General features: G+C 37.0%; 50 protein-coding genes and 1 riboswitch. Of the genes, 17 read left to right on the top strand and 33 right to left on the bottom strand.

The features are described 5' to 3' along the window. Window positions 1-389 precede the first annotated feature (389 nt). From rbr to ispF, 3 genes are all read right to left on the bottom strand, one after another. Complete coding sequence (gene rbr, locus EDD61_RS12215; protein WP_008691128.1) at window positions 390-929, bottom strand: rubrerythrin; 540 nt, start codon at window positions 927-929, stop codon at window positions 390-392. 47 nt (window positions 930-976) lie between these two features. Continuing rightward, window positions 977-1,378 (bottom strand): Fur family transcriptional regulator, encoded by a 402-nt coding sequence (locus EDD61_RS12210; protein WP_132225638.1) that lies wholly within the window; start codon window positions 1,376-1,378, stop codon window positions 977-979. An 821-nt stretch (window positions 1,379-2,199) separates the two neighbouring features. Continuing rightward, a complete protein-coding gene (gene ispF, locus EDD61_RS12205) occupies window positions 2,200-2,676 on the bottom strand; it encodes a 2-C-methyl-D-erythritol 2,4-cyclodiphosphate synthase (protein ID WP_132225636.1) in 477 nt (158 codons plus the stop codon). A 283-nt stretch (window positions 2,677-2,959) separates the two neighbouring features. Between ispF and EDD61_RS12200 the strand changes: the two genes are divergently transcribed. From EDD61_RS12200 to EDD61_RS12185, 4 genes are all read left to right on the top strand, one after another. Then, window positions 2,960-3,745 (top strand): hypothetical protein, encoded by a 786-nt coding sequence (locus EDD61_RS12200; RefSeq protein ID WP_132225634.1) that lies wholly within the window; start codon window positions 2,960-2,962, stop codon window positions 3,743-3,745. 57 nt (window positions 3,746-3,802) lie between these two features. After that, entirely contained in the window at window positions 3,803-4,621 is an 819-nt protein-coding gene (locus EDD61_RS12195; protein ID WP_132225632.1) for a DUF6612 family protein, read from the top strand. Between the two features lie 182 nt (window positions 4,622-4,803). Continuing rightward, window positions 4,804-5,361 (top strand): manganese efflux pump MntP, encoded by a 558-nt coding sequence (locus EDD61_RS12190; RefSeq protein ID WP_008691123.1) that lies wholly within the window; start codon window positions 4,804-4,806, stop codon window positions 5,359-5,361. A gap of 71 nt (window positions 5,362-5,432) precedes the next feature. Next, window positions 5,433-6,692 carry a replication-associated recombination protein A gene (locus tag EDD61_RS12185; protein WP_132225630.1) on the top strand — a complete coding sequence of 420 codons (1,260 nt, stop codon included), beginning with the start codon at window positions 5,433-5,435 and terminating at the stop codon, window positions 6,690-6,692. A gap of 504 nt (window positions 6,693-7,196) precedes the next feature. On the opposite strand, the gene EDD61_RS12180 is transcribed toward EDD61_RS12185, so the two are convergent. The 12 genes from EDD61_RS12180 to EDD61_RS12125 all read right to left on the bottom strand — a co-directional run bounded on the left by EDD61_RS12180 (window position 7,197) and on the right by EDD61_RS12125 (window position 20,238). Next, complete coding sequence (locus tag EDD61_RS12180) at window positions 7,197-7,781, bottom strand: GNAT family N-acetyltransferase (RefSeq protein ID WP_132225628.1); 585 nt, start codon at window positions 7,779-7,781, stop codon at window positions 7,197-7,199. A gap of 230 nt (window positions 7,782-8,011) precedes the next feature. Beyond that, window positions 8,012-8,449, bottom strand: coding sequence for a GNAT family N-acetyltransferase (locus tag EDD61_RS12175; RefSeq protein ID WP_008691119.1), 438 nt, complete (start codon window positions 8,447-8,449; stop codon window positions 8,012-8,014). A 435-nt stretch (window positions 8,450-8,884) separates the two neighbouring features. Continuing rightward, window positions 8,885-10,285, bottom strand: a complete 1,401-nt coding sequence (gene gndA / locus EDD61_RS12170; protein ID WP_132225626.1) for an NADP-dependent phosphogluconate dehydrogenase — start codon at window positions 10,283-10,285, stop codon at window positions 8,885-8,887. Continuing rightward, a complete protein-coding gene (locus EDD61_RS12165; protein ID WP_132225624.1) occupies window positions 10,278-11,480 on the bottom strand; it encodes a M20 family metallopeptidase in 1,203 nt (400 codons plus the stop codon). Before EDD61_RS12165 ends, gndA begins: the two co-directional genes overlap by 8 nt. An 11-nt stretch (window positions 11,481-11,491) precedes the next feature. Continuing rightward, window positions 11,492-12,319 carry a PTS system mannose/fructose/sorbose family transporter subunit IID gene (locus EDD61_RS12160; RefSeq protein ID WP_008691112.1) on the bottom strand — a complete coding sequence of 276 codons (828 nt, stop codon included), beginning with the start codon at window positions 12,317-12,319 and terminating at the stop codon, window positions 11,492-11,494. A 2-nt stretch (window positions 12,320-12,321) separates the two neighbouring features. Beyond that, window positions 12,322-13,074 carry a PTS mannose/fructose/sorbose/N-acetylgalactosamine transporter subunit IIC gene (locus EDD61_RS12155; protein WP_008977776.1) on the bottom strand — a complete coding sequence of 251 codons (753 nt, stop codon included), beginning with the start codon at window positions 13,072-13,074 and terminating at the stop codon, window positions 12,322-12,324. 15 nt (window positions 13,075-13,089) lie between these two features. After that, window positions 13,090-13,587: a PTS sugar transporter subunit IIB gene (locus EDD61_RS12150; protein ID WP_008691104.1), complete on the bottom strand. Its 498-nt coding sequence runs from the start codon at window positions 13,585-13,587 to the stop codon at window positions 13,090-13,092. A gap of 14 nt (window positions 13,588-13,601) precedes the next feature. Beyond that, complete coding sequence (locus EDD61_RS12145) at window positions 13,602-14,012, bottom strand: PTS sugar transporter subunit IIA (RefSeq protein WP_008691098.1); 411 nt, start codon at window positions 14,010-14,012, stop codon at window positions 13,602-13,604. Between the two features lie 110 nt (window positions 14,013-14,122). After that, complete coding sequence (locus tag EDD61_RS12140) at window positions 14,123-16,888, bottom strand: sigma-54-dependent transcriptional regulator (protein WP_132225622.1); 2,766 nt, start codon at window positions 16,886-16,888, stop codon at window positions 14,123-14,125. 229 nt (window positions 16,889-17,117) lie between these two features. Next, window positions 17,118-18,695: a 2,3-bisphosphoglycerate-independent phosphoglycerate mutase gene (gpmI, locus tag EDD61_RS12135; RefSeq protein WP_132225620.1), complete on the bottom strand. Its 1,578-nt coding sequence runs from the start codon at window positions 18,693-18,695 to the stop codon at window positions 17,118-17,120. Window positions 18,696-18,823: 128 nt separating this feature from the next. Continuing rightward, window positions 18,824-19,441, bottom strand: coding sequence for a manganese efflux pump (locus EDD61_RS12130; protein WP_008691095.1), 618 nt, complete (start codon window positions 19,439-19,441; stop codon window positions 18,824-18,826). A 110-nt stretch (window positions 19,442-19,551) separates the two neighbouring features. Beyond that, the gene (locus EDD61_RS12125; protein WP_008691094.1) at window positions 19,552-20,238 is read right to left on the bottom strand and encodes a hypothetical protein; all 687 of its coding nucleotides are present in this window, start codon (window positions 20,236-20,238) and stop codon (window positions 19,552-19,554) included. A gap of 199 nt (window positions 20,239-20,437) precedes the next feature. Between EDD61_RS12125 and EDD61_RS12120 the strand changes: the two genes are divergently transcribed. Both EDD61_RS12120 and EDD61_RS12115 read left to right on the top strand, forming a co-directional pair. Continuing rightward, window positions 20,438-21,481, top strand: a complete 1,044-nt coding sequence (locus EDD61_RS12120; protein WP_117547720.1) for an HNH endonuclease — start codon at window positions 20,438-20,440, stop codon at window positions 21,479-21,481. Between the two features lie 119 nt (window positions 21,482-21,600). Beyond that, a complete protein-coding gene (locus EDD61_RS12115) occupies window positions 21,601-21,879 on the top strand; it encodes a PTS sugar transporter subunit IIB (RefSeq protein WP_132225618.1) in 279 nt (92 codons plus the stop codon). Window positions 21,880-21,987: 108 nt separating this feature from the next. On the opposite strand, the gene EDD61_RS12110 is transcribed toward EDD61_RS12115, so the two are convergent. From EDD61_RS12110 to EDD61_RS12060, 11 genes are all read right to left on the bottom strand, one after another. Next, window positions 21,988-22,635 (bottom strand): HAD family hydrolase, encoded by a 648-nt coding sequence (locus tag EDD61_RS12110; protein WP_132225616.1) that lies wholly within the window; start codon window positions 22,633-22,635, stop codon window positions 21,988-21,990. A 46-nt stretch (window positions 22,636-22,681) separates the two neighbouring features. After that, window positions 22,682-23,026: an FtsB family cell division protein gene (locus EDD61_RS12105; RefSeq protein WP_008691089.1), complete on the bottom strand. Its 345-nt coding sequence runs from the start codon at window positions 23,024-23,026 to the stop codon at window positions 22,682-22,684. After that, window positions 22,956-23,417 (bottom strand): spore cortex biosynthesis protein YabQ, encoded by a 462-nt coding sequence (yabQ, locus tag EDD61_RS14205; RefSeq protein WP_132225614.1) that lies wholly within the window; start codon window positions 23,415-23,417, stop codon window positions 22,956-22,958. Before yabQ ends, EDD61_RS12105 begins: the two co-directional genes overlap by 71 nt. After that, on the bottom strand, window positions 23,417-23,722 hold the full coding sequence (gene yabP, locus EDD61_RS12095; protein WP_008691085.1) for a sporulation protein YabP: 306 nt from the start codon (window positions 23,720-23,722) through the stop codon (window positions 23,417-23,419). Before yabP ends, yabQ begins: the two co-directional genes overlap by 1 nt. Window positions 23,723-23,802: 80 nt before the next feature. Then, window positions 23,803-24,720, bottom strand: coding sequence for a DUF1848 domain-containing protein (locus tag EDD61_RS12090; protein WP_132225612.1), 918 nt, complete (start codon window positions 24,718-24,720; stop codon window positions 23,803-23,805). A 99-nt stretch (window positions 24,721-24,819) separates the two neighbouring features. Then, window positions 24,820-25,659 (bottom strand): 4-(cytidine 5'-diphospho)-2-C-methyl-D-erythritol kinase, encoded by an 840-nt coding sequence (gene ispE / locus EDD61_RS12085; protein WP_132225610.1) that lies wholly within the window; start codon window positions 25,657-25,659, stop codon window positions 24,820-24,822. Next, window positions 25,649-26,506 carry a 16S rRNA (adenine(1518)-N(6)/adenine(1519)-N(6))-dimethyltransferase RsmA gene (gene rsmA / locus EDD61_RS12080; RefSeq protein ID WP_008977790.1) on the bottom strand — a complete coding sequence of 286 codons (858 nt, stop codon included), beginning with the start codon at window positions 26,504-26,506 and terminating at the stop codon, window positions 25,649-25,651. Before rsmA ends, ispE begins: the two co-directional genes overlap by 11 nt. A gap of 13 nt (window positions 26,507-26,519) precedes the next feature. Beyond that, entirely contained in the window at window positions 26,520-27,113 is a 594-nt protein-coding gene (locus EDD61_RS12075) for a DUF2812 domain-containing protein (RefSeq protein WP_132225608.1), read from the bottom strand. Continuing rightward, the gene (gene rnmV, locus EDD61_RS12070) at window positions 27,110-27,640 is read right to left on the bottom strand and encodes a ribonuclease M5 (RefSeq protein WP_132225606.1); all 531 of its coding nucleotides are present in this window, start codon (window positions 27,638-27,640) and stop codon (window positions 27,110-27,112) included. Before rnmV ends, EDD61_RS12075 begins: the two co-directional genes overlap by 4 nt. A 291-nt stretch (window positions 27,641-27,931) precedes the next feature. Next, window positions 27,932-29,146 (bottom strand): bifunctional folylpolyglutamate synthase/dihydrofolate synthase, encoded by a 1,215-nt coding sequence (locus tag EDD61_RS12065; protein WP_132225604.1) that lies wholly within the window; start codon window positions 29,144-29,146, stop codon window positions 27,932-27,934. Window positions 29,147-29,148: 2 nt separating this feature from the next. Continuing rightward, window positions 29,149-29,808, bottom strand: coding sequence for a uracil-DNA glycosylase (locus EDD61_RS12060; protein ID WP_132225602.1), 660 nt, complete (start codon window positions 29,806-29,808; stop codon window positions 29,149-29,151). Window positions 29,809-30,086: 278 nt separating this feature from the next. Here EDD61_RS12060 and EDD61_RS13860 point away from each other — a divergent pair, with 278 nt between their 5' ends. From EDD61_RS13860 to EDD61_RS12035, 7 genes are all read left to right on the top strand, one after another. Continuing rightward, the gene (locus EDD61_RS13860) at window positions 30,087-30,236 is read left to right on the top strand and encodes a hypothetical protein (protein ID WP_008691075.1); all 150 of its coding nucleotides are present in this window, start codon (window positions 30,087-30,089) and stop codon (window positions 30,234-30,236) included. Window positions 30,237-30,329: 93 nt separating this feature from the next. Then, a complete protein-coding gene (locus EDD61_RS13855) occupies window positions 30,330-30,476 on the top strand; it encodes a hypothetical protein (RefSeq protein ID WP_008691073.1) in 147 nt (48 codons plus the stop codon). Window positions 30,477-30,804: 328 nt separating this feature from the next. Then, a riboswitch (Lysine riboswitch) is annotated at window positions 30,805-30,969 on the top strand. Window positions 30,970-31,043: 74 nt separating this feature from the next. After that, window positions 31,044-32,330, top strand: a complete 1,287-nt coding sequence (gene lysA / locus EDD61_RS12055) for a diaminopimelate decarboxylase (RefSeq protein WP_020991090.1) — start codon at window positions 31,044-31,046, stop codon at window positions 32,328-32,330. Further along, window positions 32,327-33,526 (top strand): aspartate kinase, encoded by a 1,200-nt coding sequence (locus tag EDD61_RS12050; protein ID WP_008691071.1) that lies wholly within the window; start codon window positions 32,327-32,329, stop codon window positions 33,524-33,526. The genes lysA and EDD61_RS12050 overlap by 4 nt, the downstream gene beginning before the upstream one ends. 42 nt (window positions 33,527-33,568) lie before the next feature. Next, a complete protein-coding gene (gene dapA, locus EDD61_RS12045) occupies window positions 33,569-34,453 on the top strand; it encodes a 4-hydroxy-tetrahydrodipicolinate synthase (RefSeq protein ID WP_132225600.1) in 885 nt (294 codons plus the stop codon). Beyond that, on the top strand, window positions 34,447-35,169 hold the full coding sequence (gene dapB / locus EDD61_RS12040; protein ID WP_008691069.1) for a 4-hydroxy-tetrahydrodipicolinate reductase: 723 nt from the start codon (window positions 34,447-34,449) through the stop codon (window positions 35,167-35,169). The genes dapA and dapB overlap by 7 nt, the downstream gene beginning before the upstream one ends. Window positions 35,170-35,430: 261 nt before the next feature. Continuing rightward, on the top strand, window positions 35,431-35,787 hold the full coding sequence (locus EDD61_RS12035; RefSeq protein ID WP_132225598.1) for a hypothetical protein: 357 nt from the start codon (window positions 35,431-35,433) through the stop codon (window positions 35,785-35,787). A gap of 141 nt (window positions 35,788-35,928) precedes the next feature. Here the strand turns inward: EDD61_RS12035 and EDD61_RS12030 are convergent, their stop codons facing one another. Further along, window positions 35,929-37,092, bottom strand: a complete 1,164-nt coding sequence (locus tag EDD61_RS12030; protein WP_132225596.1) for an extracellular solute-binding protein — start codon at window positions 37,090-37,092, stop codon at window positions 35,929-35,931. Window positions 37,093-37,284: 192 nt separating this feature from the next. Between EDD61_RS12030 and EDD61_RS12025 the strand changes: the two genes are divergently transcribed. Both EDD61_RS12025 and EDD61_RS12020 read left to right on the top strand, forming a co-directional pair. Further along, window positions 37,285-39,321, top strand: coding sequence for an alpha-amylase family protein (locus EDD61_RS12025; protein WP_008977798.1), 2,037 nt, complete (start codon window positions 37,285-37,287; stop codon window positions 39,319-39,321). A gap of 168 nt (window positions 39,322-39,489) precedes the next feature. Next, window positions 39,490-40,128: a YigZ family protein gene (locus tag EDD61_RS12020; RefSeq protein ID WP_132225594.1), complete on the top strand. Its 639-nt coding sequence runs from the start codon at window positions 39,490-39,492 to the stop codon at window positions 40,126-40,128. A gap of 317 nt (window positions 40,129-40,445) precedes the next feature. Here EDD61_RS12020 and EDD61_RS12015 read toward each other — a convergent pair whose 3' ends face one another. The 6 genes from EDD61_RS12015 to EDD61_RS11990 form a co-directional block, all read right to left on the bottom strand. Further along, complete coding sequence (locus EDD61_RS12015; RefSeq protein WP_165877212.1) at window positions 40,446-41,846, bottom strand: helix-turn-helix transcriptional regulator; 1,401 nt, start codon at window positions 41,844-41,846, stop codon at window positions 40,446-40,448. 280 nt (window positions 41,847-42,126) lie between these two features. Further along, the gene (locus EDD61_RS12010) at window positions 42,127-42,645 is read right to left on the bottom strand and encodes an NAD(+) diphosphatase (RefSeq protein ID WP_132225590.1); all 519 of its coding nucleotides are present in this window, start codon (window positions 42,643-42,645) and stop codon (window positions 42,127-42,129) included. Window positions 42,646-42,711: 66 nt separating this feature from the next. Beyond that, window positions 42,712-43,548: a hypothetical protein gene (locus EDD61_RS12005; RefSeq protein WP_117547736.1), complete on the bottom strand. Its 837-nt coding sequence runs from the start codon at window positions 43,546-43,548 to the stop codon at window positions 42,712-42,714. 387 nt (window positions 43,549-43,935) lie between these two features. Then, a complete protein-coding gene (locus tag EDD61_RS12000) occupies window positions 43,936-44,898 on the bottom strand; it encodes a hypothetical protein (protein WP_132225588.1) in 963 nt (320 codons plus the stop codon). After that, on the bottom strand, window positions 44,885-46,018 hold the full coding sequence (locus EDD61_RS11995) for a hypothetical protein (RefSeq protein ID WP_132225586.1): 1,134 nt from the start codon (window positions 46,016-46,018) through the stop codon (window positions 44,885-44,887). The genes EDD61_RS12000 and EDD61_RS11995 overlap by 14 nt, the downstream gene beginning before the upstream one ends. After that, window positions 46,008-46,505: an RNA polymerase sigma factor gene (locus tag EDD61_RS11990; protein ID WP_132225584.1), complete on the bottom strand. Its 498-nt coding sequence runs from the start codon at window positions 46,503-46,505 to the stop codon at window positions 46,008-46,010. Before EDD61_RS11990 ends, EDD61_RS11995 begins: the two co-directional genes overlap by 11 nt. Before the next feature lie 209 nt (window positions 46,506-46,714). Here EDD61_RS11990 and EDD61_RS11985 point away from each other — a divergent pair, with 209 nt between their 5' ends. Next, on the top strand, window positions 46,715-47,203 hold the full coding sequence (locus EDD61_RS11985; protein WP_008691056.1) for an Lrp/AsnC family transcriptional regulator: 489 nt from the start codon (window positions 46,715-46,717) through the stop codon (window positions 47,201-47,203). Next, complete coding sequence (locus EDD61_RS11980; protein ID WP_132225582.1) at window positions 47,203-48,369, top strand: aminotransferase class I/II-fold pyridoxal phosphate-dependent enzyme; 1,167 nt, start codon at window positions 47,203-47,205, stop codon at window positions 48,367-48,369. The genes EDD61_RS11985 and EDD61_RS11980 overlap by 1 nt, the downstream gene beginning before the upstream one ends. The last annotated feature ends 551 nt before the right edge of the window (window positions 48,370-48,920 follow it).

Below are 48,920 nucleotides of genomic sequence, written 5' to 3'. Positions count from 1 at the left end.
CTGTTAAAATAAGTACATGCCATGAATTTCCAGCTTTATCAAAAGATTCTGTCAGAATTTAAAAATTGTTACAAATTTTATTGATTTCTATAAACAAATACGTTATATTATACATGTTGGTGCTATCGCCTGACTTGCTTTTTCTTCCCCCACCCATATGGCAAGTCAGTGTATCTTCCCCCAGATTGATAGCATCAACACTTTTTTATTATATGCAACAGCCTGTCTTTACTTTCTTAAGACAGGCCTTTTTTTATAGTTAATATACATATAATTGGTAATTTTATTATATATTGCGCACCTTTAGTTGTCCTGCATCTACGTTTCCCTTGCTTACGAACGACCATAAGAAAAAAGACATACCCGCATAGATATGTCCTATTTCATGATTAGTAGTTTGTTGCTTCTTCAGCGAAATGTGCTCCAGAGTATCCACAAACTGGGCAAGCCTTAGGAGCTGCTGTACCTTCATGACGGTATCCACAGATGTCGCAGATCCAAACTGTTGGTTCTTCTTTTTCAAATACTTTACCGTTTTTCACGTTTTCCAACAGTTTCAAGTATCTTTCTTCATGATGTTTTTCAATTTTTGCTACCTGCTCCATCTGGAAAGCAATTTTAGCAAAACCTTCAGCTTTTGCTGTTTCGGCAAAGTTCTTATACATATCTGTCCACTCATAGTTTTCACCAGCAGCTGCATCTTCCAGATTTACTGCCGTTGTAGGTACTTTATCACCGTGCAGAGCCTTAAACCATAATTTTGCATGTTCCTGTTCGTTACGTGCTGTTTCTTCAAAGATATCTGCAATCTGCTCCATACCTTCTTCACGAGCCATCTGTGCATAGTAAGTATACTTGTTACGTGCCTGGCTTTCTCCTGCGAATGCTGCCATCAAATTCTGTTCTGTTTTAGATCCTTTTAATTCCATGTTTTTTTTCCTCCTATTTAACTTTTATCTTCAAGCGAAAATTTCGCTTAAATACCACTACTGTTTTCTTTCTTTAAACAGTCTTTACAAATGCCTTCTGCCATCATGTTATGTGTGCGTATCAAAAGGCCTGTCTGTGCTTCCATTTGATGATTCCATTCTTCCATATATGGAATATCTAAATCAAGAATACGATCACATCTTACACAATGCAGATGATAGTGGGGATGACTTGTCTTATCATACTGATATCCTTCTACAGGATGGGCAATCTTTTTAATTTCATTCATTTCCACCAGGATATTCAGATTACGATAGACGGTTGCTAGACTTATTTTATTACCATCCTCATTCATGTTCTTGAAAACTTCTTCGGCTGTTACATGTCCATCAATCGTTTTAAGATAATTTAATATCATATCGCGCTGTTTTGATGATTTACGTTTCATTGGAACAGCCCCCTTTCTTAAGAACCGTTCTCATTATAGCTCTTAAGTTTATCATTGTCAACACTTTTTAAGAATATAATTAAGAAATATTCTTATTTTTAAAAAAGATCAGTTTCCTCAAAATTATATAGCTTTCCCTTACAACCTCAGACGAATTTCTCGTTGTTTTCGGCTTAAATTATTATGTAAGTCTTTAGATTTACAATTTATTATTAAGATAACCTATTCATACCGTATCTTCATTGTTTTATTTGTCTATGCAGATACTGTTTTTCTGTATATTGATGTTCAGCATACCTTTTCACTTTAACAATAACTATACATATATCTAAAAAGCAATAAAAAAAATACTATAGCAATTGCTATACATATAATTATCTATGCTTTGTCATTTTTCATTTCCCAAATAACATATTTTTAATCATTTTTTGTTTTTTCTCATTCATAAAATAAATCTTCTTTTATTATCTACTACACAAATTCTATCTAACTTCTACAAGGAAAATCAGCATATTTGATTATTTTAATTATGAAAAACATCCACTTTTTTTTCTTCCTTATCTTTTCCATAAGGTAAAGAGCAAGCGCTATTAAAAGTTTCATCGTTATGAGTAATGAAACAAAGTTCATCAAACTTTTGTTTGCCGGTTTAGCTAAAAAAAGATTGCTCATCAGCATCCCAGACGAATCGTATGAACCTTCATCAGCATAAACTTGTACATACTTCCACAGCCTAAGTTCTTTCCAACTCCTTGATAGTTCGCTAATCTATAAAAAACAATGTCTAAAAAGGCAGCTCCTTTCATCGACATTGATAAATTCTATTTTTTAATTAAAAGTACGATGCATTGTGCTAAGACGCCTTCTTCTCTACCAACAAATCCCATTTTTTCACCTCTGGTAGCCTTGATGCTTACTTGATCAATATCACAATGTAAAGCAGCAGCCACATTCTCACGCATTTTCGCAATGTGGGGAGCCATCTTTGGTCGCTCAATCATGATAAGAGCATCCAAATTATTGATTTTATAACCCTGCTTATCCATCATCTTGTATACTTCCTGCAACATCCATAAAGAATTCATATCCTTATATTCCTTTGCTGTATCAGGAAAATGCTTTCCTAAATCTCCCAAAGCCAAAGCACCCAAAATGCTTTCGGCAATAGCATGCAAAAGGGCATCTGCATCAGAATGACCTAGCAATCCTCTTTCATGGTCAATTTCCACACCACCCAATATTAACTTTCTACCCTGTATCAGTTGATGTATATCACTGGATTGTCCTATACGAAACATATGCTCACCTATCCTTTACTCATCTTAGCATACCCTAATTCCTTTCATTTTTCAATTCACGTTGTATAGAAATCACATCCTATGTACGCATATGTAGATACGATAGATCTCAAGTATATAAAATCACTTTTCATTAAATTGCATAACATATCTTATTTAATCACAAACTTGTAACAGTAAAGATAAAAAACCATAGATTTTCTTTGGAAAATAAATACACTTTCGCGCCTTCTTATGCTAATATAATATTGTATTAAGAAGAAAGAAACGAGGGAAAAAGTAAATGAAAAAATTAACAGCACTCTTATTAAGTGTTGGCGTTCTGTTCTCTATGAGCGCTTGCAGCGGTTCTAAGGTTGACGATAAAGCTTTAGATGCACTGGAAACTGCTATTCAGAATGTAACGGAAATGAAGTCAGCGGATTATGATATCCAAATGGAAGTCAACGCCAGTGGTCAAATGGTGAAAGCTGGAATTGATGGTACCTACAATTTTGAATCAAGCAAACCACAATTTTCTTTAGGTCTTGATTTATCTGCATCCGGACAGAAGATTGATGACTATGTAACAATGTATATGGATTCAAATTATGTCTACACGAATATGATGGGACTTCAGAAAGAAAAAGAAGCCATTAAAGACACTATGAACCAGATTCCTAGTATATCCTTAGATAAGGATACGTTAAAAATTCCTAAGGATAAAATGAAAGAATATCTAGAAGAAGCAAGTATCAAAGGTGATACACTGACATTAGTATTCGATAAGGAAAAATTGAATAAAGAATTGAAAGACAATTTAAATTCTTTAGCTTCTGTTAACGCAAATGTAGCCGGCAATAGCGTGGCGAATGTAAAAGATGCTACCATTAAAGAAGTTAAACTAGTCGTTAAATTAGAAAACGGACAGTTCCGTAAAGCTGATATGAACTTTAACATGACTCAGAAAGCCAATGATAAAGAAGAAGAGGCAAATATTAAACTGTCTATGGAATTTAAAAACGTTGGTAAGAACCAGCAGGTTAAATTCCCAGCGGATTTAAAGACTTATCCAGAAAAGAAAAAATAACATCTAACAGGGTCATTGCTTAAGTAATGATCCTCTTTTAAAAAGGAGGTTAGTGAAATGAAAAAAGGATGGAAAGTAGTTCTCGTAATACTGATGCTGACATTTGGTTTTAGCATGAGTGGCTGTAGCAGTAAAGTAAGTGATGAAGCATTCCAAGTGTATCAAGATACGGTAAAGAAGATGGAAGAGCTGAAAAGTGCAGATATAAAAATGAAAATGCTATTTGATGCAGATGATATGAATATGCATATGAAAGTGACGGCAGATATGCTGTACAATGCAGAGAAACAATTGCAACTTGCCGCAAATTTCGGAGCGGCTATGAGTGGTGTGAAAATGGATGATTTCTTGCAGCTATATGTAAACAAGAATATGTTTTATATGAATATGATGAATCAGGAAAAAATTGCATATAATCTAAAGCCCGTAATTGCTGCCTTAGAAAAAGAGATGCCTAATAGTTTAAATGTTGGTACAAAGGATCAATTTAAAGAATTATCAATGAAAGAACAAGATGGTAAATATCACTTACATGCCGTATTTAATGATAAAACAATGCAAAATGCTTTAAAAAGTGCAAAAAAGACAAACAAGCAATTACAAAATGGAAATTTTGATGCCAAATTAGATAAGTATGAAGCAGATCTTGTCGTCGCTAAGGATAAGATGTTAGAATCTATTGTTATCCATATGGATATGAATATTATTGCCGATAAACAGTCTATGCCTATGAAAGCTGAAGTAACGATGAATATTGCAAAACCAAATCAAGTGACAGACATCAAAATGCCTTCCTTTAAAGATTATCCAAAAGCAGATTTCAATGCTGAAAATTTCTTAACAGACTTTGGAAATACAACTAGTAATACAATTTAACATTGCATTTCTGTTCAATTTCTGATATGATTTAGCCACCGTTAAGGGAGTAGTTGGCTCATGATGAGTAGTTAAGTCAACATGATGATTCAGGTATTGAATCTGGCTTAAGTATTAAACAACGAGACTTATACGTAAGATTTTCTTGCGCCTAAGTCTTTTTTTCTTTGGAGGTATGAAATATGAGTTTAATTTCTGTATTTTTCATAGGTATCGGTTTGAGTATGGATGCCTTCGCTGTAAGCATCGCCAAAGGTATGACGATGAAAAAGCATGAAGTCCTTCGTTATGCCTTAATCCTCGCTGTATTCTTCGGAATGTTTCAGGCCTTGATGCCCTTGCTTGGATGGCTTGCTGGCAGTTACTTTCAGGAAATCATCGCCTCTTTTGATCATTGGATTGCCTTTGGTTTACTGGCAATCATCGGCATCAATATGATTAGAGAAGCTCTCCATCCTGACCTCGATCAACAAGACGCATCTTTATCTCTACAGACGATTCTGATTCTTGCGATTGCCACCAGCATTGATGCGCTGGCTGTGGGCATTAGCTTTGCCTTGTTGGAAGTAGATATCGTCTTAGCAATCGTCATAATTGGCATCACGACCTTTGTATTAAGTTTTCTAGCGGTGTTTATCGGACATTTTATGGGCGGCCTGCTTGAAAAATATGCCGGTATCTTAGGTGGTATTATCTTACTATTGATCGGTATTAAGATCGTAATTGAACACACCCTATAATTCGTTTCATTAATAGTTGGCATGTCCATCCATATCCATGATAAAATAAGATAGAAAGTGAAGTGATCATAATGCAGGAACCTTTAGCCTTTCGCATGCGACCGCAAAAAATAGAAGAAATCATCGGGCAAAAACATTTAATCGGAGAAGGAAACGTCCTTCGTAAATGCTTAGCTGCGAAACGTATCTTCTCTATGATATTTTATGGTCCTCCGGGAACAGGGAAAACAACTTTGGCCATGGTATTAGCAAATGAACTAGAACTACCTTATCGTTTGTTTAATGCTGTAACCGGCAACAAAAAAGAATTGGAACAAATTTTTGCGGAAGCCCGCTTATATCCGGGGCTTATTTTAATTGTAGATGAAGTACATCGTTTAAATAAAGATAAACAGGACTTATTATTGCCACATGTAGAAAATGGCAATATTACCTTGATTGGCGCAACCACCAGTAATCCATTGCATGCCATCAATCCTGCTATACGTTCTCGTTGTCATTTATTTGAAGTTAAAGCACTGTCGCAGACAGATATTGAAGAAGCATTATGCAAAGCTCTGCAATCACCGAAAGGTTTAAATAATGAAATTACAATTGAAGAGGATGCTTTGCATATCATTTCTCGCCACAGTAACGGAGACATCCGCTATGCTTTAAATATATTGGAAATCTGTGCTATCGCTAGTGACGGTTGTATTAGTAAGGCTTTAGTAGAGCAATTCTCGCAAATACCAAACATGAGCATGGATAGCGATGGAGATGGCTATTATGATGTTTTAAGTGGATTTCAAAAATCCATACGTGGCAGCGATGTGGATGCCGCATTATATTACCTTGGTATCATGATTGAGGCAAATGATATGGATAGCATTGAAAGAAGATTACTTGTTACGGCATATGAAGATATCGGTTTAGGCAATCCTGCGGCAGTTGCCCGCTGTGTGCAGGCAATTGATGCGGCTAAGCGTGTTGGCTTTCCTGAAGGAAGGATTCCATTAGCAATGGCTATCATTGATCTTTGTTTATCGCCTAAATCCAAAAGTGCGGAAAGTGCCATTGATGCTGCCATGTCAGTATTGCGCCATACTTCTTATAAAGTACCGGATTATCTTCGCTTTACCCCTGTAAATATGAAGGAAGAGGATCAATATGATTATAATCGCAGTGATATCTGGAATCAGATTCAATATCTTCCGGATGCTTTAAAGGATATCCAATTCTATCATCCACAGATGAATTCTTCTTATGAAAAAGTTCTTGCGCAGAATTTAGAAAAATTACGAAAGGTAAAACGTTCAAGTAATTTAGCGGCCTTAAAGAAAAAACGATAAGAGAAAAAAGGGGTTAAATCTTAAAAAGTACATTATAAGATGATGGTAAGTCTTAATTAAGTCTAGGGATATCTTGCGTATAACATAAAAGAATGAGGTAATGCCCTTATACATATAGAGGCGCCTTATGAAAAAAAGATAGGATATATCTTTTAATTTTCGGATTCATTCTTATGGCAATGACAAGTTCGAATAGGATAGGTAATAGTACCAACCTTTTAGAAAACATTGAAATACTGATAAAATGCAGTTCTCTTATCGTCGTTTTTTTAGCGCAAAACTAATGCTGATAATGGAGTCTTCAATTTATCAAAAGTATCTTACGCAAAAAAGAAGATACAGATCAATGTGAAGCAAGCTATTGGGGGTTATTAGTTTTAAAATGTTCTATCCATCACCTTCAAACACTACGGGAATCCTCAAATTCGAGGATTTTTTATTTACCAAAACCAGAAAATTCAAATACCATCTGCTACAAATTGTAAGCTGTGCTAGCTAATTGACTTACAATTCTTCGATAACATGATGCTCAGAATGATCCCAATACTTCTTATAAACAAAATCGGCAGTACCGTAAAAATTCAATTGATACATTCTAAAGATCACAAAAATATCTTTTGGTTGCCACTGTTCTTCGTATGAATAACAATACTGCATGCCCAATTTCTTCATAACATTTCCACTTCTTGGATTATTTTTATCATGCGTCGCTGTAATATATGGAAGCCCATCCTTTTTTACCTGTTCTATAACAGCTTTCCCTGCTTCTGTAACAATTCCCTGATGCCAAAACTCCTTGCGAAGCCCGTAACCAAAATCGTGATGTTCCTCCATCTCAACATTCATATAGCCAATGGGGAAATTTTCATTTTTTAAGCAAATTGCATAAGCATAGGCTTGGGGTTGTTTATATTTTTCCGCATATCTTTCTTTATAAAACGTCTTTGTTTCTGCCATGTTTTTTACCGGATACCAAGGCAAAAATCTGTTAACTTCTTCATCTTTTAGGATAAGGAAAAGAGCTTCCATATCTGCTTCCGTAAATTTTCGCAAAATCAAACGTTCTGTTTCTAAGATAGGTGTATTCATTTACTTTTAACTCCTCAAATTAAACTTTTCTTTAACAGTATCCCATTTTACATCATAAAATACTATTTGGGTTATGTTAAAATCCTGCTGTGATATTTTCAAACAGTATCTTTTCATATAAATATTCTCGCAAATTATGTTTGCACATTGTTTCGCTTCTCTTGTTTATCTATTTCAAACCGTGATTTTTTGGATAAATACCAAAAAAAAGATGAACCTTTGGATCCATCCTAGAAATATTTGATGTAGTGTTTCAGATCTCGTTTATTCTCATAACCATTTTCCATCATGATTTCATATAGCACCTTACGATCAATATCAGCTGCCATGCGGATACCATGATAACCATTACGTTTTACAACCTTTTCAAACTCTTTAATAATTTCACTTGTCATTTCCTTATTTTCTCTTGTTTCATTCGTGAATACCATTTGAATGATACTGACAAGATTATCAGAATACAGTGTACCATAAGGTGTTCCATGAACATAGCCGACTACTTTTCCCTCAAGCTCTGCGACTAGAATCAAGTCAATGCCGGCATCCAATATGTTTTGAATACGTTCTGCCACTTTCTCCTCATCGTATGCATAACCTAGTTTAAGGTTTAATTCATGGATGTCATGGTAATCGTTTGTGGTAATTCTTCGGATTACATAATTTTCCATACAATTCCTTCCTTTCCTTCTTTGTGCAAATCACTTATAGTCTATCATAGAACATGTAACTTTGTAACAAAATCTTTCACTTTTTGTGTATCTTTTAAATGCTACGTTTTATTAAATCGCAAGCTTATTGCATAGTTTCTATAGTATGTCCAGATTTTCAATACGTATACTCTTTTATCGTATGCAGATGGCAGGTAACGGTGATGTGCTTTTCATCAAGAAGATGTATAAACTTCAAAGTGTTCGCAAAGCTTTTCCTTATCCTGTGCATATTTTCAATTATCTTTAAAACCATTATGGCATGCGTATTCCAGCATTGACATTTCTTTTCTGCTATTGAAAATTGCTTACTTCGCGATATTTTATCCCTATTTAAAAAAGAGGTGTTACGACAATTGTATCACTTAACATTGTCCCACAGCCTCTTTATGATGATTATGCTTGCCAATCGCTATGAAAACTTCCCTGTGCATCTGTTCTTTCATAGGTGTGTGCACCAAAACAATCACGCTGTGCCTGGATTAGATTTGTCGGCAAAGTAGCACAGGTAATCCCCTGCATGTATTGTAACGCACTTGTAAAGATAGGCAAATGCAGGGATTGTAAAACACCCAGACTTACCAAGTTTTGTAAATCGTGTTGCGTTTCGGACAGCTTTTTCTGATAAACACTTGATAAGATCAGATTATCATAAGCACATTCTTCTTTAAACGCCTGCATGATATCCTTGAGAAAGGCCGATTTGATGATACAGCCATTCTGCCAGATATTTGCTAAGGCAATGCAATCAATATGATATTCTTTCTGTTTTGATACACTGGTGATTAAGGAAAAGCCTTGGGCATAGATGCTCATTTTCGCTGCTAACATGGCTTTTTCCAACATCTGTAAGAAAGCTTCTTCTGTTATTTCCATCTTACAGGATGCATGCGGATATAAGGCAGATGCCTGGGTGCGTTCCACGTGGTTCATAGATAGAAAACGTGTCTGAACTGCTTCAGTAAGACTTGGTATTGCCACACTATAATCAAAGGAAATCTGACTTGTCCATTTCCCTGTCCCTTTCTGTCTGGCAACATCACTGACATAATTTACTAACCAGCCTTCCTTTTTATCGTCCTTGCGACGTAAAATATCACAAGTGATATCCATCAGATAGGAATTTAATGGGCCTTGTGCGAGACGTTGAAATGCCGTTTGGATCTTTTTCATATCCTGCTGATAATAGTTCTTTAACAATGCATAACTTTCCGCAATTAATTGCATATCCGCATATTCAATACCATTATGAACCATCTTAACGAAATGTCCGGCACCTTTTTCCCCGATATAAGTACAGCAAGCAGATCCATCATCATTTTGTGCAGCCATTGCGGTTACGATGCTAGCCACTTCTGCATATGCCTTACGATCTCCACCGGGCATAATGCTTGGCCCCTCTAATGCCCCTTTTTCGCCACCGGATACACCACAGCCAATATAACGGATACCGGCTTCTTTTAATTCCTGCTGCCGACGTTCTGTATCAAGGAAGAAAGAATTCCCGCAATCCATAAGAATATCGCCTTGACTCAAAAGCGGAACTAAAGAAGAAATTACGCTATCCACAACTTTCCCCGCTGTCACCATCAATAAGATCTTACGTGGTTTTTCTAAACTATCCACAAAATCTGCGATATTTTCATAGCCATGCAACAATGGATATTTTTGACAACAAGCTTTTGTCACATCTGTTTCAATATTAAAGACACTGATGGAAAACCCTTTGTTGGCAATATTACGAGCCAACGATTGTCCCATCACACCTAATCCATACAATCCTATCTGTTTATGCATAAGCCACCTCATCAGCGATACGCTGTTGTAATTCGGCTTTGGCTTTTGCGGCGATTGAAGGTTCTAACAAGATTTCTACAATTGCCCTTGCCATCGCGATTGCACTGATTTTTAAACAACGTCTTCCTGCTTCTCCGTTTGCTAATTCGCGGAATTCTTCTGTATGTCCACTGATCTTACGTTCAGGCAATAACGTCATAAATAAATTGCAGGCAGGAATCACGCGCGATACATTACCTAAATCTTCTCCACCTTTATCAGCTGGCATTCCTTCCATCAATGGCTCTTTTAAATAGGTAAGTTCCGCTTTTAAAAGATCTCCTAAAATAGCATTGGGGGTTCTGCCTAAATAGCCGGGAATTTCTTTGTAGTGAACCTTACAACCTGTAGCCATAGCCATTCCTTCTGCCATTTGATAAATCTTTTCTCTGGTTTTTGCGATATCTGCCACTTGCATGGTGGAGATTTCCACTTCTACCTTGGTATAATCGCTGATTCGGCCGATATCCTGATTGGTTTTTGGTAAGATGCAACAGATATGAATATCATCATTTAATTGCTGACGCAACAGACCAATTCCTTGATAGAATAAGACAGCTGCATCCAAAGCATTAATTCCATTTTCCGGATGGCTTTCCGCATGAGCGCTTTTTCCATGATACTCAATTATAAAATCTGTAAAACTTGCACATTCACCGCCAATTCTAGTAATAGCACTTGTCGGATGCATGAAATATAACACATCTACACCATCAAATACATGATTATCTAGCATGATGATCTTGCCACCGCCTTCTTCTTCTGCCGGTGTGCCAAAGACTTCAATGCTGCCACACAGATCACTTTCATCCAACACCTTTTTGACTGCCAGCGCAGCTCCCATTGCGCTTGTCGCAATCAACTGGTGACCACAAGCATGTCCGATATCGGCTAATGCATCATATTCGGCAATTACTCCAATACGCAGGCCTTCTCCTTTTTTATATACGGCATGGAAGGCGGTATCTAAACCGCCTGCTTTTTCCTTTACCGTAAAGCCTTGTTCTCTTAATTCACGACATAATACCTTGCACGCCTTATGTTCCTGAAAAGCAATTTCCGGATTCATGTAAAGATAACTAGCGATATTAGAAAGATGTTCTAAGTTCTCCTCTACACTTTCATCACAGAGCTGCTTTATGTCTTTACGTTCCATGAATGTCCCCCCTACACGATATCAAAGAAGGCTAACACAATAGATGCAATGATGATACCAAGCAAGATTCCACCATATTTCGTACCTTTTTTCTTCATGTAGAAATAAATTCCGGCAATTAATGCAAATGGCAATAATCCTGGCATGATTCCATCTAAAATATTTTGTAACAGAATCGGATCACTGTTTTCCAATTTGAAACCAGCAGTTGTAGTTAAGGATACATAACTCGCTGATAATGCTCCCATCATCATTAACCCTAAGATACTGCAAGCATCAATAATACGATTCATCAAACCGCTTTGAATCAGTTTACCGATAGCATTACGTCCTAAAGAATACCCTAATTTACACATATACAAGCCAATAAAATAACCGGCTAATGGGAATAACAGCACGAAGAATGCTCCAATGAGATTGTTACTTAAAGCCATCGTCGTAGCCAAAGCCAGACAGATTGGTTTTAATGTTCCCCATATCAGCGTATCACCGATACCGGCAATTGGTCCCATCAGACCCGTTTTTAAAGCGATGATCATTTCTCCAGAAATATCATCCGGATTCATACTTTTCTCTTCTTCTAAAGATAAGGTAATACCATGAATAACAGAGCCAATCGTACCTTCAGTATTAAAGAACTGTAAATGACGTTGCAATGCTTCCTGATAATCATCATCATTTGGATATAGCTTTCGCAATGCATTCTGCTGAGACGCGCAGAAGCTTAATGACTGCAAACGATCGTAACAGTGTGAAACTTCACACAGCCAATACCATTTATTATATGCCTGAAAAATATCCTTATTGGTAATCTTTCTTTCATTTGTGTTCTCTGCCATAACTATGCCTCACTTTCCTTATTCTTTAAGAATAGATATAACAGTGCAATACATGTACCAAAGATGGCAACCCCCATCGTTGCTACTTCAAAATAAATGACAATGAAATAACCGATAACGAAGAAGGGAAGGAATTCTTTCTTTCCGATAGTATAAACAGCCAAGGCAAAACCGATTGCAGGTAATACCCCACCGGCAACTTCAATGCCATGCATTGCCCATGCCGGTATCGCATTGATCATACTTTCTACTAATGTTGGTGCTAAGATGTTTGCTAAGAAGATTGGTACAGCTGTTAATACAAAGGTTAAAATCATCGGATAAACAGATGCATTTCTTGTAACCGCGTTAAAATCTTTCTTCTCCACGCTTTTTTCAGCACGAATGGTGAACGTAGAGTTAATGGAATATTTAATATTCCATAACACGGAACCAAGAATACCGAAAGGTACCGCTAAGACAGTTGCCGCATGAGCGTCTAATCCTGTACGAAGAGCAATGGGAATCGCTACTAATGCCGCACTGGATGCGCAAGCTGGAACCGTTCCGCCTGGATAAATAATACCAAGGTACATCAGTTCCAGAGAACCACCGATTAATAATCCCTGTTCGATCTGTCCGGTAATGATACCCAACAAAGCGCCTACCAATACCGGCTGGCCTAAGGTATCACTCAATGTATAACCAAAATCAGTTGTTGAAACAAATTGCCAAATACCGCAAAATGCCGCGACTAATAATAAACCTGTGTCCATAAATTTTTTCCTCCTCTACTCATGAAAATCAAGTTTGTCTATGACTTTATCTACTTCATACTTCTGTTGTGTAGGTACGACTTGAATATACATTTCACATCCTTTCTCCATCATTTCTCTTAACAATTTGACATCCTTTGCATCAAAGGTAATGCCGCTTGGTGTACTGACTCTTCCAGAGCCGCCACCTAAGCCCCCTATTTGAATAATTGGCATTGGGAATTCTTTCATCAACAATGCATGACAATCTTCAACGTTCTTAAACAGCAGCAATACCTTACCATCTCCAAACGCATTTTCCTTCCAACGTTGACTGCTTTCCTCTATGGTAAAGATATCCACCTTCACATTCGAAGGTGCTGCCATTTTATATACACTTGCCAAAAATTCATCCTTTGCCAACATATCATTTACAATGATGATACGATTTGCATTGGCCTGTTTTACCCATTTCGTAACGACCTGTCCATGAATCAAACGAAAATCAATTCGTATTAAGCTAATTTCTGCCATTATGTTTTCCTCCTCTACGACAAGTTTTTCAACAGCTTGATAACATCTTTCCCGCTGCTTTGTAAAATTGACAGACCTACATCAATCAATTCCTCCCGGCTGTGATGATCTTTTTGTGATGTGATTTCAATATACATGGCTAGATTCAATCCTGATATGACTTGCATATCATAGCGTTGAGATAAGATAGCACATGTTGTACAAGGGGTTCCTCCAAATAAATCTACCAAACACAAAACTTTTTTCCCGGCTTCTTTCTGTAAGGCTGCTTCCATCATTTCCTTATATTCTTCTGGAGGCATGCCAGGCAGTAATGAAAATGAATATACATTTTCGCTTTTGCCTGCAATCATTTCTGCGGATTTAATAAGTTCTTCACCAAATCTTCCATGTGTACAGACAAAGATGCACAAATCCTTTTCCATACGATCCTCCTTCCTGCTTTTACTCTTTCACCTTCCTTTTAGCAAGTTGCGTGCCAATAGAAAAAAGTGCCGTGAACATCAGCACTTTTCCTTATACGAAGCATAGTGTGTTATTCTGTGTCGAAGATATCCATCACATAAGCGATTTCTGTGTCAGAGATTGTTATTTGAAATTCATCCTCTAAAATGCGCAATGCCGTTTGGATGATATGATATAGCTTTTCGTCTGCTTTAATACGTTCTTCCATACCGACATAGGGCATTTCTTCCTTACGGATACAACGCTCTATCATACATCCTACATGTAGCATATAACCAATCAACACACGATTATAATCATCAATATCTAACATTTTTGAAATGACACGGAAGGATTTACGAATGAGAGCATCCGCTTTGATCGGATCTAGAAAAACAAGCGTTTCTTTTAAGAAATTATTGGTCATTAAGTTCGCTGAAACGATTTCTTCGCCTTCTACCCCTAGATTCATCGCAATAATCTGATTTAATTGGGAAAAGCCATCTTCTAAGATAATCTTGTCACTGGAGATATAGGCTACATCTTGAATATGCAAATCACATGCACCTACAACTGCCAAGACCCGTTTCCCACTTAGATCCTTTTGTTTAAAAGTTTCGGTATTGCAGGGAATAATCTCAATACTGCATTCTTTTACCAGTGGCAAAGCACTACAGATTAAATCTCCTAATTTAATAGCTGCGCCTTCTCCACTCATACAAGTCGTAATAATCACATATTGTTCCCCATTTTGTTGCTGCAGATTCTTTGAATATAGCTTGCCGATATAGGGCGTATAGCTACGTAATTCTTTATATAGATCATCCAATGTATATTCCAGCAGCATGGTTTTTCGCAATGCTTCTAATACAAAGGGCGTTGATATCATATCAATGGTCCGAATAGGAATCTGTGTCTTTTGCGAAATGATGTCCCCAAAGGATAAGAGAGAACCCATATCCACTAACATCAAAACCCCTTTTCCCTCATTGATTTCCTTCACCTTTTCCGTAACGACCTCTAAAAAATCATCCACATTCTGATGCAGGCTCATATCCAGCGCATGACCATGTGTAGTATGTAAAAGTGAATTTGCCACATCCACCATATTGCGCGCTACCCCATTTCCATGTGCTAACGCCAGTAAACCAATCGCCCCATGCTTTCCCTCATTTTCCTTTTCCACACATAAAAACATAGTGAAAAATAAGAGCTCCTGATCTTTTAGTTTCATATCCAATTCCATTTCCAGAAAATCGCGTATTTCTCTGGCTGCCGCATATTCATTAGGATTTTCCCGCATGACCTTATAGATTCCATCATTGATTTCATAAGTATCGCGTTTATGCTCCGCTATTGCAGAAACATGCATCGCCATAGCTACGCAAATTTTTTTCGAGAAATGACAGCTTAAACGCTGTTCTGCTAAAGATAAGGAAACCTCCACAGCATGATAAATATGAATCGGTATGATCTTATGCAACATATCCATATCTTCATGCTCATCAGTGATACGATCTGACAAAGTTTCCATATATTGCTCAATATAACGACGTATAAAAGAATTGGCCTCCGCAATCGAATAACCGCGACGTTCATAACCTATCAGCTTACGACTGATTTCATGATAAATATCGGAAAATTTCTCATCATAATTTTCTTCCGAGGTTGTTTGATCATACAATATATACTCTTCATGAAGTGGCAGATTTTTTTCTATTTCTTGCATCTTTTCAGCATTTAATAATCCACGATAAATATGATCTTGCAAAATGGATGTCGTGATACGAATTTCATCGTATCCTTTCATTTTTGACTCAAGAAAGCCATTGGCACACAGTAATCGAATATCAGCTTTTAATTGTCCGATATTTCCTTTACAATCATAGGACAATAATGAACGCATGACTTTATTATGTACTTGAATCGGTATCATAACCTGATTATATTCCTGGGCAAAAAATTTCTCAATCAGCTCATAACGTTCTTTTATCGTTCGCTCATGCAAAGCAGGCATTGTGATCGTCATCGGGATTCTTCGTAAAAATGTCTGTAGTAAAGAAGATTCTACATTTTCTGTGGTTGCCGCAATAATCAATGTTCTTGCCGTACTATTTTCTTTCGCTCCTAAGCGGCGATATTCATTACGATCCATTAACATGAATAGCATCTCTTGTCCTTCAGGAGGCAGTCGATGTATTTCATCCAAAAATAAAACCCCATCGCGTGCCTGCTCCACTAAGCCATCATTCGTTTTCTCTGCCCCTGTATAAGCACCCTTTACATAACCGAACAATTGACCCAACAGCAGCTGTGGATTATCCGCATATTCTGCACAGTTAAAGACGATAAACTTCGCACCCTCACCTAATACACCGTGTTCCTTGGCATAACGATACATGATTTCCGCAAACATTGTCTTTCCTACTCCGGTAGGACCAATCAACAGCGTATGCAACCCAAATGGCGGATAGATCATCGCTGCTTTTGCTTTCTTGATAACCGTCTTTAAACTGCCATCACTGCCAATCACATGCAAAAAGGCATCCGTCCCTATGGTTTCCTGCATTCGTATACTGTTTTTTAAGGTTGTTACTTCGTACTGTTCTAGCCTTGTCTTACTTAATTCCTGTAATATCTTTGCATCAAAATAATATACCGGTCTTCCAATGACTTTCACAACCACTTTTTCCTGTACGAGACGATTGAGCTCTTTGCTCACATTTGCCCTGTCCATTTGTAAAACCGCCGCAAGATCTGCCGCATTTACCCCTTCATATCCTTCCATGATCTGTTTTATTGATACGGTTTGACACATTTGTTTCAGGCAATCAAATACTTTTGATTTCCTTAGCATTGTTCCACCTCAATTTCAGAATTGTCATAACATCTCTATATGTGATTATAGTTGATTGTACTTCTAAAGTCAAAGCGTTTTCTACCATGGCAGAATTTTCCTGTATATGAGCTTTTTTATATGCTGAAGCTGTCAATATTCTAATCTAATAAAACTTTATGTAGATATTCCTATTAAAGAACAAAAAAAGAAGACAGCATATAAAACCGTCTTCTCTAGAAAGGTCGCATTATTTTTTGATAATGGATGTATTCCAATGTTCGTTTGGTGCTACTTCCAGTAAATCAGCTACCGTAGCTGCAACATTTGAAAGTCCTAGATCTTCATCCTGTTTCAATTCTACATCTGCACCATAAACAATAAATGGAACCTTGTTTAATGTATGGGAAGTCTTAGATTTAACAGGTGCATCTTCTTTTTTCTTCTTTTCATACATTTCATCAGCATTTCCATGATCTGCTGTAACGATTAAGATACCATTTACAGCATCCACCGCTTTCTTAACACGAGCCAGCTGTAAGTCAACAGATTCTACACCAATAACAGTAGCTTCAAAGTTACCGGTATGGCCAACCATATCGCCATTTGGATAATTCGTACGCAGGAAGTCATAGTTTCCTGATTCAATAGCGGCACATAATACATCGGTGATTTCAGCAGATTTCATCCAAGGACGCTGTTCAAATGGTACAACATCAGAAGTGATTTCTACATAATCTTCCAATTTCTCATCAAATTTCTCAGAACGATTCCCATTCCAGAAGTATGTCACATGTCCATATTTCTGTGTTTCGGAAATAGCATATTCACGAATTCCGTGTTTGCATAATTCTTCTGTCAATGTATATTTAATCTTTGGTGGGTATGTTAAGAAGTTGTGAGGGATATTCAAATCTGCATCATACTGCAACATACCGGCATACATAACTTTTGGCATTCTCACACGATCAAACTTATCAAAACTGTCATCACCGTCAAAGGCTAACGAAATTTCCTGAGCACGATCGCCTCTGAAGTTAAACAGTACAACACTGTCGCCATCTTCGATCGTTCCCACTGGTTTGCCATCTTTTGCAATGACAAAGCCTGGCAGATCCTGGTCAATTACGCCTGTTTCGTCACGGAAGGTTTCTACTGCTTCAGAAGCAGAAGCAAACTGACGTCCTTCACCTAAAACATGTACATGCCATCCTTTTTCTACCATTGCCCAGTTTGCTTCGTAACGGTCCATCGTAATCGTCATACGTCCGCCGCCGCTAGCAATGCAAGCATGGAAGTTATCATCATTTAATTCAGCCATGTAGTTTTCAATATCTTCAATATAGATCAATGCACTAGTTTCTGGAACATCACGTCCATCTAACAGCGCATGAATGCGAACTTCTTTCACGCCATCTTCTTTTGCTTTCTTGATCAAAGCCTTCAAATGATTGATGTGAGAGTGTACATTTCCATCCGATAACAAACCTAAGAAATGCATTGTTCCTTCTTTACAATTGTTAACCAAAGCTTCCCACGTTTCAGTCTTGAAAATTTCTCCGGTTTCGATGTTTTCATTTACTAATTTTGCCCCTTGTGAGTAGATTTGTCCACAACCAAGAGCGTTGTGTCCAACTTCACTGTTACCCATGTCACCATCACTTGGCAATCCAACAGCCAAACCGTGTGCCTTAATTTCTGTGTGTGGGCAGTTTGCCCATAATTCGTCTAATGTTGGTTTATATGCTTTTTTAACGGCGTTACCAAATTCTGATGCATTGATTCCAACACCGTCCATAACCACTAATACTACTGGTCTTTTACTCATAGTATCCATACCTCCTGTCTACCTTATAAATATACCATCTTTTTCTTGTTTTAGAAACTGTTTTGTTCACAATCCCCATAGAAAAAACATCACTTTTTGTGATTTTTCTTTATGATAGTTTATGGGCACTATAAAATACGCATGAATGCCAGTAATAGAAACAGGATGCCACTAACCCACGATAAATTCCAATCTGCCAAGGAAGCGACATGCCTTCCTATATATGAACCAAAAAAGACCGCAAGGAAACCGACAGTGAAACTGATACATAAAACCAGTAAACGATCATGTACCTGTACGCCATAAGCAAAACCACTGACGATCGAATCAATTGATAGAGCAACCGCTAAATAAAGCGCTTCATGTAATGATAACTCTTTTGAATGATCGGCATCTGCCCGTGTTTCATCCAGATAAACATCAAGTACAAAGGATATGCCACTGTATTGAAAGGAAACTTTACGACTTTTTCGATCCTTTAAAAAAGATTTAATCGTTCCTTGAAAGAGTGCACTGACCCCCATTAAGAAAAAGATAGCAAACGAGAAAACAGCAGCATACTGAGGATGTAATACCTTTTGAAAAAGCCCTGCAGTATAAATAGAAACACCCAAAAAGCTTGTTCCTATCAATGCGATTAACAAAGTTGAACGTAATGGAATACGGATCTTTTGTGCACCATAAGCAAGTGATGCTAAAAAACTATCTAAACTTAATGCCACAACCAATAGGAAAGAAGTAATCATTTCGCATTCTCCTCTTTATTATGGTATTACGCTATTGCATTTCGGTGACGGCTGCTGCAAAATTAAAAGCATCTCAATTCGCATGTTTTGCGTCATGAGATGCTTGTATTTTATAATTCTGTGATATTTCCTTTTTTATCGGCTAAGATCACACTCATATTCAAACTGTTTTTAACAGCTTCCGGTATTTCATTCCATTGTCGGCGATAAGAAAGAGAATCATTAAATGCAATGCTGTAATGTGTTTTTGTATCTTCAATATGCTTTAATACTTCACTCACCTTCACCGGTAATGGCTGTTTACGGCCACGTTTAATCCCTTGTACATTAATGACCCAACGCTTGTTTTCGTTATGGGCCTCGATAAAGTCTTTGTTTTCCACATATTCCCAGCCATGTTCATTTAGCCATCCTTTGATAAGGTTACGCAAATCTTCTGTATTTCGCTTCATCTTTGCTTTTCGTGCTGCCAGTTTTTCTTCTTCACTTTTTGCCGGACGACCGCGTTTTTTGTCAGGGAACATGCGCTGGCGATTTGCTAAATCATGCAACTGAAAACGCACCGTTAAATGGGAACCAAATCCGGTATTACCTTTTGGGCGTTGTAAGATTTCATCTCCTTCTAACATTTTTTTATAAATAGCCTGACAGCAAGTAGGCATCGTCGCATGCTCAGGTGATACAGAGGCATGTAGCTGCTTAGAATTCACCTCAATGCAGGTTTTTCCCTCCTTTATCGCTGTCAGTTTCAAATTTTCAATAACTTCCAAGTAATCTTTAATTCCTGGACCTTTCATTTTAACACTCTCCTTTTATTAGTTACATTGTAATTGTTTTGTTTTGTCGAATGCACGCACATTCTGGCAGATTCTAAAAAATTTGTTTTTTTCTATAAAAGGAATGTCTAAATTTCTGTATCACATGATGAATCCATGATAAAATAAAAGGAGAAATCATCATCGATTACGCGCATATAATTAAGAAAGTGGTGAAGGCATGAAAAAAATGTTGTTTAAAAAAATTCTGGCTGTTTTAGACGCCATAGAATTACAAGGAATCGATCTTCATCATGCACCGATTCGGGTATATGAAGAGCTAGCAAATGATTATTATGCAACAAAGCTACCGGAAATTCGTGAAAGCATTCATTTTCTGCATGAAAAGAAAGCCTTAAAAGAAACCGAAAACGGTATCGACTTAAATCCTGCACCGACGATTTATGCGAAGAGTAATCAAAATTCCGGTGTTGAAGCTTTATCATTATTTGAAACCTTCATCCATGATGCATCTGTTTACGCCTTTTATCAAAAATTGGCTTATGACAATGCTTGGATGGATAAGCAAGATGTGGAAGAAGCGCTAGGAGCAGATGTGTATCGTTTGCTGCAACAGACCATTCTGTTTGAAATAGAAAATGAGCAATGTCATTTTCAGCCAAAGCTGTTAAAAGGTATTACGGATATTCTACAGGAGTATGATGACGAACAGGAGCCTTTAATTTCCGTCGCCCTTACTGCGCTGTTTACTTCCAGTATCGTTGCCCATGAAGATATGCGCATCGATTATAAAAATACAAAAACACCGATGTTAAATTATAAATATAAACAAACGATTCTTTCCATCATCCCAAGACGTGGCATACCACACGATCGTGATGAAACCAAGGCACTACAATCCTTTTATAAGGACACCTTGTTTCATGAATTTGATCATGCCTGCCCGCTCTGTGGTATAAATATTCCTCATATGTTAATTGCATCTCATATTAAACCTTTCCGGGATTGTGCGCACATTTATGAGGCAATTGATCATAATAATGGACTATTGTTATGTCGTAATCACGACTATCTTTTTGATCAAGGTTATATCTCCTTTGATGAACTCGGTTACATCCTGCTTAGTGAAGAGATGTTACTACGCGATCATTTAGCTTCTTATGTATTAAGAAAAAATTATCAGTTACCTGCCTGCTTCTTGACAAGAGAACGCCTGCAATTTTTAGAATATCATCGTAAAAACATTTTTAAAAACATGAAATAAGCTTCTAGCCTATGATGATAAGATATCCTTCTTCCTAACGGATTTATACCCTCCATACGAATTCACCAGTAAGGAGGGTATTTTTTCATCTGTTCCATAATAGTAGCTATCACATATGTATGAGTACCGGCATTCTGCAGATGAAGCTTGAAGAAGAGGCTAAGAAAAGAAAAATCCAAGCAAACGTCATGGCTATGCCGATGACAGAATTCGATGAGGTAAGACAGACGGTGGATGTTGTCTTACTAGCTCCACAAATACGTTTTGCGGAAAAAGAAGTGCGAAAAACGCTTCCGGACAAGGTCTTTTTGATGATCATAGCATCACAGGATTTTGGTATGATGAATGCTGAAAAAGTCATGAATCAAATTCAACAAGGTTTATCAAAAAAGCATTAGAAAACAAAGCTCCTACTTATTTGTTCTAAATATGACAGGAGCTTTTTCTAATGCCCATAAACATTAACTGCTTACTTTATAAACAATAGTTCCTTGCGCAGCAGAAAACTATAACACTGTTAAAATATCTTCCAGCTTCTCCATCACCTGATAGCACATTGCTTTTAATTCATCATCCGGTGCTATCATATCTGGAATCATTATGACATCCATCTTTGCTGCATGTGCTGCCAATATGCCATTCTTAGAATCTTCTATGACAAGGCAATCTTCCTTTCGCAAGCCCAGACGCTTCGCTGTTTCAAGATAAATATCAGGATGAGGTTTTCCATGCGCTACCATCTTACCCACCACGATTTCTTCAAAGACATCTTGAATGCCCTCATGCTGCAAGTTAAACTCCACATTTTCCCTTCGCGCACTACTCGCCAAAGCCAAACGATAGCCTTTTTCTTGCAGCGCTGTAAACAGCTGCTTTAAATTACATTTAGGCAACGGACCATGTGTTTTTTTATACTCCATTGCGTAATCTTCATGATATTGATACGCCTCTTCCTGAGGCCAACCTTTTGGCATGTAGGCATCAAACACAACTTGTGCACTTTGATAGGTTCTTCCAATCAAATCTAAAATAAATTGTTCACTTTTGGGCAGATGGAAACGCTCCATGGTAACCAGCCAGGCAATACGCGATATTTGTTCCGTATCAAATAAGGTTCCATCCATATCAAATAAAATTGCTTTCCACTTTTTCATCATAACCTCCATACAAGAAAACCCCATAGAATTCTCTACGGGGAAATTAATTACCATCATTTGCAGGATCATCACTTTTAGAAGGGAGCTTAAAAATTTGCTCACCTGGTTTGCTCACCATAAATTTACCTCTGGCGTAGCGTTTTACATATTCAGGATCTTCCAAATTTTCTTTACGTTTCTTTAAGTCCTTTTGCTGACTTTCTAATGAACTGATCATCTCTTCACTGGTAGAGATTTCTTTCTTTAAACGAAACGTTGTGATCAAATCTTCCGCAGCTATCCAAATCAGAAAACAGGATAAGAATATGGCGGCTAAACTAAAGAACGTGCGAAATGGATGTTTCTTCTTTTTTCTTTTTGCGCTTATTTTTTTTACTTCTTCGCTCATTTATCCTTCGCCTCCTGATTTTCTTCGGTAATCTTATTATAGCAAGTATTTTGGATTTGACAAGTTTAAGTTTTTTGCGTAAAGGCCGCAAAGTTTTAACAAGAGCGAAGAAGAATTGCTGAAATACCGCAAGATACCACGTATAATACACCATGACACCTAACAGGAAAAAAACAAGTAGGTAAATGTTGGTAATCCCGCCATTGATGCCATAAAGACCATAATAAAGCAAAGATGTAAACAGTATATGGAACAGGATTTCCATCGTTCCTCTTAAAAAGGAAACATGCACATATTTCACAAAATTTAAAAGAAAACTAAACCCTAATCCATATACCCAGCCCATGAGAAAGTGATATAGAATAGACTGTATTTGAACCGGCAGCAGCATTATTTAAACAGCTTAGAAATAACCGAATCCTTTCCATTACCTTTTTTATTGGATACATAAGATAAGGATTCAATCAATCCGCGGATAATGACATCTCCACGCTCGGTATCCAGCTTTCCTAAGGTCAGATCTTTTCCCTGCACGAGCATCCAGCCTTGTGCGGTTTCCATTAAAAATTCACTGGAATCAAAACTGTCTATCTGTTTGACACCGGTTAATTCCATCACTTTACGATCTTTTATCACAACGTTATGGTATGGATTTGTTTCAAAGCGCAAAGGATTTGTATTCGTTGTATCTTCCATATAAGTTCCTCCTCTTTTCTTCATTACATCCTATGTTCATGAAATAGCGTTTAGAACTTATGCAATTCTTACAGCGATACTTATAATAAACGCAGTTGCCGTGGGGCTTCTTTTCGCATGGTGACCACATCTTCCTTTGTGATATGTCCCAATAATACACTACTCTTCGGATCATGCTGCATCATTCGTTGTGAAATGCGATCTTCGTCATAATTGGCATAACAATAAGCGCAGCCATGACTACAACAATTATAATCACCAATATCTACCGTTGCCAAACACGTACATTGTGTTCGTACACCTTTTTCTTTTAATGCTAACGGATATCCTACCAAAGCTTCTATCTCTTTACGATCTACGCATAAGCCCTTTTGGATATGATAAGAGGATAGATCAATGGCTTCCGCACAAGTTTGTATTTGCATACCATAGGATGCGCCAATTTCGCCAAGACATTTTCCTATGGCCAGCATCTGTGCATGACTCAACTCTTGTAAATGTAAAGATGGTGCATGTTTTTGTGTGTTTTTATACATGTCAAGAAAGGAAATGATGATTTTGTTTATTTTGCCTTGTAACTTTGCACAAAGTTTTTCAAAGGCTTGCGCATGGTAGCTGATGGTATAACGTTCATTTAAGAGAATCGGATCATAGCGTACATATACACGATCTTTTCCAATTTGTTTGGATAGCTCCACAATGCCCTCTAAAATGGCTTTTTTATCTAAGACATGGGACTCTATATCCTGATGATAAGGAGTAAATGTCACATGAAAGAGATAGGGAAAAGGAATTTCGGATAAGCGATGCAATATGGGCAAAGGATTTTTTGTACAGAAGATCATCGCATCAATTTGGTCTTGTGTTAGTGCTATACGACTAATCTGGTGAGGATTAAAAGGATTTCGTACGTCCACAAAACCTGCTTTGAAACGTTGAAACAGCCATTCACTGTAAAATGCCGGAATATCACACCTGCCACTTACAAACAACAACATAACCTCACCTCCTTTAGCGTAAGATGATCTTTGCCATCATAGGTATCATTAGCATCTAATCTTGTATTTGATATAAAACCATGCGGTATTCGCGCATGGTTATGGATAAAAAGTTGTATCACATACAAACATGTCCGTATGTGCGTAATGATGGATGGCTTTTTCAATTCGTGTTTCATCTTCGCTCAACGCAAACACGGTGCTTCCACTTCCTGACATTAAGACACAGGGAAAGCCCATGGCAATTAGCTCCTGTTTGATATCAGCAATCTGGGGAACCAGTTGGAAGGCACTATATTCTAATGAATTCGCAATATACTGCGGTAGTTGTTCATACTCTTTATTTTGTAACAGTTTTTTAATGGTATGCGCATTCGGATGTGGACATTTCGCAAAATCCAACGTTGCAAAGGCTTCTTTGGTAGATACACCGATAGAAGGTTTTACAAGTAACACATGTGGCTTCCAGTCAAAGTGAAAAGGTGTCAGTTTTTCCCCAATACCTTGTACCAAGGCACTTTCCTGTAAGACACAGAAAGGCACATCTGCCCCAAGCTGTTTTCCTAGCTGTGCTAATTCTTCCATCGTGATAGAAAGATGGCACAAATTATGAATCCCTCTAAGGACGGCCGCTCCATCGGCACTTCCTCCGGCTAGGCCAGCTTGTGAAGGTATGCGCTTATGCAGATGTACATGGAAATGTTCTTTTAACGCAAAGGTGTTTCGCATCAATTGAACAGCGCGAACAACGGTATTTGCATCATCCATGGCAACCTGTGAATCATCTGTTGTGAACATATCTTCCTTTGCAATGGATATTTCGATCGTATCATGTAAGGCCAGCGGCAACATGATCATTTCTAATTCATGATAGCCATCTTCACGTTTCCCTACAACATTTAATGTCAGATTGATTTTAGCATGTGCCTCAACGATCATCTTGCATCACCTCGTATAAATGCAGAAATTCATCCAGTGTCAAGCTTTCTGCTCTTCTCTTCGCATCGATATCGGCCTTTTCTAAATAAGCTTTTGCGGTTTCTTTATCGCTGCAATATTCCTGAAAATTATTTAAGATGGTCTTACGGCGTTGTTTAAAGCAAGCTTTGACCATTGCGAAAAATGATTCTTCCTTTAAATTTGCGTAATGTTTGCGAAAGGTAAATTGCAACACTGCGCTATCGACATTCGGTTTGGGATGAAAAACATTTTTTGGAACCTTCATAACAGCACGTACATCACAACGATATTGCGTTATAATGCTTAACGCATTATATTCTTTTGTATTTACTTTCGCATGAAAACGATCTGCCACTTCTTTTTGCATCATTACCGTAATCGCCGCAATATCCGCATTAGATTCAAAAATCTTAAACAAAATCGGCGTTGTAATATAATAAGGTAAATTTGCCGCTATCACGACATCCATACCTTTTTCACGATAACGATTTACCCATTCCCTTAAATCAATCGTTAAAAAATCCTGTAAAACAACAGAAACATTCGTATATTCAGAAAGTGTATCTGCTAATACATGAGGTAAACGTTCATCAATCTCAAAACAGACAACCTCTTTCGCATATTCACATAAATATTGTGTCAATGCGCCAATGCCCGGTCCGATTTCAAACACAACGCAATGATCACTGACAATAGCACTGCGGGCAATTTTTTCTACAACGCTTGGCTCTGTTAAAAAGTTTTGCCCATAGTTTTTCTTTGCGAACAAATCATGCGTTTCTAAGATTTCCTTTGTTCTGGATGGGGTTGCGATAGGTTTCTTCATAATGATATCCTTTCTATACTAAAGCCGCAAACGCTTTAATAGCTGCCTCAATCAACAAGGTGGTAAGAACAGCCGCAGCCGCAGCCAAGACAATATTTTTAATTAACTTCGTAAAATTACTTCCTTTTTGGGTGCTTTTTACATCATACAAGCGAGGAAAAGCAAACAATAGCAAAGCGCTGTAAAATAAGACCTGCTGACGCATGGTTTCATTATCCATACGTAACGCAAAGATTACAGCAATCAGAAAAACAAGATTACTGATGGATTTTAGAAAACGCCGTAACGAATACATGCGCATATCTAATAATGGTAAGCTTCCTTGGATATCCTCATGATAAAAAATCATTGTGGATTCATGTTCCAAAAGCAACTTCCATCCCAGTGAGGTGAAGATATCTTCATCACCGAGGTATTTTACATCATAAATACAAAACTTCCCATATTGCGGTGCTGTTTTCACAAAACGAAAGAACAAAAACGAATCAAAAAAGATGTAAGTAAAATCCTTTACGATCCATCCCTTTATAGCCATTTGCCGCAACCATGTTTCTAATGTTTCACGTTGGACAAAGACACTGCGGATTTTTTGTTCTTCTTGTTTCATTTGCGCAACAGCTCCTCAACATCATGCAGTGTCAACTGCATCATATTTAAACGTTTAAACAACGTTTTGGCATTTGGTCTTCCTAAATAAAGCGCCTGAGCAACTTTTTCTCTTTGATGAGCGGCAGCTTCCCCCCCATGCAAGCCCAAAGATAAATATTCTTCCCAGGATATACTTTCAACAGGCTGTTCTTGATAGGTGAATACATGAGATAATGCATCCAGCAAATCTTTTTTTGATGCATGTTCCACACCGACCTTCTTCGTTGTTTTTGCTTTATGCTTCTCGATATATGCATTTTTACAGCCGGGAATTTTCTGATTGATGGCAGTACGAATGGTTTCACCGGGATGATCAGGATCTGTAAAGATGATGACACCTCTGGTTTTGGCTGCCTGCTCAATGAGTCGCAATGTTTCTACTGACAGATGGGTACCATGTGTTTCAATGGTATCACAGTCAATGCAACTTTGTAGCACGTTTGTATCATTTTTTCCTTCCACAACAATAATTTCTTTAATTTTCATGGGTATCACCTACCTCTATAGTTTACCACAATTTCATCTTAGACGCTATTGCCTCTCTTTGATGTTTACGGATTGCCTTTTTTATATTTTAAATACAAAAAAGATTGATCCTTTATCATAATATAAAAAGTATCAACCTATCTTTTATCTGCTAAATTGTCGTAATCCATTTAAGCAACCTTTACCATAGTTTAACTATTTTACAATTCCCCTTGGCTCTAGCGGGAATTCGCACTGCTAGTTTCTTATTCAGCATGCATATAGCCATATTATACCAAAAGCTTATTTGTACTACTTTTGCCAGAATTGGCGAATTTCACTGATGAAATACAAGGAACCGGTAATAACGATCGTTTTCTTTTTCTTTAACATATACGTTAATGCCGCATGGTAATCTTCAATAAGATGAAGGTGTTTTCGATTTTTTAAACAACGGATGTCTAAAGAACGCTCATTATCAAAATGTGTGATGGTAATATCACTTGTAATGGTTTCTAATATCGATAACATCGTTTCAAAGTTCTTATCTTTTAAGACAGAAAATAAAACAGCGATATCGTCATAACCTTGTAAAGAGTTGCACAATGCCTGGATACCATCCGGATTATGCGCTCCATCTAAAATCACGATCGGATCTTTCTGCATAATTTCAAAACGACCGATCCACACAGCTTTACGTAAACCAGCCAAAATCTGTGCATCCTTTATTTCTACAAGTCTTTTTTCACGTAGCCGCCAAATTGTCTCCAAGGCCAGCGCCGCATTGCGAATCTGATAATTCGCCATAGAAGCCAGTGTCACCTGTAAATGTCGATAGGTAAATACCGTTTGCAAATTTGTAGAAAGATCACAAATCGGTTCCAAGGTGTACAACTTTACCCCTTGTGCATCTGCATGTTTTAAAAATACATCCAGGCAATCTGCTCTGGTTTCTGCACTCACCACATCTGCACAAGCTTTGATGATACCTGCTTTTTCTTCCGCAATCTTTGCATAGGTGTCTCCTAAAAGCTCCATATGATCCAATCCGATGTTTGTTATCACGCTGATCAATGGTTCCAAAATATTGGTTGCATCTTTGCGGCCTCCTAAACCAACCTCAAACACGGCATAGTCCACATGATGCCTTTCAAAGTAGATGCATGCCAGCATCATATCAATCTCAAACATGCTGAGATCCCAGGTAAGCCAGCTTTCATAATAAGTATTGGCAATTTCTATGAATTCTTTTTCATCCATATACATATCATTGATGCGGATGCGGTCTAAATGCGTAATCATATAAGGAGAGGTAAAGGAGCCTACACAATACCCTGCTTCCTGTAGCATACTGCGGATGTCATTGGTCGTAGAACCTTTTCCATTCGTCCCTGCAACATGAATACTTTTTAGCTTCTTTTGGGGATCCCCTATGCTCTTCATATAGTCCTTAAAATGCATCAAACCATATCCGCGATTCTTCCGCCCTTCAATAAGCTGAATAATTTCCTCTGCCTTTGTAAACATATTTAATCCTCTATCTTCCATTGCACCGGTGAATGACCCATCTTTAACAAAGCTGTATTTGTCTTAGAAAATGGCTGACTGCCAAAGAATCCATGGTAGGCCGATAAAGGAGAAGGATGTGCTGAAGTTATGATATGATGTAGTGGATTGGTAATGAGTTCTGCTTTCTGTTGTGCCCAATTCCCCCATAAAAGGAATACAATACCTTCTTCTTTTTCATTCAATGCGCGAATAACTGTATCGGTAAAAATTTCCCATCCTTTTTTACGATGAGAACCGGCTTTTCCACACTCGACACTTAACACTGCATTCATCATGAAAACACCCTGTCTGGCCCAATCTAGCAAATAGCCATGTGAGGGCATATCAATATCCAAATCCGTCTTTAGTTCCTTATATATATTACGCAGACTTGGCGGCAGCTTTACCCCCTTGCGCACGGAAAAACACAAACCATGTGCCTGATTTGGCTGATGATAAGGATCCTGCCCCAAAATCACTACTTTCACCTTTTCATATGGGCAAACATCAAAACAGGTAAACAAATCCTCACGTGGAGGAAAAATCGTCTTGGTTTTATATTCTTCATCTAAAAAAGCCATCAATTCTTGATAATAAGGCTTCTCTTTTTCCTGTTGAAACAAATCATTCCAGCACTTCATATGCATCACCTTCCAAACGCAGTAATCATACCATAAGACCATCTTCTTCACAACGTGCATCATTTTAAAAAAAAGTAGTGAGAATGAAACTTTTTGGCTTTTTCTTTCGTTAACTTAGTGAAGGAGTGCTGATTATAAAGATAGACAAAAAAATATCATAAAAAATTCTTAATTTTTCTAAAGATTGTCTTACATTTTAGTAATACACCCCTATCAAAAAAAGAATCATGCTATAATGCGGTTAGATAAACAAACACTTACGAAGTGAGGTGACTGATATGAAAGGGAAAGATCTTACCACGAATACAACGATTGCGACAACACATCCGGATAATACCATACTGACGGCAATTGTGAAACCACGTAACATCCTGATTGTCATTGGTCTAATGGCTGTCTTTATCTTATCTTTTTATTTATTCACCTAGTACACGAGAAGATTCTTACAATTTCATGACTTTTCATGCAAAATAAGAGAAGTGTGCTATAATAGGTGAACCATGAACTGAGGGGTGAGAGGTATGATAGAGAAAAACATGCATCCGGAAAAGCCGATGCCAGAAGAAGAGCGTGATTTATTAGGGGAGATCTTCAGTTTTCGTAATGTACTTCTATGTGCAATTGTGTTGGGAGTACTATTAGTAGTCATTAATATCTTCGCGAAATAAAGAACGATAAACCATACCATATCATATAAAAGACACGTCTTATCAATGTACAAGCCACATGGTGATGATTGGCAAACATGTTAAAGACACGTGTCTTTTTTTGTATCGTCATTTGGTGATGTAGGTGGCAGCTGTTTCTGTTTGAAAAAACAAGTATCGAATTGTTTCCATTCAACGATCCTCTTTCTCAGCTTTTCCGAAAACAAATTTCCCTGATTCTGGGATGAAAAAGGTCTTAATATCTTAATAGTGTAAATGTTTTCTGAAATTTATTCTGTTATTTTCATGATGTTATTGTAATTTCATCTCATTAGTGGTATGATACAACCAATCAGATAGAGGAGCGGAAGCGACAAAGTTAATTGGAGTCGGCGGGCATTTGACAGTTAGCTGAAGCAATTTCGCCGAACTACAACTTTTGGCAAGAAGTTGTGGTGGGTTTATGGAGAACATCCATAAAACTGTCTACAGTCGTAGGAGTGCTATCTTATTGTCCATGTAGTAAGTAAATTTCACATGCCAGTAAGGTCATTATCCTACTGGCATTTTTTAACGAGGTGATGAATGATGAAAGATAACGTTTTACACATCCAAGGTGTGTCTGTAGAACAGCTTGCGACAGCTTGCCAGACCCCTTTGTATATTTATGATGAGAATAAAATAACGGAAAAGCTTAGCCGTTTTCATGAATTATTTCAATCAGATACTTTTAAAACAGAAGTACTCTATGCATCCAAAGCGTTTTCCTGTAAAGCCATGGTAGAACTGGTCGCGCAATACGGTTTGTCCTTAGATGTCGTCAGCGGTGGTGAATTATATACCGCAAAACAAGCTGGATTTCCTATGGAACGTGTATATTTTCATGGCAATAATAAATCCTATGATGAAATCATGATGGCCTTAGACTATGGTGTTGGAACAATCATTGTCGATAATGCGATGGAATGCGATATGCTGGTAAAAGCCGTAAAACGCAGTGGCCGCAGCATCAAAACCATGTTAAGAGTAAATCCAGGTGTTGAAGCACATACACATAAATACATTGTGACCGCCCATTTAGATAGTAAGTTTGGCATTTCTATCACCAAGAAAAAAGAAATCGCCGCCATGATCCATACATTAACAAGCGTTGCGGAAATTACTTTTCTTGGTTATCACTCCCATATCGGTTCCCAGATATTTGATAAACAGGCTTATGTAGCAGAAATTGAAAAGCTCATGCAATTTACAAAAGAAATGCAAACTGAATATGATATTCATATCTCAGCTTTAAATTTAGGCGGCGGCTTTGCGGCACTTTATACGAATGCCGATCACCCTATTCCTTTACAAGATGTTTGTCATACTATCTTAGATACTTGTAAGAAAGAAAATGCCAAACAACAATTAAACATCGAAAAAATTATGATTGAACCAGGTCGCAGCATCGTAGCGGAAGCTGGCAGTACCTTATATCGTGTCGGTTATCAAAAACAAACAGAGCATAAGAAGTATATCTTTGTCGATGGCGGTATGAGTGATAATATTCGCCCAGCATTATATCAGGCGGAATATGCCTGTGATATCGCCAATCGCATGCAGGAAGATAAAACAGAAACCGTAACGATTGCCGGAAAATGCTGTGAATCAGGAGATATTTTGATTGAGAATGCCAAATTGCCAAAGGTATCACAAAATGATCTGCTAATTATTTATACGACCGGTGCCTATGGCTATAGTATGGCCAGCAATTATAATAAGCTGGGACGTCCGGCAGTCGTTTTCGTAAAAGATGGCCATGCCCGTGTCGTCATTAAAAAAGAAAGCTATGAAAACATGTTAGACTTAGAATGTAATGAGGTCATCAACGTATGAATATAGTAGAGAAGTATGGAGGAACAAGCGTAGCCGATCTGGATAAGATACGCGCTATTGCTCAGCATGTCAAAGAAATGAAAGAGGCTGGTCACAATGTGATTCTGGTAGCTAGTGCCATGGGAAAAACCACAAATAAGCTTATTGAAATGGCAACGGCATTAGGTGGTCATACCAATGATAGAGAAATGGATTCCCTTTTATCTACCGGTGAACAGCGAACGATCACCCTATTAGCCATGGCGATTGATGCACTTGGAATACCGGCGATTTCCTTAACCGGATATCAATGTGGTTTCATTACCAGCCATCATCATGCACATGCGCGTATTAAAGATATCGACATCACCAATTTACAAAAACACCTGGACGATGGAAAGGTTGTGGTAGTGGCTGGTTTTCAAGGAGCTACTGAGCATGGTGAAATTACGACGTTAGGAAGAGGCGGCAGTGATACAACGGCCGTCGCCTTAGCTGCCAAACTTGGCTGGGACTGCTATATTTATACCGATGTCAATGGTGTTTATACCATTGATCCAAGAATGTATCCAAAAGCCAAACGTTTAAAAGAAATCACATATAATGAAATGATGCAGATGGCTTGCTTGGGCGCCGGTGTTTTGGAAACACGCAGTGTAGAGCTGGCTAGTAAATACAATGTACGCCTATTCTTAGGAAAAGCCTTAGAAAAAGATAAAAGTAAGGGGACGTTTATTATGGAAAAAACGAAAAATCTGGAAGATATGCCGATTACCGGTATTAGTATCAAGGAAGACTATGCAATTATGCGGGTGAACGATCTTCCCAATGATGGTATCTTTCTTGGCGAGTTATTCACACTGATTGCCAAATTAGATATCAATTTAGATACAATATCGCAACAGTTGACGCATGATGGTAAAGTTAACTTTTCATTTTACTGTAATAAAAAACAATCTGATACCATTTTAAAGCATATCGATGAGTTAAATTCCAAATATCCGATTTCCCGTCTGTTGGGCTTTGTGAAACTATCGGTCGTCGGTGTCGGTATTTCCACACACAGTGGTATAGCGGCAAAAGTATTAAGTACCTTAAATGCACATAATATTCGATATTACATGATAACATCAAGTGAGATTTCTATCTCATTGACCATAGAGGAAAAAGATAAACAAAAAGCAATTGAAGTCTTAGGGGAAGCCTTTGATCTTTAATCTATTTATAAACAAAACACCGAAAGGTGAAAGGAGAACATTATGAAATTTGATCTTAAGGGAAGTATTGTAGCACTTATCACACCCTTCCATGAAGATGGAAGTGTCAATTTTGAAAAGTTACATGAATTATTAGAATGGCATGTTGCCAATCATACCGATGGTATACTAGTTCTAGGAACGACCGGTGAAAGCAGCACCATGACGCATGAGGAAGATGATGCTGTCGTCGAATTTACCTTACAAACGATTAACAAGCGAATCCCGGTCATTGTCGGTAGTGGTTCTAACTGTACACAGACAGCTGTTGAAAAAAGCTTGAAGTATGAAGAAATGGGAGCCGATGCCTTACTGGTTATTTCCCCATATTACAATAAAGCCAATGCCAGTGGAATGATTCAGCATTTTCTGTCCGTAGCCGATGCCGTTCATACACCAATCATCATGTATAACATTCCTGGCAGAACAGGTTGCAGTATCTCTGAAGAAGCCGTTGCCGTATTAAGTAAACATGAACATATTTGCGGTATTAAAGAAGCAAGCGGAAATATCGCTTATGCGACAAATATCGCCCGTTATCTGAATGATGATTTCCGTATGTATTCTGGAAATGATGACATGATTGTTCCTTTATTATCTTTAGGTGCCAGTGGTGTTATTTCTGTATTGGCAAATGTTATGCCACAAGAAACACACGATATGGTAATGGCATATTTACATCATGATGTAGATACAGCCTTACGGATACAGTTAGATAATTTAGATCTCATTCACGCTTTATTTATTGAAGTCAATCCGATTCCTGTCAAAGAAGCTTTGAATCTGATGGGCAAACAGGTTGGTGGATATCGTCTGCCGTTATGTGAAATGACAGAAGAACATAAAGAGGTATTAGCTGCTAAAATGAAGGAGAAAGCTTTATGCTAAATATTCTAGTCGCAGGATTTGGCAAGATGGGAAGACTGGTTGTCGACAGTATTCAGAAACAAGAAGATATGCAGGTGGTAATGATTGCCGATGGTACTCAGAAACCTGATTTATCAACACTGCAAGAAGAACTGCATGCGATTATCGACTTTTCACATCCCGCCAATTTAGAGTGGATTGCCCCTTATGTGAAGGAACATCATACGCCTTATATCTGCGGAACGACCGGACATAGTGATATGCAGAAACAAGAAATCAATGCTTTAGGTATGTATGCCCCTATTGTCTTTCAAGCAAATTTCTCACTAGGTATTGCTGTCATGCAGGAAATTCTTAAGATGGTGACACCCTTGTTAGAAGATAGTTTTGATATGGAAGTCATAGAAGCACACCACAACCAAAAACAGGATGCACCTAGTGGGACAGCAAAAATGCTTGTTGATATTCTGAACAAGGATCATGCCTATGAAGAAGTACATGGAAGAGAAGGGTTCATTGGCAAACGACAAAAAGAAATCGGTATTCATGCCGTACGAGGCGGTACGGTTGCCGGAGAGCACAGTGTCCTCTATCTTGGGGAAGATGAAGTTCTGGAAATCAAACATACGGCTAATAGTAAACAGATTTTTGTGAATGGTGCTTTACGTGCAGCACGCTTTATCCAAAACAAGCCCCATGGTACGTATACCATGAAAGATATCTTATTTAATGAATAAAAACAACGGGAAAGTCTCTTACATAACGGATTATGTAGGAGGCTTTTCCATGTGTATGTTCAAGTGCTATATACAATTTAAACAAACACTAAAACTTTGGTATTCACAATAGAAAGCTTGTCTTTTCCCAAAAAAGCGGTATGATGGATGTAGAAAGATAATCATAACATTAATTAGGAGATGTGATACCCATGGGATGAATAGAATAAGAAATATGATATAAAATCCTAAACGTATAGGGATTAGAAAGGAGTTAAAATGATGAAAGAATTTAGGAGTATCGTAATTGACGCAGATTCAAACACTTATACTATTAAAGATGGAACACAGGGAGAATACAAGTTATCAGAAATTAAAAAATATAGTATTTTAAATGAACATGCAAATTATCGTGGAAAAGCAGAACCTTTTCTTCATCAGGTACTTGGTGGTGCTTCCTCTTTTATAGCTGTAGAACCTAAATTGTATGTGGGAATTAAAATCACTACGACTGCAAATGAAACTTTAGCTGTTTATATTTCAGAGAATCCTGTATTGTTTAATTCTGATCTTTACATGGAAGATAAGAAAGAAGCAGAAAGAGTAAAAGCGGTATTTGATGAGTTCTTTAAAAAATAAAATTATCAATTATAATTAAAAAGAACATTGATTAGTTAAAAGCTTTTCTGAAGGTGCTTATACGATTAAAGAAATAGATATAACTGTTCAAGATAAAAACTAATGAATTCATATAAAAAGTGATGCAACCATCACTTTTTATTATTTACCAATGCTCCATGTCCTTAAATTCTTTACCAATTCCTTATAAACTTTAGCTGAGGAATCTTTACTACAAATATAGTTTTGTAAGATCGATGTAAAATCACTTTGATTTATCAGCATTTCCATTGTGATTCCCGGATTTTCTTCTATCATTGACAGATTATATAGTTGTGTTGTATTTACAGCCTCTATGAGTTCCTTTTTAGCATGATCATAAATATAGAAATCTTTTACATCCTCACTACATAATAAAGGTACTTTCATATTAGTGTCTAATAATGCCTGTATCCCTTTCTTCGATCGCACCATAGCTAGAAACTGTCTTGCTGTATTCGGGTATTTACATTCTTTTGTTACAGCAAATCCAAACGTCGTAAATGGCGGTGCTATGGTTTCTTCTTGCCAGGATGGCATCGCCATGAAATGTAGATTACCATTTTGATAGGCACTTCTATTTTCATACTGAAACTTTGTCGACAGTAAGCCACATAAATAATCATCACCATTATAAAAATCCTTTTGCTGTATCAAATCATCCGGCATATCCAATTTTGTATTTATTTCCTTATATGCTTTTAATTGCTTGATTGTCTGCTCTTTAGGAAAAAGATTGGTAAATGGAATTGTTTCCTTAGGAAGTAGTTTAGCGAAAAACGGATATACATATTCTCCCATATGATTATGATAATAACGTACATGACTTTCTGCCATTTGCTCAAAACTAACTAGATCTTCTTCCGACAATTTATTTTTTTCTAACAAATCCTTGCGATAACAAAACACCAGTCCCTCCCCAATAACAGGTGTATAATAATCGCTTAATTCCTCTCTCTGTAAACTATCCGGCACATCATATGTATAAGACACTTCCTTTATCCCCATGAGCTTATCTTTTAAAAAAGTTGCGTCAATATCGTTCGTCCAGATAATATCTTGTTTGATATCCTGGGTAAAGTAATAAGGTTGTACAACGAAATGTAAAGCATCTTTTTGTTTCGGATAGCTACGATTCCATAAATCGTTTAACTTATCCGCATATGCCTGATGTTCCACCTGAATCAACAGATGCGCATCTTTTTCAGTCATTTCAATCTTTTCTCTTGAAGCATTACTACATGCACAAAGAAACGCTGTTATACCTAACAAAACTAGTTTTTTCATGTCCTCACCTGTTTTGAGTATAACAACTTCTATCATCACATTCTGTCGAATTCACATATGCCTTTTTAATCATCTGTATCCTTCATTTGCGATAACTTTATATAAGCTTTCTCGTATGAAAAAAAGCAAAGATTCGTTTGGCTTTTTCCTGCTTGTATACTATACTATAACTATAGACAAGGGGGTTTTCCAATGAACCATGTTACAGCACTTTATCATGCATTAGAGAAAGAAGAGAAACTCCACCACGATGACATTTACAATTATGCAATTCCTAATGCATGGAATATGTATGGCTATCCAGATAAGAAAAACTTACGCAGCCGTGAAATTCTGGTCAATCCATACCGTTTTTATCTTTTTACTTTGCGCCACATCTTAATGGATGAACAAGGAAAAGTGAAAAAAAGCATTCCTTTTCAAGATGCTAAAGCTTCAAAAGGCAGCTGGCTGAAAAAGTCCAGTATATATTCCCTCATGGTACGTACTGCCACGGCATGGGATCACGATCGTGATGATGCATTGCCACATGATAATTTGTATCATTTAAGTGATAATGGCACTTTTTTGAAGAGTATTTTATTAATTCCCTACTTAAAACGCATGGGTATAAACACCATACTTATGCACCAGCCATTTGCTTTAAGCAAAACACAGACGCCTCATACGTATGCCGCAAAGGAATGTGTGCGTAGTTTTACAGATATAGATGAAACGTTACATGATCCACTTGTACCGGAATTAAATGTTCTGGAACAATGCTTAGCATTTATTGAAGCTTGCCATATGCATGGTATCCGTGTTCTTTTAGAATTTTGTCCAGGTAAGCTTGCCAGAGATAATACATATTATCAGAAACATCCGGAATGGTTTTATTGGATGACATATGATGAATTGCGAAATTATCATGCGCCGATTTGTAATGCGCTACCGCAAAACACAATACCGCATACGTATGCGTTAAAAGATTTTTATCGCAGCGAAGATGTAAAAGCACACCTAGCTTTCTTCCGTAATGCACCAGAGCCCACAGATATGGATTTAGCTGCTATAGAAAAACTAGAACATATCACGATTGCGCCAATGTTCTCAGATCAAATCAATGCACATTTACCTGTTGATGAAGATGGTACTGTATTCCGTTTCTTTGAAGATTTTCATATTCATGTACCAAAAAACGCATTACCTGCAAATTGTGCACCTTATCTAATGCAAGACAGCATTCGTTATGATTTGCATCCGGGAAAAAAGGCTTTGCGTAGTTTATGGGATATGTTAAATGAAACCATTCAATGGTATCAACAAACACTCGGCGTTGATGGTATTTATTTGGAAAAAACATATTTATTACCTGAAAAACTGCAAAAGGAATTGGTAAAGACAGCGCGCAAAGGAAACCGTCACTTTGCCATGATTGCAGAAGATACGCTCATGGAAAATAGTAGTGCATGGGTTGCAAAAGGCTTTGATGCCATTAGTGGAAATAGTGGTTATGAAGAAACCAATATTTGGGACTTCCGTTTCCATACCTTTGCATATCGTTTAAAAGGCAATGCCTGTCCCATGTTTGCGGCTAGTGAATTTTATGATGCCAGAAGAGTGTGCTCATTGGAAAATGGTAAAAAATTGATGATCATGTTAAGTGTTATGAATCAATTCTTACCCAATGGTATTCCGATGCTGATGAATGGTGTTGAATGCTTTGAGGTACAGCCAATGCAGTTGAGTGAGTATGGGGACAAAAAATATCTATCTTCTCTGCCAAAAGAAGATCTCCGCTACCGTCAACAGGCTTATTTAGATTCTTACTATTTTAATTATCGTACGCCGGATCTCAATGTTTTGCCTTCTTTATTAGAGCGTTGTTCCGCAATACGTAATACATATCTTGATGCCATTAGTAAAGAAGAAAGCTGTGTTCCCGTATGGTTTGATTCTCCGAAAGACTTTGGCATTGGGTATAGTTTTATCTTAGAAGATCGTGCATTAATGGTTATTTGTAATACAAACATTAATACAGCCAGTCATTTACATATTCATACCGAGAATTTATATAGTGAATTGCCTTTTACAGTAGCAGAAATTCATCAAATCTTCTCTACTTCAGACCCATATATTCATGATGTACCGCAGGACTCTTTCCGCAATCTCCCATTAGATTTTGAATGTGGTGAAGTAAAGTTTATCGAATTTAAAGCTAGTAAATCAACTGATGGACAAAAAGCTTAATTCTTTCACAAGATGGTTTTAAGATAAGTTATTTGTTGATAATCTCCATAATGAAGATTGACGATTAGGAATACCTTAAATTAAAATACCAATAATTACTTTTTAAAAGAATCGCTATCGATTCTTTTTTTCTGTCCTTATCTATATTATAATGAAACAGGTGATAACATGTATCGTTTAAAAGAAGATCATATGGATGAATTTGAAATCAAAAAAAGTCGTTTCCTTTGTTACCTTCACCGTTGTAACAGTGAAGAAGAGGCAAAGACTTTTATTAACAAGATAAAAAAAGAACACCCTAATGCCAGACATCACTGTTATGCCTTTATCATAGGCGAACAAAACGAAATACAACGCAGTAATGATGACGGAGAACCTGCCGGTACAGCAGGTGTGCCCATGTTAGAATGTTTGATGAAACATCAGATGCAAGATATCGTAGCAGTTACCGTACGTTATTTCGGCGGTATTAAATTAGGGGCAGGCGGATTGATTCGCGCATATGCTAAAAGTGTATCGCATGCACTTGCGAGTGCCTGTCTTACCCGTAAACAGAAAATGTTTGTATATACCTTACATTTTCCATATCATCTCATTGGTAAGATGGATTATCTTTTCCGTACTCACGATATTGAAGTATCTGACAAGCAATATGAAGAAAATGCTGTTTATACGTATTTATGTGAACACCCCTTAGATGATGAAATCTCTGAAATCACCAATGGTGCTTATCTTCCAGTCTTTATCAAAGAATGTATAATAGATGTAGAATTACAAGGTGTAAAAACAGATTTAACAGCTTCATGAGTCTGAACCTTCTCTGCCATACATCAATATATAGTAAGATAATTCGCTAGCCTTTATGAGCCTTTTTCATGATAGTTTGCCATTGGCAAAATAAGGCTAAAAAAATATGCTTATATCCTTAAGGGGAGCATTCTTTCAAACAGGTTCTTACTCACTTTAGGACATACAGCAAGAAAGGAAGCCGTTTATGCTAGATCATAAACAGCCTCCTTTTATTTATTTGTTAAAGTATTTGTTGCACTACCGTATTTCATAATTTCAACATTCTTATTAAGGTTGCTCATCATTGTATGCTCACTATAAAAGGAATTCTTTTTTTATATTTCTTCGATAGCCTTTTGATAGCATTCCCCAACTCTTTTTACATGTTGTGATAGTGTTTTACGAAATTCTGCATCTAATAAAGCTTTTCTATCTCTTTCAAAGAAGTAACCACCTTGAAACGCAATCAATTTTTCAAAGGCTTCTTTTTCTTGTTGGAAACCTTCTTGTAAATGTTGTATCTCATTCGTTAGGTTAGGGCACAACTGTTGCGCTCTTCTAAGAAAATCTTCTATATGATATAGATTAGTCCCTGTTTGCACAACACAACTGCGATAAGTATCTAAGGGACCTTCTAGCTGCTGCTCAGTCTGAAAATCTTCATCACATAACAAAGAATCAGCCCATGCATCAAATGCAGCCTTACCAAAATACACCTCTTCCGTTGACACCATTTTCTTATAATCCTTGATGCGTAAGATGGCCTTTTCCATATTTTCGGCAATCGTTTCACGTTTTTTCTTCTTACCGAAAAAGATTAGTGCTTCAACATTTTTTAATTGATTGCGAACTTGAAAATAATTTTTTGAAAACACGTGATCGAAAATCTCATCATCACACATTTCTCCAGGAAATTGGGACCATCCAATAAGTACCTTTCCATCCTCAGAATAGCCGCAAATAATGGAACATACCGGTGGCCCTACGATACCAAAACTTAAAACCGGTAAGCCTTTATCAATAGATTCAACAATTTGCTTTTGAATAGCTTCTTCCTTTGCCACTATTTCATCGTGTCGCACATAAGTATATTCATAACCACAAGCATCAAATGCCTGTTGGATGGGAAGCTGTTGATCTTTCCATACATTTGAATAAGAATCGTTATAGCGCCATTTTGGTTCTAACCAGGTCTGTGTGAAAAAATCACCACATACTGCCGCAAAGAACGCAAAATCATAATTCTCATCTTCATTCAAAGCAGACATAGCAGATCGCATACAGCTGGGGAACATATAATTTTCTGCTTTATTCTCATATAGCTTTTCAACATTCGGAATTAATCTTCGCGACATGATAAAGCCCCCATCGATGTGTATCTCAATATTCAATGGTGAAAAGTAGCGAAGCTTGCCAGCAGTTTTCTGAGCAACGGATGGTGTAATGCCGTGAAATCGTGTAAATGCCTTAGTAAAACTCTCACTGGATTCATACCCATATTTTAATGCTGTATCCATGACCTTGCTGTTTTTCAGTAAGAGTTCTTCTCCTGCTAATGATAAGCGACGATTTCGCAAATAGTCACTTACACTTAATCCAGTCACTATTTTAAATGTTTTTTGAAAATAAGCGTTTGATATGTACATCGCTTCTGCTATCTGTTCACTATGTATATCATCAAGCAAATGATCTTCCATATAATTTAAAGCCTTTTGTACAATGTTTATCCATTCCATGTTAGATGCCTCCTTATAATCTTTATTATAACGATAAGCATGAAACTTTTCCTGTCTTTTTATGACAAGATATGTCTTATGTGTAACGATAGAATACAAATTTTTGAAACTAGCTTTGCAGGATAAAATAATACTTAATTTCATTGTGAATGCTTTGCGTTTATGGTATTTGCTTGTAAGATTAAAAAAACATGAACAAAAGTAAATCGTTCACATTAGATGATTTCAGATCCCGGTGCAAAGTTTTCCTTATCCTATATAAAAATGTATATTCCTATTTCTATTTAAAAAAGTTTCCCTTAGCTTCTTTTTCATAACAATGAATAAAGTTCAATAAAAAGCGCTGTGCTAATGATGCTGGAGCGATTGCTTTAAGAGCTTCATCAAATGAATACCACTTGGCCTCATCGATCTCCCAATCCGATACGTCTGCTAAAGATGTACTATCTAACAGAACGGCAAAACTTAGCATCAAGGTGTTTGTTTTTTCAAAATATTCACTTTTCAAATAGCGATATGCAACAACTCTTCTACCTATCTCTTCCTGCATCTCACGACACACCGCATCTTCAACACTTTCTTTTTGATTCACATAACCAGCCACCAAAACATTCCGCTGTTTACCATATTGTTGAATCAACAGTATTTGCTTTTCATCCGGTGATAATGCCACCAGGGATACAGCAGTATTAAATTGTGGAAATATGTATTTCTGACAAGTCGTGCAATATGGAATGCAACCCTCGTGTTCATGTTTTTTCATAATTAATGCGTTACCGCATGCACTGCAAAATTTCATAGACATCCTTCCTTCCATCATTATTATAGCCATGATAACATTAAAAGAAACCTTAGCAGGTTTCCTTTAGTGCATATCCTTCACCATTTTCCACAATTCACTATAAGATACAAAACCAATAGCATCACATTTTTCCTTAGCTACCTGGCGCTGTTTCTTTACATTACCTTCATGCACACGGTTCAAATTGTTTTTATCCATCATGTATTGCACATAAGAGAATTTCTTCAATAAGAACCATTTCGCAATGATTTCATTAATTGTTTTTTCACGGTTTTTACTTTCTTCTAACAGTTTTTGTAAATGTTCCTGTTGCCAGGATCCCATTTCTTTCGCCATTTCATACATCTCGTCATAGTTCTCAAATACTTTACTGTCAAGACGTCTTTGAACGATACCGGCTTTCTGATTCTGCATAAAAAATGCAATCACATTTTCCATCATGCGCTCAATCGTATCTTTATTCACTGACATCGCGATGATTTCATTTCGTGTTCCCTCATATTCATTTTCCGGTTCACTCATTACATAGTACAATGCCTTAGCAATGACATATTCTTCCTTATCTCCTAATGTTAAAATTACGGCCTTTTGATAATCATCAAATTTTCCATACACTACATATGGACAACAAATCGTTCCATGCGGCAACTTAAATGAATCTTTGTAGCGAATGATCTGATTAGCAATTGCCTCTTTATTAATATTCAAGTGCAAATCTACTGCAACTTTCAGATTATGATCCTCTTCAAAGAGCGTTTCTAATACCTCACGTACTTCTTCCTTCCCCTCATCAGCCTCAATGATGGAAAGGTAATCCTCAAGGAATCCATTAAACGTGCAAATTCCTTCACCACTTTCACGAATGTCTTTTACCCCATTCAAAATATCATAAATAGCCATAGTTCTCCTCCTTTCCCAGTCGTATTTTACATTTGAAGATCAATGGAACTATGTTGTCTGATGATGCAATACTACATCTATAGTGTATGAATAAATAAATTCATATATTCATTAAAATTGTATAGAAAGGTATATCTATCTTCATTTTACAACGTTTTTTTTATTTTTCAACAAAAATTTAAGCGTTTTCATAAATATCTGTAAGAAATTAAAGTTACCTAACCGTACGATTGAAAAACAAGATCTTCCTAGAATTTCACTGTATAATATCACTAAAAAAGCCTCGACCAATTTTCTTTTGTGCTTATAAGTTATATCTCTGATGTACGAGTCTATTTACAGAAAAATAGCGATATGGACTTAATACCGCTATCGCTATTTTCATTCCTATAACAATGTACCATTCGTATTACGATACATCTTTAAATCCTCTTCATAAAGCATTGGAACATAAACAACCTGAAAACCTGGCATTCCCTTAAATGGTGTTGTTTCCAAAAAGAACATATAGCACGGATAAAGATATGTACTATTAACATTTATATAGGTTATGCTAGCACCTTTAACTTTAAGTTTCTTTATATCCTTTATCTCATCAAGAACCGAAATATAATTACCATTACGCATTTCAAGTTCTGCTTCCTTTACCGTCTTAACTTTATAATTCTGACTTTGTTTCACCGCTTTTTGTGAAAAGCGAAACATATCTTGCGTTATAAATGCATCATTAGGTGCATACGTGATGGTATCCGTATATTGTGCAATCGCTGTATCTATGATATTTTTCTGTGTCCTATGCCATGAAGCCGTAAAAGCGAATCCATGATCATTAAAACGTGAATATTCTGGTTTATCTTGTGTATAATTCTTAAAAAATGCCGGATATTCTTTCATTACCTGCTGAAGATAGGCATCTGCCTGCTTTTGTGTTGTGACTTTCTGTGGTTGTTGTCGATTTATTGTCAATAAAATATCTCCATCTGTTTCTGCTGTTATCTCATAGCGCTCACCTTGTGCGGAAACGATATCTAATTTACTGGAATATTGGAAAGTATCCGTTAATTCATATTTTCTTATAAATGCTTTCATTTTCTCCATTCTTTGTTTTATCGAGAGTGGCATCACCAATTCTCCCATATCATCTCGCTCCAATTTACTTTTTAATACCGGTAATTTTTCCGGAACTTTCATCGTAGAAACTAAATCATCGATGGTATCCGCATATAAGATTCCATCGCCTTGTGCATGAGCAATCCGTGATGGTTTCCATTCTTGCGGCTGCGCTTTTGCGCCACAGCCCATGAGACTTCCGCATATAGCAAATATAAGAATATATTTAATTGTTTTCATTAATTTCCACCTCTAGCTTTCGCCAATCTTTTTCTTTTAAAGCGGGTACATCCACAAGATGCTCTTTCCCTTGATCGTCTTTTAAATAAAACCGATAGATCGGGTAAACAAGGGGCTGCATACTGCGATATGCCTCATCTGCTGAATCTAAATATTGCAATTGCACGCTGACAATATCATCTTTATCTGGTAAATATTTTGTATCTGTGTCCAATTGCATGTATTCCTTTTGTAGAAATCGCTTCTTCGCTTCTTTCTCGGTTATAATCTCATAGCTCTGCCGCTGTTGCAGCCGCGCTATTGTTTTTATGCGCATATGCAATGTAGAATAGAGTACATTGTTTTTCTCTTGATAGGTGACATAGAATGTTATATTGTTTAACTCCTGATTCCATAAGGCTTTTGTTTCATCATAAAGAAGTACCTGATACTCTAACATACCATCGCGATAATCAATTTTTATTTTCCACATAGGATTATCCATTTGTAGCTTAGGATACTTTTTATAAATCGCTGTTGCGTTTTCTAACAGCATTTCCCTGCTTATATATTCATTAGTTTTCTTATCCTCAAAGAAAGCTACTTCAATCGTTCCATTTTCCATCACTTTTACACACACGGTATCATCTTTAAGCGAAGTATCCGTATAACTTCCATTTTTAATATGAAATATTTCAGCGAATTCCTTTAAAATTTCTTGCTTTGTATCATTTGAAACTTGTTTTTTATAAATCCCCTTAAGATCTTGTGGATAGCTTTGTTCATACACTGGATATTTTATGGTTTCCGCACTTCCTGTTTTAGGTTTAGCACTTCCATAATCTTCACTAGGCAATGGTATTGTAGTATCCTTTCCTTTCAAATAAGTATCTTGCTTTTGCGTCTTTGATATTGTTTTATATGTTTTCGGTTGATGAAGGATAACCGTTTCTTTAGGCTGTTTCAAAAGCATGAAGCCACCTATACAGAAGCATGCCACAAATACAAAAGCGAAAGCCCATTTTCCTTTATGCTTCCAAAACGCATGGGGATGCTTTTTTAACGAATTCTGCTGTATGTCTTTTATAACACTGTCATCTAGATGTAATTGTTCTATTTCTTTTCGATATTCATCCCACATGTTCCTCTCCTCCTTCATAGCGCTCTTTCAGCTTTATTCTGCCGCGATGTAACCATGTTAAAATCGTTGCTTCTTTACGATGTAAAATTTCGGCGATTTCCGTAACACTGTAACCTTCATAATAATGCAAATAAATGACATTTCGATATTTCTCCGGAAGTTCTCTGACATAATACAATAAGCCATACTCTTGTTTATGTTCTTCCATGACATCATAACGTTCATCTAAGGAAAAAGCAGTACGTAAACGCAAATAACGCCAGCGATCATGACAAGTGTTGATGGTAACACGAATGATCCATTTCTTTTGCATTTCGGCATTCTGAAAAGAAGGCATGTTGTGCAGCAATTTTATATAAATATCTTGAACGATATCTTCTGCATCTGCCTTATGTCGCATATTATGCATCGCTATGCGATAAATCATATCGCCATACTCTGCTAGCAGCTCTTCTAGTGTATAGACAGCTTCCCCATGTTCAACCATCCTTTATATCTCCTTCATATAGTAAACGATTATCTTTATTATAACATTTCATTCTTTTGAATTTTTTTCATATACTAGAATAATCCATAAGAGGATATCTTAAATCTTCTTAACATTCCCCATTTACATTCAGTTTCATGATATTCTTTATTTACTAAATGCCGCTATCGGTTTAAAATATAAGTATTATACAGAAAAAGGGTGATGAAATGAAACAAGAATTATTACTTTCCCTTCTGGAAACAAATGCCCGTTACTCCACGAGAGATTTAGCTGACATTTTACTGGAAGATGAAGACAGTGTCATTCATACCATGAATGAACTTGAGAAAAAGAAAATTATATGCGGGTATCATACCATTATCAATTGGGATAAAACAAACCGTGATAAAGTCATGGCGATGATCGAGGTTGAAGTATCACCGGAACGTGATTATGGCTATGATCGTATTGCTAGAAATATTTATCGTTATCCAGAAGTAGATACAATGTATCTGATGAGCGGGAAAAGCGAGTTTATCGTCATAATTTATGGCAAGACCATGCAGGAAGTTTCTAATTTTGTAGGCTCAAAATTAGCGACGACTGACCATGTCACATCCACATCGACATTTTTCGTATTAAAAGAATACAAAGTTAACGGCGTTGTCTTTGGTGATGAAGAAAAACCTGAAGAAAGATTGGTTGTAACACCATAATGCAATACGAAAATTTCTTAAGTAAAAAAGTACAGGAAATTAAACCTAGCGGTATCCGTAAATTTTTTGATTTAGCGAGTGAAATGGAAGGTGTCATCTCACTGGGTGTTGGAGAACCTGATTTTGATACCCCATGGCATATTCGTGAAGCTGCTATATATTCCATTGAAAGTGGAAAAACACATTATACAGCGAATCAGGGACTGCTGGAATTAAGAGAAGAAATCTGTGCTTATCAAAAACGCCGTTTTCATTTAGATTATGATCCCGTTCATAACGTCATCATCACCGTTGGCGGAAGTGAAGGTATCGACATTGCCATGCGAGCGATAGTAAATCCTGGTGATGAAGTCATTTTGATGGAGCCTAGTTATGTTGCCTATACCCCAAGTGTACAGTTAACCGGTGCCATACCGGTGCATGTAAAACTGGAACACGAAGAACAGTTTAAACTAACACCGGAAAAATTAGAGGCTGCCATTACGCCAAAGACGAAGGCAATCTTGCTGAATTTCCCAAGTAATCCTACCGGTGGTGTCATGACGAAGGAAGATTATGCGAAATTAGTACCGATTATTAAAAAACATAAACTGATCGTTATCAGCGATGAAATCTATGCTGAATTATCTTATGAGGATAATTTCTATTCCTTAGCAAATTTTGATGAAATTAAAGATCAAGTTATCATTATCAGTGGTTTTTCTAAGGCATATGCGATGACCGGTTGGCGTTTAGGATATGTTTTAGCTAACCAAACCTTTACAGAGGCGATGAATAAGATTCATCAATATATCATCATGTCTGCCCCTACCGGTGCACAATATGGTGCAATTGACGCGATGCGCAATGGCGATATTCATGTCCAAGAAATGAAAGAGGCCTATATGTCACGCCGTAATTTCATTACAAAAGGGTTTAATCGCATTGGTCTGCCTACGCATTTACCTCAGGGAGCATTTTATATCTTTCCGGATATCCGCTCAACTGGTTTAACGAGTGATGAATTCTGTGAGCAGCTATTGAATGAGCAAAAAGTTGCTTGTGTCCCTGGTACCGCTTTTGGTGATGCCGGAGAAGGTTTTATTCGTGTATCTTATGCTTATAGCATTGAGCATATTAAAGAAGCCATTGAGCGTATAGATGCATTCATGAAAAAATTTCGTTAAAGAGAAAGGCATTTCCTCATAGAAATGCCCTTCTTTCTTTATGGAAACATTGGCTTTTTACATTTATAAATATTGAAACAGAAAGGAAACCAGGTTATCGTAACGAATGCTTTCTTTATTGATGAAAGCAATACGCTCTATTCTTATCGATTTCCTGTAATATACATATGCTGAAATCATTAAAAACAAACTATCTCTTATATTTAACCTGCGCCATGAATTTTGTTTTGTTCCTCTTTGCACTCTATACAAGCAACAATATTAGCAATCATGATAATGCCAGGGAAATGTATGGCGTTCTCTTCGCAATGATCACTATTTTATTAATCTGGTTGCTACGCCATCATAAATAATGGAAACCAAAGCAACACAAGAACTTTGTATTTTAACTTTGGCTATGCATCTTTGTGCGTATATTATTATTTTTTAAACAGGAACTATCTTTTAACAACTTAATAACAATCGAGTAGGGTGAAATAAATCACCCTCTCACACCACCGTACGTACGGTTCCGTATACGGCGGTTCGTTTTAATTTCAAAGCGTGTCTCT

This window comes from Longicatena caecimuris (genome assembly GCF_004341945.1).
Taxonomy (GTDB): Bacteria; Bacillota_I; Bacilli_A; order Erysipelotrichales; family Erysipelotrichaceae; genus Longicatena; species Longicatena caecimuris.
The sequence above is the reverse complement of the archived record's forward strand: the minus strand, read 5'-3'. Positions and strand labels throughout refer to the sequence as shown.

Bases quoted from the DNA above. Each gene is read 5' to 3' on its own strand.
- yabP (WP_008691085.1), bottom strand. From the start codon at position 23,722: ATGGAAGATACAACGAATACAAATCCTTTGCGCTTTGAAACAAATCCA.
- EDD61_RS12195 (WP_132225632.1), top strand. From the start codon at position 3,803: ATGAAAAAAGGATGGAAAGTAGTTCTCGTAATACTGATGCTGACATTT.
- EDD61_RS12210 (WP_132225638.1), bottom strand. From the start codon at position 1,378: ATGAAACGTAAATCATCAAAACAGCGCGATATGATATTAAATTATCTT.
- EDD61_RS12185 (WP_132225630.1), top strand. From the start codon at position 5,433: ATGCAGGAACCTTTAGCCTTTCGCATGCGACCGCAAAAAATAGAAGAA.
- ispE (WP_132225610.1), bottom strand. From the start codon at position 25,659: ATGATCGTTGAGGCACATGCTAAAATCAATCTGACATTAAATGTTGTA.
- EDD61_RS12200 (WP_132225634.1), top strand. From the start codon at position 2,960: ATGAAAAAATTAACAGCACTCTTATTAAGTGTTGGCGTTCTGTTCTCT.
- EDD61_RS12180 (WP_132225628.1), bottom strand. From the start codon at position 7,781: ATGAATACACCTATCTTAGAAACAGAACGTTTGATTTTGCGAAAATTT.
- EDD61_RS11990 (WP_132225584.1), bottom strand. From the start codon at position 46,505: ATGGTTGAACATGGGGAAGCTGTCTATACACTAGAAGAGCTGCTAGCA.
- EDD61_RS12060 (WP_132225602.1), bottom strand. From the start codon at position 29,808: ATGAAGTGCTGGAATGATTTGTTTCAACAGGAAAAAGAGAAGCCTTAT.
- EDD61_RS12090 (WP_132225612.1), bottom strand. From the start codon at position 24,720: ATGTTGTTGTTTGTAAGTGGCAGGTGTGATATTCCGGCATTTTACAGT.
- EDD61_RS12115 (WP_132225618.1), top strand. From the start codon at position 21,601: ATGAGTACCGGCATTCTGCAGATGAAGCTTGAAGAAGAGGCTAAGAAA.
- EDD61_RS12145 (WP_008691098.1), bottom strand. From the start codon at position 14,012: ATGGAAAAGGATTTGTGCATCTTTGTCTGTACACATGGAAGATTTGGT.
- EDD61_RS12035 (WP_132225598.1), top strand. From the start codon at position 35,431: ATGAAAGAATTTAGGAGTATCGTAATTGACGCAGATTCAAACACTTAT.
- EDD61_RS12065 (WP_132225604.1), bottom strand. From the start codon at position 29,146: ATGTTTACAAAGGCAGAGGAAATTATTCAGCTTATTGAAGGGCGGAAG.
- EDD61_RS12120 (WP_117547720.1), top strand. From the start codon at position 20,438: ATGAAAAAAATGTTGTTTAAAAAAATTCTGGCTGTTTTAGACGCCATA.
- EDD61_RS13860 (WP_008691075.1), top strand. From the start codon at position 30,087: ATGAAAGGGAAAGATCTTACCACGAATACAACGATTGCGACAACACAT.
- EDD61_RS12075 (WP_132225608.1), bottom strand. From the start codon at position 27,113: ATGAAACAAGAAGAACAAAAAATCCGCAGTGTCTTTGTCCAACGTGAA.
- EDD61_RS12025 (WP_008977798.1), top strand. From the start codon at position 37,285: ATGAACCATGTTACAGCACTTTATCATGCATTAGAGAAAGAAGAGAAA.
- EDD61_RS12190 (WP_008691123.1), top strand. From the start codon at position 4,804: ATGAGTTTAATTTCTGTATTTTTCATAGGTATCGGTTTGAGTATGGAT.
- EDD61_RS12050 (WP_008691071.1), top strand. From the start codon at position 32,327: ATGAATATAGTAGAGAAGTATGGAGGAACAAGCGTAGCCGATCTGGAT.
- rbr (WP_008691128.1), bottom strand. From the start codon at position 929: ATGGAATTAAAAGGATCTAAAACAGAACAGAATTTGATGGCAGCATTC.
- EDD61_RS12010 (WP_132225590.1), bottom strand. From the start codon at position 42,645: ATGAAATTTTGCAGTGCATGCGGTAACGCATTAATTATGAAAAAACAT.
- EDD61_RS12140 (WP_132225622.1), bottom strand. From the start codon at position 16,888: ATGCTAAGGAAATCAAAAGTATTTGATTGCCTGAAACAAATGTGTCAA.
- EDD61_RS12020 (WP_132225594.1), top strand. From the start codon at position 39,490: ATGTATCGTTTAAAAGAAGATCATATGGATGAATTTGAAATCAAAAAA.
- EDD61_RS11980 (WP_132225582.1), top strand. From the start codon at position 47,203: ATGCAATACGAAAATTTCTTAAGTAAAAAAGTACAGGAAATTAAACCT.
- EDD61_RS12125 (WP_008691094.1), bottom strand. From the start codon at position 20,238: ATGAAAGGTCCAGGAATTAAAGATTACTTGGAAGTTATTGAAAATTTG.
- lysA (WP_020991090.1), top strand. From the start codon at position 31,044: ATGAAAGATAACGTTTTACACATCCAAGGTGTGTCTGTAGAACAGCTT.
- EDD61_RS11985 (WP_008691056.1), top strand. From the start codon at position 46,715: ATGAAACAAGAATTATTACTTTCCCTTCTGGAAACAAATGCCCGTTAC.
- ispF (WP_132225636.1), bottom strand. From the start codon at position 2,676: ATGTTTCGTATAGGACAATCCAGTGATATACATCAACTGATACAGGGT.
- EDD61_RS12150 (WP_008691104.1), bottom strand. From the start codon at position 13,587: ATGGCAGAAATTAGCTTAATACGAATTGATTTTCGTTTGATTCATGGA.
- EDD61_RS12165 (WP_132225624.1), bottom strand. From the start codon at position 11,480: ATGGAACGTAAAGACATAAAGCAGCTCTGTGATGAAAGTGTAGAGGAG.
- dapA (WP_132225600.1), top strand. From the start codon at position 33,569: ATGAAATTTGATCTTAAGGGAAGTATTGTAGCACTTATCACACCCTTC.
- EDD61_RS12110 (WP_132225616.1), bottom strand. From the start codon at position 22,635: ATGAAAAAGTGGAAAGCAATTTTATTTGATATGGATGGAACCTTATTT.
- EDD61_RS11995 (WP_132225586.1), bottom strand. From the start codon at position 46,018: ATGTGGGATGAATATCGAAAAGAAATAGAACAATTACATCTAGATGAC.
- dapB (WP_008691069.1), top strand. From the start codon at position 34,447: ATGCTAAATATTCTAGTCGCAGGATTTGGCAAGATGGGAAGACTGGTT.
- EDD61_RS12015 (WP_165877212.1), bottom strand. From the start codon at position 41,846: ATGGAATGGATAAACATTGTACAAAAGGCTTTAAATTATATGGAAGAT.
- gpmI (WP_132225620.1), bottom strand. From the start codon at position 18,695: ATGAGTAAAAGACCAGTAGTATTAGTGGTTATGGACGGTGTTGGAATC.
- EDD61_RS12005 (WP_117547736.1), bottom strand. From the start codon at position 43,548: ATGGCTATTTATGATATTTTGAATGGGGTAAAAGACATTCGTGAAAGT.
- EDD61_RS13855 (WP_008691073.1), top strand. From the start codon at position 30,330: ATGATAGAGAAAAACATGCATCCGGAAAAGCCGATGCCAGAAGAAGAG.
- EDD61_RS12130 (WP_008691095.1), bottom strand. From the start codon at position 19,441: ATGATTACTTCTTTCCTATTGGTTGTGGCATTAAGTTTAGATAGTTTT.
- rnmV (WP_132225606.1), bottom strand. From the start codon at position 27,640: ATGAAAATTAAAGAAATTATTGTTGTGGAAGGAAAAAATGATACAAAC.
- yabQ (WP_132225614.1), bottom strand. From the start codon at position 23,417: ATGCTGCTGCCGGTTCAAATACAGTCTATTCTATATCACTTTCTCATG.
- EDD61_RS12175 (WP_008691119.1), bottom strand. From the start codon at position 8,449: ATGGAAAATTATGTAATCCGAAGAATTACCACAAACGATTACCATGAC.
- EDD61_RS12160 (WP_008691112.1), bottom strand. From the start codon at position 12,319: ATGGCAGAGAACACAAATGAAAGAAAGATTACCAATAAGGATATTTTT.
- EDD61_RS12030 (WP_132225596.1), bottom strand. From the start codon at position 37,092: ATGAAAAAACTAGTTTTGTTAGGTATAACAGCGTTTCTTTGTGCATGT.
- EDD61_RS12155 (WP_008977776.1), bottom strand. From the start codon at position 13,074: ATGGACACAGGTTTATTATTAGTCGCGGCATTTTGCGGTATTTGGCAA.
- EDD61_RS12105 (WP_008691089.1), bottom strand. From the start codon at position 23,026: ATGAGCGAAGAAGTAAAAAAAATAAGCGCAAAAAGAAAAAAGAAGAAA.
- gndA (WP_132225626.1), bottom strand. From the start codon at position 10,285: ATGCATAAACAGATAGGATTGTATGGATTAGGTGTGATGGGACAATCG.
- rsmA (WP_008977790.1), bottom strand. From the start codon at position 26,506: ATGAAGAAACCTATCGCAACCCCATCCAGAACAAAGGAAATCTTAGAA.
- EDD61_RS12000 (WP_132225588.1), bottom strand. From the start codon at position 44,898: ATGAAAACAATTAAATATATTCTTATATTTGCTATATGCGGAAGTCTC.